This window comes from Sphingobacterium haloxyli (genome assembly GCF_002980525.1).
GTDB classification, from domain to species: Bacteria; Bacteroidota; Bacteroidia; order Sphingobacteriales; family Sphingobacteriaceae; genus Sphingobacterium; species Sphingobacterium haloxyli.
Genome location: NZ_PVBQ01000002.1, coordinates 346,030 through 403,700, shown reverse-complemented (window position 1 = coordinate 403,700; position 57,671 = coordinate 346,030). Strand labels below are relative to the sequence as shown.

38 protein-coding genes (2 of these 38 only partly in view) are annotated in these 57,671 nt (G+C 44.1%); 11 read left to right on the top strand and 27 right to left on the bottom strand.

From position 1 onward, the window contains the following. The 12 genes from C5745_RS03535 to C5745_RS03480 form a co-directional block, all read right to left on the bottom strand. On the bottom strand, positions 1-107 hold the start of the coding sequence (locus C5745_RS03535) for an RNA polymerase sigma factor (protein ID WP_105715582.1). The gene continues 496 nt to the left of window position 1, outside the view; the window shows 107 of its 603 coding nt (coding positions 1-107); the start codon lies at positions 105-107; its stop codon lies beyond the left edge, outside the window. Positions 108-194: 87 nt separating this feature from the next. Then, positions 195-1,646: a sulfatase family protein gene (locus tag C5745_RS03530; protein WP_105715581.1), complete on the bottom strand. Its 1,452-nt coding sequence runs from the start codon at positions 1,644-1,646 to the stop codon at positions 195-197. A gap of 154 nt (positions 1,647-1,800) precedes the next feature. Next, complete coding sequence (locus C5745_RS03525; protein ID WP_105715580.1) at positions 1,801-3,216, bottom strand: Gfo/Idh/MocA family oxidoreductase; 1,416 nt, start codon at positions 3,214-3,216, stop codon at positions 1,801-1,803. 20 nt (positions 3,217-3,236) lie between these two features. Next, entirely contained in the window at positions 3,237-4,616 is a 1,380-nt protein-coding gene (locus tag C5745_RS03520; RefSeq protein WP_105715579.1) for a 3-keto-disaccharide hydrolase, read from the bottom strand. Between the two features lie 57 nt (positions 4,617-4,673). Further along, on the bottom strand, positions 4,674-5,954 hold the full coding sequence (locus C5745_RS03515; RefSeq protein WP_105715578.1) for a Gfo/Idh/MocA family protein: 1,281 nt from the start codon (positions 5,952-5,954) through the stop codon (positions 4,674-4,676). A 145-nt stretch (positions 5,955-6,099) separates the two neighbouring features. Then, positions 6,100-7,212 (bottom strand): glycoside hydrolase family 43 protein, encoded by a 1,113-nt coding sequence (locus C5745_RS03510; protein WP_105715577.1) that lies wholly within the window; start codon positions 7,210-7,212, stop codon positions 6,100-6,102. After that, a complete protein-coding gene (locus C5745_RS03505; RefSeq protein WP_105715576.1) occupies positions 7,202-8,305 on the bottom strand; it encodes a family 43 glycosylhydrolase in 1,104 nt (367 codons plus the stop codon). The genes C5745_RS03510 and C5745_RS03505 overlap by 11 nt, the downstream gene beginning before the upstream one ends. A gap of 240 nt (positions 8,306-8,545) precedes the next feature. Beyond that, complete coding sequence (locus C5745_RS03500; protein ID WP_165793007.1) at positions 8,546-9,586, bottom strand: TlpA family protein disulfide reductase; 1,041 nt, start codon at positions 9,584-9,586, stop codon at positions 8,546-8,548. Between the two features lie 60 nt (positions 9,587-9,646). Then, a complete protein-coding gene (locus C5745_RS03495) occupies positions 9,647-10,687 on the bottom strand; it encodes a TlpA disulfide reductase family protein (RefSeq protein WP_165793006.1) in 1,041 nt (346 codons plus the stop codon). 60 nt (positions 10,688-10,747) lie between these two features. Beyond that, the gene (locus C5745_RS03490) at positions 10,748-11,755 is read right to left on the bottom strand and encodes a TlpA disulfide reductase family protein (protein ID WP_262508114.1); all 1,008 of its coding nucleotides are present in this window, start codon (positions 11,753-11,755) and stop codon (positions 10,748-10,750) included. A 92-nt stretch (positions 11,756-11,847) separates the two neighbouring features. Further along, positions 11,848-12,888, bottom strand: a complete 1,041-nt coding sequence (locus tag C5745_RS03485; RefSeq protein ID WP_105715572.1) for a TlpA disulfide reductase family protein — start codon at positions 12,886-12,888, stop codon at positions 11,848-11,850. 29 nt (positions 12,889-12,917) lie between these two features. Then, positions 12,918-14,405, bottom strand: a complete 1,488-nt coding sequence (locus tag C5745_RS03480) for a TlpA family protein disulfide reductase (RefSeq protein ID WP_105715571.1) — start codon at positions 14,403-14,405, stop codon at positions 12,918-12,920. Positions 14,406-14,811: 406 nt separating this feature from the next. Here C5745_RS03480 and C5745_RS03475 point away from each other — a divergent pair, with 406 nt between their 5' ends. From C5745_RS03475 to C5745_RS03450, 6 genes are read left to right on the top strand one after another with little or no spacing between them, the layout of a single operon-like run. Further along, positions 14,812-18,090 carry a SusC/RagA family TonB-linked outer membrane protein gene (locus tag C5745_RS03475; RefSeq protein ID WP_207795704.1) on the top strand — a complete coding sequence of 1,093 codons (3,279 nt, stop codon included), beginning with the start codon at positions 14,812-14,814 and terminating at the stop codon, positions 18,088-18,090. A gap of 21 nt (positions 18,091-18,111) precedes the next feature. Continuing rightward, a complete protein-coding gene (locus C5745_RS03470) occupies positions 18,112-20,124 on the top strand; it encodes a RagB/SusD family nutrient uptake outer membrane protein (RefSeq protein ID WP_105715569.1) in 2,013 nt (670 codons plus the stop codon). An 11-nt stretch (positions 20,125-20,135) separates the two neighbouring features. Then, positions 20,136-21,539, top strand: a complete 1,404-nt coding sequence (locus C5745_RS03465; protein WP_207795703.1) for a sulfatase family protein — start codon at positions 20,136-20,138, stop codon at positions 21,537-21,539. A 20-nt stretch (positions 21,540-21,559) separates the two neighbouring features. Next, on the top strand, positions 21,560-22,666 hold the full coding sequence (locus tag C5745_RS03460) for a glycoside hydrolase family 88/105 protein (protein ID WP_105715568.1): 1,107 nt from the start codon (positions 21,560-21,562) through the stop codon (positions 22,664-22,666). Between the two features lie 4 nt (positions 22,667-22,670). Further along, positions 22,671-23,834: a glycoside hydrolase family 130 protein gene (locus C5745_RS03455; RefSeq protein WP_243403238.1), complete on the top strand. Its 1,164-nt coding sequence runs from the start codon at positions 22,671-22,673 to the stop codon at positions 23,832-23,834. A 34-nt stretch (positions 23,835-23,868) separates the two neighbouring features. Continuing rightward, entirely contained in the window at positions 23,869-24,225 is a 357-nt protein-coding gene (locus C5745_RS03450; RefSeq protein WP_105715566.1) for a hypothetical protein, read from the top strand. 130 nt (positions 24,226-24,355) lie between these two features. On the opposite strand, the gene C5745_RS03445 is transcribed toward C5745_RS03450, so the two are convergent. Then, complete coding sequence (locus tag C5745_RS03445) at positions 24,356-24,592, bottom strand: hypothetical protein (RefSeq protein ID WP_105715565.1); 237 nt, start codon at positions 24,590-24,592, stop codon at positions 24,356-24,358. A 216-nt stretch (positions 24,593-24,808) separates the two neighbouring features. Here C5745_RS03445 and C5745_RS03440 point away from each other — a divergent pair, with 216 nt between their 5' ends. Together C5745_RS03440 and C5745_RS03435 are read left to right on the top strand one after the other, a co-directional pair. Next, a complete protein-coding gene (locus C5745_RS03440) occupies positions 24,809-25,222 on the top strand; it encodes a hypothetical protein (RefSeq protein WP_133166282.1) in 414 nt (137 codons plus the stop codon). Positions 25,223-25,267: 45 nt separating this feature from the next. Beyond that, a complete protein-coding gene (locus C5745_RS03435; RefSeq protein WP_105715563.1) occupies positions 25,268-25,678 on the top strand; it encodes a hypothetical protein in 411 nt (136 codons plus the stop codon). A gap of 290 nt (positions 25,679-25,968) precedes the next feature. Here C5745_RS03435 and C5745_RS03430 read toward each other — a convergent pair whose 3' ends face one another. Together C5745_RS03430 and C5745_RS03425 are read right to left on the bottom strand one after the other, a co-directional pair. Next, positions 25,969-26,946, bottom strand: coding sequence for a glycoside hydrolase family 43 protein (locus C5745_RS03430; protein WP_105715562.1), 978 nt, complete (start codon positions 26,944-26,946; stop codon positions 25,969-25,971). A 4-nt stretch (positions 26,947-26,950) separates the two neighbouring features. Further along, on the bottom strand, positions 26,951-28,090 hold the full coding sequence (locus tag C5745_RS03425; RefSeq protein ID WP_105715561.1) for an aldose epimerase family protein: 1,140 nt from the start codon (positions 28,088-28,090) through the stop codon (positions 26,951-26,953). Positions 28,091-28,249: 159 nt separating this feature from the next. Here C5745_RS03425 and C5745_RS03420 point away from each other — a divergent pair, with 159 nt between their 5' ends. Next, positions 28,250-31,357: a ligand-binding sensor domain-containing protein gene (locus C5745_RS03420; protein ID WP_105715560.1), complete on the top strand. Its 3,108-nt coding sequence runs from the start codon at positions 28,250-28,252 to the stop codon at positions 31,355-31,357. Between the two features lie 5 nt (positions 31,358-31,362). After that, positions 31,363-32,142 (top strand): response regulator transcription factor, encoded by a 780-nt coding sequence (locus C5745_RS03415; RefSeq protein WP_105715559.1) that lies wholly within the window; start codon positions 31,363-31,365, stop codon positions 32,140-32,142. Positions 32,143-32,159: 17 nt separating this feature from the next. Here the strand turns inward: C5745_RS03415 and C5745_RS03410 are convergent, their stop codons facing one another. From C5745_RS03410 to C5745_RS03360, 11 genes are all read right to left on the bottom strand, one after another. Then, the gene (locus tag C5745_RS03410; protein WP_243403237.1) at positions 32,160-33,644 is read right to left on the bottom strand and encodes a sulfatase; all 1,485 of its coding nucleotides are present in this window, start codon (positions 33,642-33,644) and stop codon (positions 32,160-32,162) included. Positions 33,645-33,805: 161 nt separating this feature from the next. Further along, positions 33,806-35,650 (bottom strand): glycoside hydrolase family 2 protein, encoded by a 1,845-nt coding sequence (locus C5745_RS03405; RefSeq protein ID WP_105715557.1) that lies wholly within the window; start codon positions 35,648-35,650, stop codon positions 33,806-33,808. A gap of 107 nt (positions 35,651-35,757) precedes the next feature. Then, complete coding sequence (locus C5745_RS03400; RefSeq protein ID WP_243403236.1) at positions 35,758-38,235, bottom strand: glutaminase family protein; 2,478 nt, start codon at positions 38,233-38,235, stop codon at positions 35,758-35,760. A 24-nt stretch (positions 38,236-38,259) separates the two neighbouring features. Next, positions 38,260-40,557 (bottom strand): GH92 family glycosyl hydrolase, encoded by a 2,298-nt coding sequence (locus C5745_RS03395; RefSeq protein WP_105715556.1) that lies wholly within the window; start codon positions 40,555-40,557, stop codon positions 38,260-38,262. 59 nt (positions 40,558-40,616) lie between these two features. Continuing rightward, positions 40,617-42,797 (bottom strand): hypothetical protein, encoded by a 2,181-nt coding sequence (locus C5745_RS03390; protein WP_207795702.1) that lies wholly within the window; start codon positions 42,795-42,797, stop codon positions 40,617-40,619. Positions 42,798-42,831: 34 nt separating this feature from the next. Further along, the gene (locus tag C5745_RS03385; protein ID WP_105715555.1) at positions 42,832-43,647 is read right to left on the bottom strand and encodes a DUF3823 domain-containing protein; all 816 of its coding nucleotides are present in this window, start codon (positions 43,645-43,647) and stop codon (positions 42,832-42,834) included. A 61-nt stretch (positions 43,648-43,708) separates the two neighbouring features. After that, positions 43,709-45,769: a RagB/SusD family nutrient uptake outer membrane protein gene (locus C5745_RS03380; protein WP_105715631.1), complete on the bottom strand. Its 2,061-nt coding sequence runs from the start codon at positions 45,767-45,769 to the stop codon at positions 43,709-43,711. A 42-nt stretch (positions 45,770-45,811) separates the two neighbouring features. Then, a complete protein-coding gene (locus C5745_RS03375; protein ID WP_105715554.1) occupies positions 45,812-48,991 on the bottom strand; it encodes a SusC/RagA family TonB-linked outer membrane protein in 3,180 nt (1,059 codons plus the stop codon). 28 nt (positions 48,992-49,019) lie between these two features. Next, the gene (locus tag C5745_RS03370) at positions 49,020-50,465 is read right to left on the bottom strand and encodes a glycoside hydrolase family 76 protein (RefSeq protein ID WP_105715553.1); all 1,446 of its coding nucleotides are present in this window, start codon (positions 50,463-50,465) and stop codon (positions 49,020-49,022) included. An 18-nt stretch (positions 50,466-50,483) separates the two neighbouring features. After that, positions 50,484-52,313: a carboxypeptidase-like regulatory domain-containing protein gene (locus C5745_RS03365; RefSeq protein WP_207795701.1), complete on the bottom strand. Its 1,830-nt coding sequence runs from the start codon at positions 52,311-52,313 to the stop codon at positions 50,484-50,486. Positions 52,314-52,353: 40 nt separating this feature from the next. Further along, positions 52,354-53,838 carry a glycoside hydrolase family 76 protein gene (locus C5745_RS03360; RefSeq protein ID WP_105715552.1) on the bottom strand — a complete coding sequence of 495 codons (1,485 nt, stop codon included), beginning with the start codon at positions 53,836-53,838 and terminating at the stop codon, positions 52,354-52,356. Between the two features lie 269 nt (positions 53,839-54,107). Between C5745_RS03360 and C5745_RS03355 the strand changes: the two genes are divergently transcribed. Continuing rightward, on the top strand, positions 54,108-56,645 hold the full coding sequence (locus tag C5745_RS03355; RefSeq protein ID WP_105715551.1) for a Kelch repeat-containing protein: 2,538 nt from the start codon (positions 54,108-54,110) through the stop codon (positions 56,643-56,645). Positions 56,646-56,720: 75 nt separating this feature from the next. Here the strand turns inward: C5745_RS03355 and galK are convergent, their stop codons facing one another. Further along, positions 56,721-57,671, bottom strand: partial view of a galactokinase gene (gene galK, locus C5745_RS03350; RefSeq protein ID WP_105715550.1) — the 3' portion only. 204 nt of this gene lie beyond the right edge of the window; only the last 951 of its 1,155 coding nucleotides appear in the window; the start codon falls outside the window, past its right edge; it ends in the stop codon at positions 56,721-56,723.

The window sequence follows — 57,671 nt, the reverse complement described above, 5'->3', positions numbered from 1 at the left end:
GCAAGTTGATTTTTATACCTGTCATAGATCTCCATGAAAGCGGCTTCGTTATCATTATTCAATAAGATAACCAATGCTTCATCGGTATGATTTTTTAAATTCGTCATATCTCCCCGTCAATATAACAGTATGTGATTATGCCTGTTGATTTATAATATTACCATCTTCTTTTGTATGTATGAAGGTACGAAAATTTACCGTACGTCGTTTACGCTCGTTGGCCCCTTTGCATTAATACGTTCAGCTTGCTTACTTGCCCCTGCCCTTTCCCCTTTTTTCCATTTTCCCGGCAAACGTTTTCCATACACGTCATCTCGGTCAGGGGTTGGACTTTTCGGAACAGAATCACCTGTTTCTTCGACCCATTGGTCTAGGACCCTACCTAAATAATGGAGGGCCTCCTCGTATTTTCTATCGGCGGCTAGATTTTTAAATTGATGTGGATCAGCGCTTAGATCGTATAATTCTTCCCCCTCCCGAGGTACGAGAAAGACATCTTCCTGTTCACGTGCGGTTAACCCCTTGTCATGGGCCTCCCACAACTCTTTCCCCGCCGGAAATTGACGCGTGGATTCTCCAAGCAGATTTTGACGCTCAGGAAAAGCGTTTCTGATGTACACCCAATCTTTGTAACGGACCATTCGTTCATGTGCTTGAAAAACATGCCAGTTATGTTCGGCAAAAGCAAAATCACGATGGTCAAATTTTTCGCGATTCTCCAGAATAGGGCGAAAACTTAGGCCTTGCATGCTATCGCTTATTTCGGCGCCTGCCAGATGTAGTATTGTCGGCGCAATGTCCACTGCGCTTATTAAAGCTTGTGTTGTACCTCGGTCTACGCTCGGACCAAAGACGATAAACGGTGTCTTGATTCCACTGTCGTATAACCGTCCCTTACTTCTAGGAAAAGGACGGCCATTGTCACTCATAAAGATGATATAGGTGTTCTCCAAGATATTCTGCTTCTTCAGCTCCCTGATTAGTTCGCCCAAATAATAGTCTGCTCGGGACACTTCATGATAATATGCCGCCAAATCTTCACGTGTCTTTGGACCATTATATAGCATCGGTGGCATGATGATATCATCAGGGTTGTATAGGGCGCCCTTATCGTTAATTTGCCAATCTCGATGCGCATCATTCGAAGCAAACCAAAAAAAGAAAGGCTTGTCTTTCGGTCTGCTTTGTATAATCTCATTCCAATCCTCTTCTCCCCCTGGTCCCTTGCCTGGTGAAATTGTATCGAACGCATGTTTTGTTTGCGGTCCCATATGGTTCTTGCCAGATAACACGGTATAGTAACCCGCCTTTTTCAATAACTGGGGGAACATCAACTGCCCTTTCGGAAGTGGGTCATGTAGTTCCGGCGCTCCCGTATTGTGAGGATAACGCCCAGTAATAATACTAGCACGACTTGGGCTACAGCTACTGGTCGTCAGATATGCATTTTCAAACTTCACCCCAATGCTGGCTAGGCTGTCGATATTTGGCGTGTTAACATTCGGATCCCCGTAACAACCTACGTCGTTCCATCCGATATCGTCCGTAATAAAAAAGATAAAATTAGGCTTCGCTGTTTGCGCATGCGACTTGTTGCTATAACATAATAACCCGATTGCAATTATGTACAATATTATATTTTTCATCTTTTATATAATTATCGGAAACGTGAAATTCATTTGAAAAAGGAACTTGTTACACAAGGTTTGTGCGCTAAGAACGATGAAATTGGTCAATCGAAGATAAAGAAATTAGCGTACAAAGAGTCGGAATTCGAGGTTTCTTTGTACGCCATATTTACTAGACTTTGTAGTATTGCTCCCAGCCTTTTGCCGGTGGAGGCCCGACTAACAAGGCATTCGCAAATTTATCGTTGGTAATTTCTTTTTTAACAGGGTCAAAATCTATCTTGCTGTTCAGTCGTTGGGTAATGACGCCTAAACAAAACACCTGACTTAATGGTCCTGCTATTTCAAAAGGAGATCTGGTCTTCTCTTCGCCTTTACACGCCTTCAGGAAGTTCGCGAAATGGTTTGAAGGAGATTCGGGGACTTCAGGAAGCTTATTCGCTAAGTCCTTTGCCTTTGATTCCGGAATAATTTGCAGAGTACTTCCATGAGAAGCCCCCTTAAACGTTAAGTCTTTCCCGTAGATAATCTTTCCGGGATTAAGCTTGGCCGGTTCGATTTCACCGGTACTCGGTGGCGGAATGTTAGGATCTAGGCCCGAAACACCATAACCTTCTGGAATTTCAGGTAGGTTATCCAGTCCATCGTACCAAGTAATATCGACAGCAGGCATCCTTTTCCGTTTCGGAAAATGGAATTTAATCGTAGAGGACATCGGGAAAAAGAACGCGTTATGTCCTTCCAAGTAGGTAGCCTCCACTTGTGTTGGCAGACCCAGTTCTAGGAATTCGTGTGCTGTATCTAAGATATGCGCGCCCCAGTCGCCCAATGCGCCCATACCAAAATCATACCAGCAGCGCCATTGACCGTTGATAAAATCCTTGTTATAATCATGCCCCAACGTTTGCATTTGCCATAATTCCCAGTCTAATGTAGTCGGGATCTTTTCCGCCGGCGGAAAGTTTTTCATGTTCGGATCCCAAGTATGCCAGCGGCGTGCGTTATTCATATGTGCATCGATACGCGTTACATCCTTGATGATTCCTGCGTCTTTCCATGCTTTAAATTGGAAATAATTCGCTTCGGAATGACCTTGGTTCCCCATCTGCGTGACGACGTTACTATGTTTTTTCGCTTTTTGCATCATCAGCTCGACTTCCCAGAAGGTCTGTGCCATCGGTTTCTCCACATATACATGTTTCCCTAATTCCAAGGCAGTCATGGTTATTGCAAAATGGGCGAAATCCGGCGTACCGATCGATACCGCGTCGATCTGGTTCCCCATCTTATCGAACATCTCCCTAAAATCTTGAAAGCGGGGAACATCCGGAAACATCTTAATTAATTGCTGTGTCTGTTTAGCCCCCATGTCTACATCACATAGCGCCACAATATTACAAAGCCCCGTTTTGTATAAATCCTTAATAATCTCCCCAGCTCGGTTTCCTACACCTACACAAGCCAGGTTCACACGTTCGTTGGCAGAGGCAAAAGGAATTTTTCCTAAGACGCTGTTCGCCAACAATACACCGCCGCCTGCCATGGCAGCACGACTGATAAAGCTACGGCGCGAAAGGTAATGGTTCATATTTTTCTGTTTAGTTCCAATTATTTAATTTTCTTAATCTTGATATTTCTAAAAGAAACATTATCTCCATGATCCTGTAAGAGAATATGTCCTTGTGCAGCTCCACCGAAATTATCCCAATCCTTGTACTTACTTCTTGCCACCAAATCAAGATATTCTTTTGATCCGCGTTTATACTCTACCATTTTAACCCCGTTTAAATAGTGGGTTACTGTACTATCTTCTGATACTACTACACGTCCACGGTTCCATTCGCCAATCGGTCTACGGGCACGTTTTTCTTTGTTGGAAGTAATTAAATCATACAAAGAAGCTAATGTACGGTTTCCGTCGCGGCCCATCTTCGCGTCAGGATGCTTTTCATCGTCCAAAATCTGATATTCCAATCCGATGGCAGAGCCTTTCGTTTTTTCCTTGAGGGTTACAAAATACTTTACACCGCTATTTGCCCCCGGAGTCATCTTGAATTCAAAAGAAAGGTCAAAAACAGCAAATTGATCGCGTGTGATGATGTCTCCCCCATTAGTGGATTCGCCACCATCCGATTTCAATACAGTGATCTCTCCATTCCCGACTTTCCATCCCTTTTCTGGAAAAGAATCGCCGCGTACGCTTCTCCATTGATCAGCTGTATTGCCGTCGAAAAGCAATTCCACACCGGATTTTTTCTCGGCATCGCTCAAATCATTAGGTTTAAGATTCACGACAAATACATCATCTGGAAAATCCGTAGGTTTTAAGTTTTCTGTTTGTATTCGGATATTTTTAAAATGTACTTTTTTACCGTGTAAGTCATCTGAAATACTATGTACCTGTAAACCAATAAAACCTTTCCTGTCGATGGTGTCGATTACATACGAGACTGGAACACCATTTACCCATGTACGTAGTTCATCGCCGATAGCTTCAATACGATAATGATTGAATTCATCCTGTTTATAGGCAGATCTAGCGGCTTCGTTAAGGTCTAGCGGATAAAGCCATCCGCGACGCGCTTCGTCGTAGATCCCTCCAGACCACGCGCGCGGGGTAGGATCGATTTCTACTTGCCGGCCATATACGCGTCCCTTGCCCTTATTGGCATCGGGGTCATAATGACTGCGGGTTTGGATGCCGGAATTCGTCCGGTCTCCTTCTAGTTTAACATCAACTTCTAAAATAAAGTCGCCGTATTCTTCTTCTGTCACTAAGAACGAATTTGGTGTTCCCTTCGTCATGGTTCCGACGATCGCTCCATCTTCTACCGTATAAGGCGCTTCCCCCCCGAGGGGTTTCCAACCTTTCAGTGTCTTGCCGTCAAAGAGATCTGTCCATTTACCGTCGCTTTGCGCTCCGGTCGGAGACTGACATGCAATAAACCCGATAGCCGCAGCGACTAAAAACTTAGATATTGTATTCATTTTTTAATATTTATTTAAATATGGAAATTCATAACCTATCATTCAATATGCATTATCTTATACCTTCGGGATTTTATAGCCGTTATGGTATTTTGCCAATAGATAGTTATTGGCTTTTCTATCCGTAAATTTACGTTTCGCACGATCCCAATATAGTTTTTCACCTGCCCGGTAAGCTATATTTCCCATCTGGCAAAACACCGCTATATGTGCGCCTACCTGAATAGGTGCATTGACCATGCCGCGGTCTTTCTTTGTTATCGCCTGAACAAAATTTTGCATGTGTACATCCAGACCGTTGTCTTTTGGCTTCTGCAGTGCAACGGCTTCCATCTTTCCTTTCTCAGGGATGACTTCCCACCCGTTTCTATTCAGTATCAGGGTACCATTATTCCCAATGAATGCGACGCCATGATTTCTATCGTATGGGCCTAGGCCGATGCCTATGGCGTGTTCCCACTGTATACTGAAGTCCTTAAATTCATAAACGACATTCATCGTGTCCGGTGTTTCCGAAGCGCCATCCGGATCAGCATATTTGCCGCCCGACGCCATCACAGACACCGGATCTGACACCTTCATACCCAGCAACGCATAATCCAACATATGTACGCCCCAATCGGTCATAAGTCCTCCGGCATAATCCCAGAACCAGCGGAATTCAAAGTGAAACCTGTTGGGGTTAAAAGGACGTGTTTGTGCTGGCCCCAACCAGAGATCATAATGCACGCCTGCCGGAATAGGCGCATCTGGTTTTTTCTCGATAGTCTTTTTCCAATCGACATAAGACCATGCTTTCACCGTCCTGATTTTCCCTAATTTCCCTGAATGCACAAAATCGATGGCATCGCGAAAATGTTGTTGACTACGCTGCCACTGGCCTACCTGTACAATACTAGCGCTATCGCCAACGGCTTTTACCATCACGTCGCATTCTTGTACGGAATTACCAATCGGCTTTTCAAGATATACGTGCTTTCCTGCTTTCACGGCGTCTACAAGCTGCAGACAGTGCCAATGGTCGGGTGTAGCAACGATGACGACATCCACTACATCTTCCGCTAGCATATCTTTATGGGAAACAAATTTCTTGACCTTGATCCCACGTTCAGATAATTCTGCTGCACGTCTCTCTAAAACATTTTCATCCACATCACATAGTGCGGTACACCGTACGTTCGTATTCTTTAATATGGCGTTCAAATTTGCCCACCCCATTCCGTGCGCGCCGATCAATCCTACTCTAATCGTGCTATCGTTGGCGAATGCTGAAGGAAATGGTACCAAGGCAGATGCTGCGAAAACGGATGAAATCTTTATGAAGTCTTTTCTATTCATGTAGTGGTTTATTTTTTCGGATCAAACAAACTCAATATGTTTGTTTCAAGCTTACAACTAACCCAAATGTAAAGAATATCAAACGTACTTCCATTACCCGTAATAATTAATTTACGAAAACGTTGTAAAACAGGAACGACATCATTTATTCTTTAATCGTTGGCCCGTTTACCTTGAGTTCTCCGTTTTCCGCTAACTCCAACTCATCCAAAAACACGACACGATCATCGCCCGTTTTGCTTGTCCTGCCGTGATATACGCACCATAGTTTTCCCTCTCGGTCTTTCAATAGACTATTGTGTCCGGTGCCTGACACGATCCCTCCAGTCTCCGTATTTTTTTGTAGGATGGGGTTGGCAGCAGACTTCTCAAATGGACCTAACGGGCTAGTTGCCGTCGCATAGCCAACCGCGTAATGCTGACCCCCAAAGAAATTAGCCGAGTACATCATATAATACGTATCGTTATGTTTGAACAGGTAAGAACCTTCGGTCCATCTACGGTTTACCTCACCAGAAGTTACAGAACGGCTTTCCCATTCCGCTTGCTGATCATCCATACAGATCGGCGGCCGCAGCAACAATGTTGGTTCACCTATTACAGACGAGAAATCAGCAGCCAACTCTACGCCGTATATCCAGCTTTCTTCTATTTCATCAAACATCTTTTTCTCACGGGCCCAATCAGCAATTTCGGATTCTACGGCATGTTTATAGCAACATCTAGAATAGTACAGATATAGCTTACCATCCTCAGCGAAGTAAACATTGGCATCGATAATTGGGTAACCGGGGTCAAAAAGAGGCTCCCCGGTCATGTCTTCAAAAGGTCCTAGCGGACTTTCCGAAACGGCGACGCCTATTTTATAATTTTCCAATTCATTATTTGGATTGTTCTTCCAGTGCGCACTATAAAACATATAATACTTGCCATTTCGCTTGTACACCTCAGGCGCCCAAAAATCCTTTGTTCCCCAGGCTTTCGCTTGATCTGCCGAATATACTTGTCCGCGTTTCTCCCAGGTCTTCAGATCTTTCGACGAATACGCCATAAAACCGTTGGCCACGCCTCCGGTTCCATACATGTAATACAAATCTGATTCGTCGTCGTACACGATAAATGGGTCGCCAAAGGCCACATCCAGCGGGTTATTTGATTCATAATCCTTCGCTTCTTTTTCCTGATTTTCCGTCCGGTTATTACACGATGTCATCGTCAATGTCAATCCGATAACGGCAATGAGTATTTTATTCATCATTTCCTTGTTTAAAATATGGTTTATTTTGCGCTTCGGTACTGGGTATGTTCCCCTTTATGACAGGCCAATCATTTACCCACTCCACTTTGTCGAGAAATAACATCCTTCGGCTAGCTCCGCTAGAAACCTTTCCTTGTGCTACGTCAATTCCATGATATAAAATCCAGTCATCATCGGCATCATCCGTCATGATCCGAGAACCATGTCCGACACCGACAAATCGTTCGTTTGCTTGAAGCAAGAGCGTTCCATTTCCTCGCTCCTTTAAATCACGCCCCTCTTTGTCCAAATAAGGTCCCTGTAGGTTTTCTGACCTACCGACCACCATGTGGTAAGTGCTGTTGACACCAGCACAACAGGAACCACGAGAGCCAATAAAATAGTAGTAATTGTTACGTTTATGTATAATAACGGCTTCTAAATCACCCGCCGCAATTTTAAATTTTTCGTTTTTATCGGTAATCTGGAGACCGTCATCCCGCAACGGAACACCGTATGTACCTTGTTTGGGACCATCGTTAAAACTTCCCCAAAACAAATACTTTTGTCCATTCTCTGCCCACATGAACGGGTCGATTGAATTGGGCACACCGATCGACTTACTATCAAAAATTTTCCCGTGGTCTCGAAATGGTCCCTCTGGTTTGTCCGAAGTTGCCACCCCTATCCCAGGATTGGGATCGTCCCACACAGAAAAAGCATAATATAAATAATATTTTTCATTGTCATATACGGCTTCCGGCGCCCATATCCCACCGCTCCTTTTCCAATTAGGCCTAGTCTCGAAAGCCGACCCGATCAACTTCCATTCAGCCAAATCGCTAGATTTCAGGACAGGTACCAGCCTACTCCCTGCACCGTCGCCCCAGTCGTCTTGGGTGCCATAAGCGTAGAACGCTCCTGACACAGGATCTCGCATAACAGTAGGATCGGCGAGAATCGGCTCAAATACCGGATTAACGAACTCTTTGTCTGGACTGCTTTCTTTAGAAACGTAACGCTGCCCTCCCGTACTGCTCGCACACGAAAGAAACAAACAAGACGAGATTAACTGAAAAATAGGAAAAACAAACGTGCTATTTTTTCTTTTCATTCTTTTATAAATACGACTATTTAAAATAAACAACTTGTTTATAATGGTCCCTTTAAAAGGAACACCGCTTAAAAAGCGATAGAAACAAAATTGGTAATTGCCGCTTATAAAAAGTATTCATTTTAACTCAAAAAAGCGTCGTTTTGTATCATGACAATACGTGGGAAGCGCATCTGTTTCAGCAGAGTTTATCCTAAAACAACCGCGATCGGCCATGCTCCGTCAAAAACGGTAATAGCGTTAATTTAAAATCTCTCCCAGTAATCGCGTCAGCTCTTCCCCCCTAATGTCCCTAGCAATAATTTTTCCGGTGGGGTCAAGCAAAAAATTACTAGGTATCGACCGAATATATAAGGATTTTGCCACTGCGTTATCGAAACCTTTAAGATCCGACACATGGTGCCAGGTCTGCTTATCCTCGTGAATCGCCTCTATCCATCTTTCTCTATCCTCATCCAACGATACACCGATAATATCAAACCCTTTTTTATGGTATCGGTTATAGGCTTCTATTAAATACGGACTTTCCGCACGACAGGGACCGCACCAACTCGCCCAAAAATCAACCAAGATGAATTTATTTTTCCTAATATCCGATAGCCGGTGCATGTTGGAAGAAGTATCAGCTTGCTCAAAGTCTGGAAAAATCGAACCGATCGATAGATTATCTTTTACAGCAAGCATGTCCTGACATTGGTTGTACCTAAAAGTATTCTGTAAATGAGCAGGCATACGCGAGAGCAGGTCGCGGACAAGCGATAAGTCTTCGTTACGTCTAAGTTTGTCGTAAAGAACCTGTAGTACAAAATAGGAATCCAGATGCTCTTCGAGAAAACAGGATTGATCACTAGCCTTCTTTTCTGTATCCTCCAAATCACGTAATTTTAACCACTTTCTTGCCAACACCTCGGTTTGCGAATCAGTAATCTCAAAATTTCTCTTTCCCTTTTTCCAATCTCGAAATCCGTTAAAAATGTGCTCCCTTCCGGGTTCGACCCATGTTTCATATACAATAAAATCTCCGACTACGCGCGGGTTATATTTGTCTTCAATCGAAATGTAAACAAACGTAGGTTCTTTGATATATCCTGATATTTCAAATGCTCCATATTGTTTAAGTTGTATTGTATCTCTTACACCCACACCGCCAACTTCGTAGTAAAAATGATAAACCGCATTCTCCGTCGTGTCGATTGTGCCTTTTAATGTAAAAGGCTCTTGTGCTTTTGTTAAGGCATGTGTTAACAGAGAAACTAAAATAATTAAAGAAAAACGTGTCATATTCTTTACTTTTCTAAAACAACCGCGATCGGCCATGCTCCGTCAAAAACGGTAATAGCGTTAATTTAAAATCTCTCCCAGTAATCGCATCAGCTCTTCCCCTCTGATGTCTCTAGCAATAATTTTTCCGGTGGGGTCAAGCAAAAAATTACTAGGTATCGACCGAATATATAAGGATTTTGCCACCTCATTATCGAATCCTTTAAGATCGGATACATGGTGCCAGACTTGTTTATCATCATGGATCGCCTGTATCCATTCATCTCTGTCCTTATCCAGCGATACACCAATTATATCGAACCCTTTTTCATGATATTGACTATACGCTTTTACTAAATACGGACTTTCCGCACGACAGGGACCGCACCAACTCGCCCAGAAATCAACCAAGATGAATTTATTTTTCCTAATATCCGATAGCCGCTGCATGTTGGAAGAAGTATCAGCTTGCTCAAAGTTTGGAAAAGTCGAACCGATCGATAGATTTTCTTTTACGACAAGCATGTCCTGACATTGTTTGTATCTAAAAGTACTCTGTAAATGAGCAGGCATACGCGACAGCAAATCACGGACAAGCGATAAGTCCTCGTTACGTCTAAGTTTGCCGTAAAGTACTGTTAAAACGAAATAGGAATCTAGATGATCACTGATAAAACGCAATTGGTCGTGATTCTCCTTGTCTTCATTTGCCTTGTTATATAATGCTAGCCATTCCCTAGCCAATACGTCGTTCTTTGAATTGCTTATTTCACAATTATGCACGCCCTTCTGCCACTTTCTAAATCCCCTAAAAACATGCTCTTCCCCAGGTTCTATCCATGCTTGATAGATCACAAAATCCCCGACTACACGCGGGTTATATTTGTCTTCAATGGAAACGTAAACGAGTGTCGGTTCCTCAATGGAGCCTGATATTTCGAACGCACCACCCTTTTTTAGTCGCACTGTATCTGTTACGGCGGAATCCCCAACTTTGTAATAAAAATAGTAAATGGAATTCTCCGTCGTGTCGATTGTGCCTTTTAATGTAAAAGGCTCTTGTGCTTTTGTTAAGGCATGTGTTAACAGAGAAACTAAAATAATTAAAGAAAAACGTGTCATATTCTTTACTTTTCTAAAACAACCGCGATCGGCCATGCGCCGTCAAAAACGGTAATAGCGTTAATTTAAAATCTCTCCCAGTAGTCGCGTCAGCTCTTCCCCCCTAATATCTATAGCAATAATTTTTCCGGCGGGGTCAAGCAAAAAATTACGAGGTATCGACCGAATATATAAGGATTTTGCCACTGCGTTATCGAAACCTTTAAGATCCGACACATGGTGCCAGGTCTGCTTATCCTCGTGAATCGCCTCTATCCATCTTTCTCTATCCTCATCCAACGATACACCGATAATATCAAACCCTTTTTTATGGTATCGGTTATAGGCTTCTATTAAATACGGACTTTCCGCACGACAAGGACCACACCAACTCGCCCAAAAATCAACCAAGATGAACTTATCCGTGCGAATGTTTGAGAGTCTTAGCATCGCGGACATGGTATCGGTTTGTTCGAAATCCGGAAAGAACGAACCGATTGATAGATTCTCTTTCACCGCAAGCATATCTAGAGATCTTTCGTACTTAAATGTCTTTTGTAAATGGGCAGGCATACGCAGTAGCAGCTCACGGACGAGCGATAAGTCTTCGTCATTTCTAAGCTTCGCATAAAGAACCTGTAGTACAAAATAGGAATCCAGATGCTCATCGATAAAACGGGATTGAGCGAGAATTCTTTTCTCTTTGTTGTCTATACGAAGTAGTTGCAACCATTTTCTATATAGCGAATCTGTTTCAGAATCACTTATCTCAAAATTTTCCTTTCCTTTTTGCCACCCCTTAAAGCCCTTAAAAATGTGTTCTTTTCCGGGTTCTATCCAACCGCGATACACGGTAAAATAACCAACAACGCGTGGATCATACTTATCCTCAATCGATATAAAAAGCCGAGACGGTTCTTTGATATGTCCTGATATTTCGAACGCACCACCTTTTTTTAGTCGCACCGTGTCGGTGATCCTTGAATCGTCAACTTCGTAGTGAAAATAATACACGGCATTCTCCGTCGTATCGATTGTACCTTTTAACGTAAACGGTTCTTGTGCTTTTGTTAAGGCATGTGTTAACAGAGAAACTAAAATAATTAAAAAAAACGTGTCATATTCTTTACTTTTCTAAAACAACCGCGATCGGCCATGCTTCGTCAAAAACGGTAATAGCGTTAATTTAAAATCTCTCCCAGTAATCGCGTCAGCTCTTCCCCCCTAATGTCTCTAGCAATAATTTTTCCGGTAGGGTCAAGCAAAAAATTACTAGGTATCGACCGAATATATAAGGATTTTGCCACCTCATTATCGAATCCTTTAAGATCCGAGACATGATGCCAGACTTGTTTATCGTCATGGATCGCCTGTATCCATTCATCTCTGTCCTTATCCAGCGATACACCAATTATATCGAACCCTTTTTCATGATATTGATTATACGCTTTTACCAAATGTGGATTCTCTGCGCGACAGGGACCGCACCAACTCGCCCAGAAATCAACCAAGATGAATTTATTTTTCCTAATATCCGATAGCCGCTGCATATTGGAAGAAGTATCAGCTTGTTCAAAGTCTGGAAATACCGAACCGATCGATATATTATCTTTTACAGCAAGCATATCTAGGCTTTTTTTGTACTTAAATGTGCTTTGTAGATGAGCGGGAATACGCGAAAGCAAATCACGGACACGCGTTAAGTCTTCGTCATTTCTAAGCTTCCCATAAAGAACCTGCAAGACATAATAGGAACCTAAGTGCTCTTCAATAAAACGGGATTGCGCACGGGTAATTTCTTCTTTATCCTCTAAAACACTTAATTTTGACCACTCTCTGGATAAGGAGTCTGTTTTTGAATCACTGATCTCAAAGTTATCCCATCCTTTCTGCCAATCTCGAAATCCTTTAAAGATATGCTCTTTCCCAGGCTCTAGCCAACCTTGATATACGATAAAATCACCTACTACGCGTGGATTGTATTTATCCTCAATCGATACGAAAAGCCGAGATGGTTCTTCTATATATCCTGATATTTCGAAAGCCCCACCTTTTTTTAGTCGCACGGTATCTGTTATGCCTGAGTCTCCAACCTCATAGTAAAAATAGTAAATGGCATTCTCCGTCGTGTCGATTGTGCCTTTTAATGTAAAAGGCTCTTGTGCTTTTGTTAAGGCATGTGCTAACAGAGAAACTAAAATAATCAAAGGAAAACGTATCATATGTATAGAATTTTAAAAGTGGCTTCAGTTTAATTGGTCAGGTCTTCTAACGTTTCAGAAAATTTAGTATTTCCTACATAACCATCGAGATGACTGTACTTTAACATCCCTTCCTTGGTAAAAAACAAGTAACTGGGTAAAAATTGAATGCCCAACGGCTCCATAAGCTTTTCACTTTGCTCAGAATATAAAAAATAATGTTCTCCGCCTATCGTTTTTATGAGGTCATTCCATTTTGCTTTCTCAGACGATTCATTGGTAATATAAATAAAAACAAAATCATTTCTATTTGCATACTGCTCTTTGATAGGCTTCATGCGCGCCAACGCATCCAAACAAGGACCGCACCATGTTGCCCAAAAGTCTACTACAATATACTTGCCGTGATAACGGGTGAGAATTTTTTTCAAAATTTCTTCTTCATTCTCTTCAAAAGGTAGAAAATACTTTCTATTATTGAAACTGGAATCAAGTTTACTATTCAGCTCATTTACATGGAACAAGTAATTGACAATAGCTTTGTTTTGATAATACCTAGTTATTTCCACACGCTCATGCTCGGTTAACGGGCTTCCATTTGATATCTTTTCCAGATAAGCTATGGCTAAAGCCATATCATAAAAGATACTGTTTTCATTTTCAATAATGGTGTTAAACCGCTTGACCAAGTTCTGTTTGTACTTTGATAGTCCGACTTCTTCAATTGGTCGAGCTTTTGCATGAGGATCAGTAAGAATGGTCTCCACCAGTTCTCGATAACCTAGAGGCCAAACAATGTCTACATTGGTGTTTAGTGTATTTACGATACCTTGATAAAAAGAATCTTCTTTATGCGGAATCGAGTTAAGTGCTTGCAATGAGTCGAATCCCAGGTTTTTGTTATGCGCAAGTACCCTTTGGTCGTATCTCTTCAATAACTCAATAGTCTTCACTAAAAATGGCATTTTCTTCACATACGTCATAACGGAGCGGGTGGCAGACGATCCATCCATGCCTCTTTGAATCTCTTGGATTTGCCGGAGATAGCTGTCTTTTACTACTTCCGCGGATTCTATACGCTTGTCTTCTGGGAATCGAGGTTGTTCGTAAGAAAACAGCATGTCTCCAATCTTTTCAGCAATCAATTTAGATTGATCAAAAATTTCCTTGTACTGCCCTGTATAGCGAAGTTCAAAGTTGACCGTATCCTGGTGATATATTTCTAGTATGTCTGTTTCGTCTGGCAACAGTACTGTGGTAAAATACGTATTGCGGTAAGTAAAATAAACAGGCGAAGGCCCGAACGTGTAAAAGGATATATGATACGTTGAGTCGTTTATCCGCGCTACGTTGAGAGGCCTATCATAAGACAGCATATTGCCGCCCTGTATATTCGACATGTCCTTACTCACCGGCACCTCTCCTTTGAACTTTATTTCAAGAGAAGTATATCCATCTGTATATAAAGCCGAATCTTGTGCATAGCACGTCAGATATGGGTGAAAAAGTATTATTGTAAAAATTAAGATTATTTTCATAGCAGCGAAGACAAAATGAAACTAGAACGTTGTTATGTAATAGAAACTTCGAATAGACAGTTGTATTCTTCGTTTATTAAGTTTATAAATGTAAAGTGCACAAAAGACATACTTATGACGACCTGTCAAACAAATAAACGTATTATTTTACAAAAAAAGTATCCAGTTTGACTCAAAAAAACGTCGTTTTGTATCACTACGCTGACCATGAACCACGGACGCTATTCTAAAACAGATTGAGACAAAACAGCAATTTATTGATACGATTACGCAATTTCTACAAACGGATATTCACAAACTTTGTGTGTTAAGTTTCCATTAAGGAACCATTATAAACAGTTTGACTACGTAACTAAATTAAGTTTTTATGCTAATTCTTTATAAAACCAATCGTCATTTAATCTTCATGAAACCGAAGTGGATATCGGCTAGTTGCCTATTTTGTTTGATAGCTGTAGGCAATCCGAATCCTGTCATGGCAGCTAATCCAACCATAAAAATGGAAGCGCTGCACGTGCAAACTAAAGAACTGCGAGGAAAAATAACCGACGCAGATGGTACTCCTTTGGTTGGTGCCACCATCATGGTTAAAGGAACATCCATCAGTACGGCTTCTGATGAACAAGGAGAGTACACCTTATCTGTTCCTAACACCGCCCAGACCTTAGTCGTGACGCTCATTGGGTATGAAACAAAGGAGTTGCAAATTGGTACCCGAAACGTTATCAATGTTTCATTGTCCAGTGGTACTGATGCACTAGAAGAAGTCGTTGTTGTCGGCTATGGTACCATGCAGAAAAAGGATTTGACGGGTTCTGTCATTTCCGTCAATCCCGATCGGATTGCCAACGAAAATCCGAGAACCGTGCAAGATATCTTACGAGGTACCCCAGGTTTAAATGTCGGATTTAGTCCGTCTGCGAAAGGAGGCGGTTCCTTGCAAATACGCGGTCAGCGTTCCGTGTATACGGATGGCAACCACAACAGCCCGCTGATTGTCCTAGACGGCATGTTCTTTTATGGAGAACTATCCGAAATCAATCCCGACGACATTGAGCAAATTGATGTTTTGAAAGATGCGTCTGCTGCTGCTGTATATGGATCAAAGGCGGCTAACGGCGTGATTATTATTTCGACAAAAACCGGTAAAATCGGAAAGCCCGTTGTCAATTTTACCGCTAATTTCGGTGCCACAGGACCTGCCAATTATCGTAAAAGGTGGGACACTGATGCTTATCTCCAGCATCGGCAAGATTGGCTCACAAAGAACACATATGGTGTCAATCCAGAAACCGGAGAATACGAAGCCTACCAAACGGGGGGATTTGCCGATCAACCAGGCTTTTTTATGCGTCCCGACCAATTGCCATCCGCTATATCGCTGGATAGCTGGCGGACATACAGCACCAATGATGAGGGAGAATCCGATTTAAGCATCTGGGCCCGTAGATTGGGCTTAACAGGCAATGCGCTACAAAACTTTATCAACGGCAAGGTGGTCGATTGGACCGACAAGACATTCCGAACAGGATTTGATCAGGATTATAATGCAAGTGTCAGTGGAGCCAGCGACCGCGCCAACTATTATTTCTCCATGGGCTATCTAAAAAATCAAGGGGCTGTAGTCAGTGACAACTACCGAGCAATACGCTCCAACATGAAGGTCAACTTTAATGTGACGGACTGGTTCGAACTTGGTGCCAATGTAAACTTTCAAGATCGATCTGATGGGAATGTCGACATTGACATGGACCAGATGATGCGCAATAGTCCATTTGCCGACTATGCCGACGAAATGGGCAATCCGGTACAATTTCCTTTAAGTTCTGAATTCAGTCAACGGGGTTATAATTACGATTTTCAACGGCAGTTTTTGGAACTAGACAAAGGATTTACGGTCTTCAATACGATATTGCAGGCAAGAATCAAATTACCATTTAACATTACTTATGCTTTCAATGCCGCGCCGCGCTATCAGTTTTTTTATGATCGCTACTTTATGTCGGCGGACCTACCTGGGTCGGACCCTAAAACACGTGGCGCGAATCGCGAACAAGCTAAACGCTTTGACTGGTCGTTGAATAACACAATCACTTGGGAACAAACCTTTGCAGAGAAGCACCGTTTTAATGTAACACTTGTTCAAGAAGCGGAACAGCTTCGTTATTGGTCAGAACGTATTGAAGCAAGAAATATCCTGCCTTCCGACGCTTTGGGTTTTCATGGTGTGGGTTTTGGGAATAAAGAAGACAGTAACTATTTTAGCAACGATACCCACGAAACTGCCGATGCGCTTATGGCTCGTTTATTCTATAATTATGACGAGCGGTACATGCTGACAGCGACAATCCGACGAGATGGCTACTCTGCATTCGGGTCTTCCGAACCCTACGGTATATTCCCTTCCTTAGCAGGTGCCTGGACTTTTTCTAATGAAACTTTTTTCCAAAAATGGAAACATATCATGAACTCAGGTAAACTGCGCGTTTCGTACGGTAAGAACGGTAACCGATCGTTGGGTTCACCGTATCTTGCCTTAGCAAATCTTTCCCGAGGGGGGGGCAAAATGCAAGGCTATCTAAACGCCTCAGGACAACTGGAATTATACCGCTATTTGATGATGGACAGACTGGCTAACCCGAACCTAGAATGGGAGAAAACGTCCGCATGGAATATCGGCTTAGATTTTGGTTTTCTTAACGACCGTATATCGGGTACGCTCGAATATTATACTATGCAAACACACGACATGATTATGGGACAGCGTCTTCCAGGCTTCTCTGGTTTCGGCTCGATCACCACGAATCTCGGACAGGTGAACAACAGTGGGGTAGAATTAGCCCTAAATACTGTCAATATCGATCGGGAAAATTTCAGATGGGCTACCACCGTTGGGTTTTCTTACAATAAGAACAGAATCAAACATCTGTATTACGACTATGTGGATGTACTCGACGCAGATGGCAATGTGATAGGTCGTGAAGAACAGGATGATATTACAAATGGTTGGTTTATTGGACAACCAATCAGCACTATTTGGAACTATCGGGTCACCGGCATCTGGCAGGCACATGAAATAGAGGAGGCAGCACGTTATGGCCAAAAACCAGGTGACCCAAAGGTGTCTAATAGCTATACAGACGACGATGTTATTGGTGAAGACGGTTCCGTAACCCACGTTTATAACGACAGAGATAAAGAATTCCTTGGAGAAGCCACACCACCATATCATTGGTCTTTGCGAAACGAATTCACGCTATGGAAAGATCTCTCCTTTTCGTTTCAATTATATTCGTATATGGGACATAAAAGTCTGTCTGGAAATTACTTAAACAATGACGATGACGGTGGCCATATGCAATACGCGCTAGCCAATCGGCCTGCCAAAGAGTATTGGACACCCGATAATCCTACAAATGAGTTTGGACGGATCGAAGCCTCGGGGCCGGTTGGCGCAGCGGGCGCACAAAAATTGTACAATCGCTCATTTATCCGGCTAGACAATATTTCTGTAGGTTACACACTACCTCAACGCTGGACATCTATGTATAATCTAAACCGTGTTAGGGCGTTCGGCGCGGTACGGAACACAGCTACTTGGGCACAGCAATGGATTTATGGTGATCCCGAAACCGGAGGTTGGGCATCCCGCACATTTACTCTAGGATTGAACTTAACTTTTTAGGTGATTTAGAAACTAAAAGATATGAAGAAGATAATACCACATTTAAATCGTGGAAAACTGGTACTGATGATCGTCGGTGTATTATTGAGTAGTGGCTGTTCACGGGATTTTTTAAATCCAGACCCACTATCTTTTTACGAACCGAATACCACCTTTCGTACAAGGTCGGGCATAGAGGCAACACTCGCTATCTGCGACCGTCACCTCAAACTGTACTGGACAACCGACCACAATGAAATGCTCTCCCTCGGAACAGAATATATCTTTTCTGAGCTGATGGTCGCCGGAGCTACCGACAAGCGTAATATGTTCGCCGATATAGCGAATATGCTTACACCGACCAGCGACGATGGAACGCATCAAGATCTTAACAGAACCAATAGCCTGTGGTACTTTTGGGATGAAACCTACAAAGGAATTAGAAATGCAAACACTATACTTCATTACGTGGACGACGTGCAGGAGTTGGATGAAACCACCAAAAATAGGTTTAAAGGACAGGCATACTTCCATCGCGCCTTTCGCTATATGGCGTTGGTATTCCAGTACGGTGATGTACCACTTGTGACAAAGCTATTAGAGGTGCCCAAACAAAACTACCGGAGTACTAAACGTGAAGCCATATTGGAAATGATTACGCGTGAAATGGAATTTGCCGTAGAATGGGTTCCTGAGCAAAGCGAGATAGGCCTGATTGGCATGGTTAATAAGGGAGCATGCCGAATGCTTCTAGCAAAGTGTTATTTGGCCATCGGCGAATATGAAAAAGCAAAGGAACAAACTGACATCTTGATCGATCAATCCGGGTATAGTCTCATGACTAACACTTTTGGCAGCTTTAATGAAGGTGGCGAACCAGATACCTGGTCGATTACGCGAAACGTCATCTGGGATTTACACCGATCCGAAAATAAGCTAATCTCGTCTAACCAAGAGCTTATTATGGGTATGCCCAATCGCGGAGCCGAGGCAGAATCTTTTGTCAAATTACTGACTATGCGCATCCTATACCCTTTCGTTTTCGACAACAGAGTGCAGGCCAAAGACGGTCGACAGGCGCTGATGAATATCCGTCGTAACACGGCCAACTATAACCCTCAATACGATTATATGCGCGCGTTCGGACGCGGTATCGCAACATTTCGTCCGACACGCTTTCATATGACCAACTTATGGCAGGTAAATGGCACGATGGACGAGACGGATTTACGGCACAGCTCAGAAGTAGGCAATTGGATTCGGATGGAAGATTACCGAGTGAACAACAAGGAATCGTCAGAATTTGGTAATCCACTCACCCTCTTTGATGACAATGGGAGGCTATTATGTAGCGACACAATCCGTCGCTGGTTCGATGTACCACATTATAAGCTATATTTGGATGATCCTGTTGCTGAAGCGAATATCGTGGGGTCAGATGGACATCGTGGTGCTACCAACGGCGGTCATGCGGATTGGTATCTTTATCGTTTGGCAGAAGCCTATCTCCTACGAGCAGAAGCTAAATTCTACATCAACCCGAGTGATCCAACCATTAAGGATGATTTGAATGTGATAAGAGAACGAGCACAGTGTAGCGAACTGTACACGAGCACTGTCACGATAGGTGACATCCTGGATGAACGCGCGCGCGAGTTGTATTGGGAAGAATGGCGTAATGTAGAATTAAAGCGCGTATCTATGTGTTTAGCACGTAGTGGTAGACCTGACGAGTGGGGGAATACATATAGTTTAGATACTTATGACAAGCAGCAAGGGACCGACGCTAGCGGAGGCAGCTATTGGTACCAGCGCATTGTGCATTATAGCATGTACAACAAAGGCCCAATAGAGATCAATGCTCCAGGAAATAGTAACCCGCACTATCGGATGGACAAGAAAAACATGCACTGGCCAATACCTAATTCGGCTATTACCGCCAATAACAGGGGACGTTTAGCACAAAATTATGGTTACGATGGTTACGATCCAGCAACACCAAAGTGGGAAACGTGGCAAGAAGCTGTTGCCGATGAAGATAGCGCAGGAGAATAGTGTATTATGATATGAATATTTCTAACAGAACGAATAATGGGCTTCAAAGCCTATTATTCGTCTTCATGTATTTATTGCATCTACAAGCAACATTCGCACAAGACTACTATAACGAATCCCGGCAAAACCCCAAACCTAACTTCCTCATCATCATGGCGGACGACCTGGATGTGCAACAGCTCAGTTGTTATGGTGGTAAAAATTTGGATACGAAGCATATCGACCGGCTGGCATCAGAAGGGCTGAAGTTTAATTCGATGATTGCCTCCGAGGCGATGTGCATCCCTACGCGTGCATCCTTATTAACGGGTTTATATCCTGCTCGGCACGGTGCTTATCAGAACCACAAGCCCGTAAACAAAGGATTAAAAAGCATCGTGCACTATCTTGGCGGTCTGGGATATCGTGTAGGTCTCACAGGAAAAGACCATATGACCAAGCCGAAGACCATCTTTCCCTTCGATATCATCGACGGTTTTGAAACAAACTGCGTATCCCCAACGGATGTCTATTTTCTAGATAGTGTTCGACATTATATCACACAGGGTTCGCCCTACTGTCTGTTTATCATGAGTAACAATCCGCACACACCGTGGACCGTAGGAGATCCAAATGAATTTAATCCTTCGAAATTGACACTACCCGCACACTGGGTCGATACAGAACAAAGCCGTACCGAATTTTGTAAGTACTTAGCGGAAGTCAGGCGTTTGGATAATCAGGTGGGCGATGTCTTAGCGATGTTGGAGAAGACGGGACAAGACAAAAACACGATTGTTGTTTTCCTAGGCGAACAAGGACCACAATTCCCCGGTGGAAAATGGAGCCTGTATGATTATGGGCAGAAAAGCGGTATGATTGTTCGATGGCCAGAAAGAGTAAACGCCAAGACAGAAACAGATGCGATCGTACAATACGAGGATATCACCCCTACCCTTGTCGATATTGCTGGAGGCAAAGCAATTGGCGGTCTTGATGGGAGGAGCTTCAAACAGGTGCTGACGGATCCCGAAAAACCGCATCGGGAAGTTGCTTTCGGTATTCACAACAATATTCCAGAAGGTCCGGCATATCCTATACGGAGCGTACGAGACAACAAATATAAATTAATTCTAAACCTCCTACCAGAAGCCACTTATTCCATAAAATGGATGATGAACGATAAAAATCCGACACTGGTATGGCCTACCTGGATAGCGGAAGCGCAACACGATGAAGCAGCAGCAAAGTTAACAAACCGTATAGCGCACAAACCTGCGGTTGAATTCTACGATTTACAAAACGACCCTAACGAATTACGTAACCTGGCAGAAGATCCTGCGTATAAAAAATTAGTTACAAAATATACAAATCGCCTGCAAAACTGGATGAAAGAACAAGGCGATTCCGGAATAGATATGGACACAAAATTTTAACTCTGACTAACGTACATCTTATGTTTAGAAAATCACTATTATTGTTCTTGACAGTTTGTTCCCTGCAACTGTCATCGGCTCAAGATAATCCCTTGAAAAGTTTTCCAACGGGATCCACTCCAAAAGAAGTCGGAAAACGATTGGCCAATCATTTTGTGGGCAGCCGACATGATCTTTACGCCGGAAAATGGATGCATTATGCAAGCGTATGTTCGTGGAATGGTGCCATAGACTACGCTTTGAAAGTTAACGACAAGAAGCTTATAAAACAGCTAGAAGACAAATTTGAGCCTTTCTTCACATATGAAAAGGCGCTCTTGCCGCCGATGAACCATGTGGACTACAATATGTTCGGAAGTCTTGCTCTGAAACTATTTCAAATCAATAAGGATCAGCGCTACAAAGAACTAGGCTTAAAATATGCCGATACACAATGGGAAGTTCCCGCAAATGTTAAAGCAGAAGAAAAGGCCTGGGCAGACAAAGGGTATTCCTGGCAGACCCGCCTTTGGATAGACGATATGTACATGATTACAGTAGTTCAGGGCGAGGCCTATAAAGTAACCGGCGACAAGAAGTACCTTGACCGTGCTGCCAAAGAAATGGTTATGTACCTGGATGAACTACAACGCCCGAACGGATTATTCTATCATGCACCTGATGTACCGTATTATTGGGCGCGTGGCGATGGCTGGATGGCTGTAGGCATGCCCGATCTTTTACGCATAATGCCCGAAGACCATCCAGATCGTCCTCGCATCATGGAAGGCTATCTGAAGATGATGAAAAGCCTGAAAGAGCACCAACAACCGAGCGGCATGTGGAACCAATTGATCGATGAACCTACATTTTGGGCAGAAACTTCTGGAACAGCCATGTTCACCTATGCGTTTATCATTGGTGTCCAGAAAGGCTGGTTGGATGCTGCGGAATATGCGCCGGCTGCGCGAAAGGCTTGGCTAGCTATGATCCCCTATATCGATGAGCGTAATAATGTGACCGAAGTTTGCATCGGCACGGGCAAAAAGAACGATAAACAGTACTATTACGACCGACCGCGTAATCCTGGAGATCTGCATGGGCAAGCACCTTATCTTTGGTGCGCGGCCGCTCTCCTAGGAAAATAGGGTTATGAGCATATGTTTTGTAACGGTTAAAATGAACAGTATGCATTTCGGTATTTTAAGATTACTGGCTATTTCTTGCTTACTTTTAATTACAACATTTGCAGAGGCACAACAAGGCTTACCCGATTGGGCTTTAGGTCCCTTCGTGCGGCCGGAAGGCGCTAACCCCGTCATCTCTCCCGATCCGACAAGCACCTTTTTCGATCCGATGAGTAAACAAGAAGTAGCTTGGGAGGCGAGTGACGTTTTCAATCCGGGAGCCGTCGTTAAAGACAACCGAATCTATGTGTTGTATCGGGGTGAAGATAAGTCCGGCACCGGGATCGGCAAGCGCACTTCGCGTTTAGGCATCGCCGAAAGCAAAGATGGTATACGCATGAAGCGGGAAAAGAAACCTGTCTTTTATCCAGATGAAGACGATCAGAAAGAAAATGAATGGCCAGGCGGATGTGAAGATCCACGTATCGCTGTTACGCGGGAAGGTCTGTATGTTATGCTCTATACCCAATGGAACCGGAAGGTTGCCCGCTTGGCAGTCGCTACCTCCCGGGACTTAAAGAACTGGACCAAGCATGGTCCTGCTTTCCAGACTGCACATAACGGTAAATTTAAAGATCTATTCTGCAAATCGGGATCTGTCGTAACGAAATTAGAAGATGGCAAGCAGGTCATCACTAAAGTCAATGGCAAGTATATGATGTATTGGGGCGAGCGTTATATGAATATTGCCACGTCGGACGATCTGATCAATTGGATCCCTACCTTAAATGAAAAAGGTGATCTGGATCTCGTTGTCACACCACGAAGAGGTTATTTCGATAGCGACATGACGGAATGCGGACCTCCGGCCCTCTTAACTGAAAAAGGCATCTTGGTGCTGTATAACGGCAAAAACAAAGGTGGCGAAGGCAGAGACACCAACTATACAGCCAATACCTATGCGGCAGGGCAAGTTTTGTTTGACCTCAACAACCCTTCTAAAGTTATAGCACGTTTGGACAAACCATTCTTTGTACCGACAGAATCTTTTGAAAAAAGTGGCCAATATCCCGACGGCACGGTATTTATCCAAGGACTTGTCTATTTCAAAGACAAATGGCTCCTATATTACGGCTGTGCAGATAGTCAAGTGGGCGTTGCCATTTATAATCCCAAAATCAGCAATTAAAAATACTACAGTACACATTATAAAAAACAGTATTATGCTTAAAAAAACATTACTTTTATGTTTAACGACTTTCTCCGTTCTGTTCTCCTTTGCCCAGCAAAAAGAACTGACGGACTTTCCAAAAGGCTATGCACCAAAGGAAGTGGGCAGACTCATCGCCTATCGTTTTGTGTATATGGGCAATGCTTTGCACGCCGGAAAATGGATCGGCTACCCACAGACGTTCTACTGGAAAAGTGGTCTCAACTTTGCCGAATTGACGCAGGACAAATATCTTACTAAATATTTACAAAACCGCTTTGAACTCCTTTTCGACATCCAAAGGACGATATCCCCAGTCCAGCAATCCGTTTTCCACTGCCTGCTCAATGAAATAAGGCCTCAAGCCTAATCGCGGAACAGCACTATTTATATTGTCTCTCACAAAACCCTGAATACTATCAGTTACCTGACTATATGCCTTGCCATAGCATAGACATATGCATGCAATTATTCTAATTATCTTCATTATCCCTCCTACATTAATCATACATAAATGTGTTATCGGATTTAATGTAGGGATCCGCACCTTCAATTATGGATTGGATCAATGCTGTATCCATACCTTTGTTCTTCGGAACAGCATAAAAACGTCCGTTTTTGATAAACACCACATTACCAACTTGGTCTACTCTAAAAAAATAGGCATTTATCAATGGAGGATTTTCTCCAACGACTACCGGAAACTTCCGTCCCTTAGCATTTACAAAATCTGGCACACGCGTGTGCCAAATTGGAATCGTTTCATATTAGGGTAGTTACAAGAGTGTAAACCAAAAAAAGTGCTTCCTTCATCAGAAAACACCTTTCAAAACTTATAGAATGTTAAAACTATTTCAGCCTTTCTATTTCCTCTATAGGATTGTCTTTTAGGGAAATAAGACATCAGCAACCCGGACGGAAGTATCGCTTCGGCGGACGGAAGTGTTAGGTCGTTGGGCAGGAGAATCACTTCGTCGTCCGTCAAAATCGTTTCGTTGTCCTACCTGATGAAACTTCCGGCCATCTTTTTCGCCTCGGCATATGGGGTGACTATTCCGTTGCCCAAAACAAACGTATTGTCGTATGCCGAGAACATTTTCGTGCACAGAAGTTTGCTGACCATGCACAGGGATATGCGCAAGAAGGACAACAGTCTCGTCTCGCGAGAGGGAAAAACGAATATCCAGGACAGGGAGATAAACAAGAAGGCCGACTTCATGGTCTCGGTGGGCAAATGCATTGCAATCCCATACGAAAGAACGACATCCTTGCCCCGCGTACTGTTCAAGTCGTACGACGACAGCACACCGGTGCGCGGGAAAACAGCAAAGAGATATTTCACCGTGTCTTTGTGCATATACATGTGAATACCTGCACGTAACATATTGACATTGTTCCCTGACATAGTTAATATGTCAAGTGAGCTATTGCTTATGTTACGTGACTTTGCCATCCGCTACAAGGATGCAGTCATTCATGCACGGAACATCTCTGAACAGTGCCGTGCAGTCATTGACCATTCAAAGGACATTGTCGCCGTGTCAGGCAACAAGTGTATTTTGACACTGTTCAAAACTAACAACTACAGTAACTTGTTGATTATGTCACTGTACATAGTCGTTAAGTACATGGTGGGCGGGGCTATGTACATGTACAAAATGGGAGGATTTGACATTTACGATAAGCTTTTCTTCTTCACATTTGAGACGCTCTTGTTTTTCAGATTCTTGACCTGTGCACGCATGACTTCTAACGAAATTTTGGATTTTTCGGAGTTGGCTTTGATCGCCAACCTGTCCATTTCCACAAATGATATTTTGTAATTCTGATTTAACATCTTTCATCAATATTATTTGTACAAAGACAAGTATACAAATTATAAATCAAACGCATCTAAAATATCTGCACACTCGCACGGGACACGGCCTTACGGCTGGTGTTCTTACTGTAACGTGCAGTAATCTGGTCTTCAGGAAATCGAATCTGAGTTGAAGATGATGAGATATCAAGTGGTAGCGGTGAGCACCGACAGATGCAGATCTAACTTTCGCAAAAGCTATGGACATTGCCTAAATTCCGATGGACTATGAACAAGCAGCATTTTAACAAAAGATCACTTCACCACCACCGGATGGATGGCATCGCCGAAAATACGAATAACACCATCTGCTGAAAACTCCATGTCGTTTATATAAGACGTGCGCGGCCCTACACTATTTTCGCTAGCATGCGCATGATAAATATATTTAAATCCACCATTGGGGGTAACGAAAGGCGCACCATGCCCTGTCCCAACCAGCCCAGAGGCTGCTGGCATATCCCGGCGTAAAATAGGATTTCCTTCGTACTTCTTCCAAGGTCCTTTTGGCGATGTAGCTGTGGCATACCCGACAGCGTAATCTTTACTCTCGAAATGGTTAGCCGAATACATCAAATAGAAAGTATCACCGCGCTTAAGCACTGATGGTCCCTCCGCAATCGTCCCTTGTTTTCTCTCCCATGGCTCTTGCGCACGGATACATTCGGTCAGGGTCTCTGGTTTGATACTTCTTAAGTCGTCGTCCATTTCGGCTACCCATATCACATTGCCTCCCGTAAAGCGTACAAAGTAAAGATAAGGTGTACCATCCTCATTAATATAAAAGTGCGTATCGATCGCTTTTTCACTTACAATAGGCTTTTGTTCCTGTTGTATAAATGGTCCCTCAGGCTTACTAGATGTTGCTACGCAGATATGCTCATCGACCGAATAGAACATATAAAACTTATTTTTCGATTCCACGTAATAAACTTCCGGCGCCCAAAACCACCTGTCGCCCCAAGAATTCTCTGGAGATAACGCCAAATGCTCGCTACGTTTCCAATGTTTTAAATCTTCGGAGATATAAACTTCAAAACCGTTGACCCGCGTTCCGTAGGCGTAATATGTACCGTTGTGATACAATACGTAGGGATCTGCAATGGGTAATTTATTTTCGATTATTTCGACCTCCGTCGACGTCTTGTTTTGTTCGGGAGGTACTGTAGAATTGCTACTGCTTTTGCAAGACCAAAACAGTAGAATCGCCAACATGAAGTATTTGCTTGTCATGCCCCTACTTCTTAATGCTAAAACGATAAATACTAGAACTTACAAACTTCTCTCCCGGCTCCAACACCGTCGAAGGCCAAGCTGGTTTATTAGGGGAATCCGGATAATGTTGAGGCTCCAGACAGAGGCCGGTTTGTTTATGGTAATCTATTCCCTTCTTCCCTCTTCGCGAGCCGTCTAACATATTGCCACTATATACTTGTATACCTGGTTCTGTCGTGTATATATTGAGCAATATGCCTGTAGTCGGCGCATATACCCGAGCTGCGGGGATTTCCAGTTTACCTTTCGTCTGTAGAACGTAATTATGGTCAAAACCTTGTGCGAGTTGCAACTGTTCATGTGAACGATCACGTGCCAAGGCGGCCCCGATCGAAACAGCATTCGTAAAATCAAATGGGGTGTTAGCCACTTTTTCTAATACTCCCGTTGTGATAAGTTGGCTATCCAATGGTGTATAAGCATCCGCATGGACTAAAAGAACATGGTCTAATACGGTGTTCTCTGGGGTACCCGACAAGTTAAAGAAACTATGGTTTGTCATGTTGATAACCGTTTTCTTATCGGTCTCTGCGAAATAATCTATTTTTAATGCATGCGGTTCGCTTAAAGTAAAGGTTACCTTAACATTTACCTCGCCCGGGAAACCTGATTCCCCATCTCTCGACACATAACGCAACACGAGTAAACTATCCGATGGCTGTTCCGCGTCAAACACCTGATTTTGCCAGCCCGCCGCTCCGCCATGAATCGTATGTGCACCATTATTTAAATCAAGCGAAATGGTATCGCCGTCCAGCACAAATTCCCCATAGGCAATTCTGTTGGCAAACCGACCTACGGTAGCACCAAATGAAGACGGTTTATCAACGTATTCCTGTATATTATCAAAACCTAAAACGACGTCGTGCAGCGCTTCATCGCGACCAGGAACCATTAAAGAGACGACCCGGCCACCGTAATTTGTGATACACACCTCTGCGCCCGAGTTATTTTTCAAGACGAATAAATCTGTTTTTTTACCGTTTATATGGCTCTGAAAGTTCTTTCGTTCAAGACCGGAAGCGGTTTTCTCCTCGTACGTACCTTCGCAAGAACCTAATAAGGCTGATAAGAGTACGATAAGTAACGATGTATTTTTCATGGCTGTGTTGTGACAAGGTTTATAAAAGCTCAAATATGTCAAAAAATATAGGCTATTACAATCAAAATCGTCTCATTATAGCAGGAATTTGTCTCAAAAGCTTTTTTCCATTGCCCATTATAAAAACTTCTCCTATTTTTATAAGATAAACCTGTTTACATGTCCGCAAAATGTTGGTTGTTTCTACTGCTGTGTTTTTCCTATACGTTCCTTAATGGAGCTCCCCCCTATTATTTCAATCATTTTCAGGTCAACAGGGGGCTCTCGAATAACGCTATATTGTGCAGCGTACAAGATAAGGACGGCTTTATTTGGTTTGGCACCAGGGATGGTTTGAACAGGTTTGATGGCTATCGCTTCAAGAATTATTTCCATGAATCAGAAAACGAAAAAAGTTTAGGGAGCAACCTGATCCACAGCCTCATGGTTCGCGAAACAAACGAAATATGGGTGGGAACGGATCAGGGCATTTATATATACGATCCCCAGCAGGAGGAATTTTCGCTTTTTGATAAAGTTTATAAAAGTGAAAGCTTACAGATTTCGGAAGACCGTCAGGGAAATATCTGGTTTATTTCCAATAGTAGTCTGCATAAATATGATCCCAAAACTCAAAAAGTGGATAAAACATACGCAGAGCGGTGGAAGGAAAAAACGCACGCCTTCTGTATCGATCAGAATGACGAAGTCTGGGTAGGATTGAAGGAAAGTATCTGCCATGTGAGCAGCGGGAAGGAGTACACTTTTTCTAGTGATAAGCAATTTAAAGGCGGTGTGGAAGAGCTGTTTGTAGACCACAACAACGATATTTGGATCGGGACGTCCCACCATGGCGTTTATAAGTGGAACAGAGACACAGAAACTAGCCAGCATATCGTCAAGGAGTTCGGCAATAAACCGCTCTATGTTCGAGCAATAACGCAAATAAACGACAATCAGCTCTGGATAGGAACTGAAAGTGGCCTCATCGTCCATGAAATGGATACAGATAAAAGTACACATATCACACATGAAAAAGATAACCCGTGGAGTCTTTCGGATAACGCCATTTATGCTGTTATGAAGGATAACCAAGACGGGATATGGATAGGTACTTTTTTCGGAGGAATAAATTATTATCATCCTCAGCATAACCTCTTCGAAAAGATATTTCCCCGCAACTCGCCCAACGCTATAGGGGGGCATGCTGTCAGGGAGATTGTAGAAGACAAGCAAAAAAATCTTTGGATAGGAACCGAGGATCAAGGGCTAACTTATTGGAATCAACAAACCAATAGTTTCGTCAATTTCGGACCAGCAGATGGCTTAGCGCACTCCAATATACATGGGCTACTAATTTCTGGGGACAGCCTGCTTATCGGCACGTTCTTTCAAGGTCTCGACGTCATTGACGTAAGAAGCAAAAAGGTAATTGGCCATTTCGACTCCAATAATACCAACCAAGCGTTAAAAAGCAATTTTATTTATCATATCTACAAAACCGCTAAAGGTGAAATTCTGTTAGCCACTGCCCCTGGGATTTTTCAGTTTATTCCCGGAGAAAATCGCTTTGTGCGTTTTACAGCGGCTCCAGGACATATTTTTTTCACGTCTATCTTCGAGGACAAGGAGCATACATTATGGTTCACCACGTGGCGCGACGGGCTGTATATGCTCCGTTCTGGAGAAGAAAAACCGATACGATTTATACATGACCCCAAAAATCCGTCTTCGATTAGCAGTAACCGCGTGAATCGCGTGTTTCAAGATTCAAAGGGCCAAATTTGGGTGGCGACAGAGAGCGGATTATGCCTTTACGACAAAAAAAAGCAGTCTTTTAAACGTTTCACGTCAAAAGACGGTTTGCCGAGCAACCTTATTTTAGCTATGCAGGAGGATGATTCTGGGAACCTTTGGATATCGACAACAAGGGGATTGGTCAGAATGGATATCCGTTCATACAGCATCGATACTTATAAGCTGGAACACGGCCTGCTAGACCTCCAATTTAATTATAACTCTGCCTTCAAGGATTCTAAAGGGTTACTTTATTTTGGCGCATCCAAAGGGCTGATCAGGTTCAATCCGTCATCCGTCACCGATCTTTACAAAACAGATTTCGAGACTCCCATCTACATTACCGGCATCCAGACAAACCAGCATGAGCTGACGATAGAAGACAAAACCAGCGCACTTTCCAAATCGATCCTTTATACGGAAAAAATAAAACTAAAATACGATGAGTCCACCGTTAGTCTCGATTTTGTTGCGTTAAATTTTGCATCGGCAAATTCGACATCCTATTTATATAGATTGGTCGGGCTAGATACTACCTGGACCTTTTTGCGGAACAATACCAAAGCAAATTTCACAAAAATTCCCCCAGGGAAATATATGTTCGAGGTTATGGCTGCTGACGCCAACAAGACGCCTATTTCAAATATCAAGTCGTTAGAAATCGTCATACTTCCTCCTTTTTGGGCTAGCGTCCCCGCTTACATTATTTATGCGTTGTTCTCTCTGGGGTTAATTGGTATGGTGCTCTATTGGTATGATCAGAAAATGAAAGAAAAGAATAGACAACGACTAGAGAAAATCAAAGCACATAAGGAAAAAGAACTTTACAAGGCTAAGATGGACTTCTTCATGCAGATAACCCACGATATTAAAACACCCTTGACGTTGATCAAAGCACCACTTGAAAAAATAATGTTGGGCACGGAACCTAAAAAGTCAGAAAAGTGGTTAAAAACGATTCATCAAAATACAGAGAAACTGCTCTCCATGACCGATAATCTACTGGATTTTAGAAAAGTAGAGAGTAACGAATTTTCGCTAAAGCTAAAAAAACAATCGATCAGTTCACTTATTCTAATATGTTTACAAGATTTCACCCCCTTCATAGAGAGTAAAAAAATTAAGGTATCCAAATCATTAGATCGAAAGCTGGAAGCGAATATAGATATTGAAGCTATGTATAAGATTATCTCTAACCTCTTGTCTAATGCATTTAAATATGCCGAAAAAGAAGTTCACGTCAACCTCTACAAAAAAATAGACAACACCCATTTCTGTCTGGAAGTCAAAAACGATGGTATGCTATTGTCCGACGAGGAGATGACACAGATTTTCGAACCATTTCAACGCGCCAGCACACATTACCGCGTTAAAGGGTCGGGACTCGGGCTCGCACTAGCTTATTCATTTACTTCTTTGCATGGTGGCACATTGGTTTATAAAAAGAATTCAGAAAATTTGAATATATTTGTTTTAGAGATACCATTATAAATGCTATGCATATCGATTTGGGAATAGAAAAGTCCGTTATTTTGTTAGCTGATGACCACGTGGACATCTTGGATTTTATAGCGGATGACTTAGAGGAGAAGTATGAGGTCGTCAAAGCGCTTAATGGACAAGAGGCTTTGGAATACGTGTATGCACATGACGTGGACCTGATCGTCAGCGACATTATGATGCCGCAGTTAAACGGCTATGAATTCTGTACTAAACTGAAAGACGATGAGAAGTACAGCCATATACCTTTTATTATGTTGACGGCGAAGAATAGTCTGCAATCAAAAATAGAAGGGTTGGAATATGGAGCGGATGCCTATATTGAGAAACCCTTTTCGCCCAACTTTCTAGAGGCCCAAATAGCAAGTCTACTACGTAATAGAAAGCATGTAAAAGATCATTTCCAACGAACCCCTAGTAGCCCCTTGGATATCAGCGGACACAACAAATCCGACCAAGTCTTCTTAAAAAAACTCAATAAACTGATTTTAGAAAACATGGCCGATCCTGCGCTCTGTGTAGATATGCTGGCTGATCGATTGCATATGAGCAGACCGACGCTCTATCGGAAAATAAAGGTATTATCCGATTTATCTCCGAATGAGCTTATAAACCTAACGCGATTAAATAAAGCCACTCAATTACTAATAGACGGCGAACATAAGGTTTATGAGATTGCTAACCTACTTGGTTTCAGCACCGCCTCGCATTTTTCCCGAAATTTCCAAAAACAATTCGGGATAAGCCCAAAAGACTACGCGGCAAAGCATAAATAACGGGAGGGGCAAAAGGGCTATGGGGCACCACGCTCTCGCATCGGTGCCGGGTGTCGCGCCAGAATGGCCTGAAGCGCCTTAAGCACATCCTGCCTTTCTTTAGCGATATTTTCGACTTCGCGCAGTCCATGCTGATAATCGTATAACTCATATTCCACCGTTCCGGTGGTTTGCCCGATTTTCTTCCATTCCACCATCCGATAGCGGTCGGTACGGATAGCCCGTCCCAATCGTCCTCCTCTGGGAAAACTATGATAGGCATGATCCCGGACACGAGCTTCGGGATCCTTGAGTACGGGTACCATGCTCAAACCGTCCAACGGCTGCGGCACCTTCGGAGCCGGCAATCCAGCAAGTTCCACCAACGTGGGGTAGATATCGACCGTCTCGGTCAGCTGCGCGGTATGCGTACCGGGCTGTACCATGCTCGGTGCAGCGATAATCAATGGTATATGGTTCGCCAACTCGTAATTGACGTGCTTCGTCCACATGCCCATATCACCGAGCATATAGCCATGATCGCCCCAGAGTACGACGATCGTATTTTCATCGAGGCCAAGCGCACTAAGCTCATCCAGCACCTTGCCTACCTGAGTGTCTACATAACTGACGCCGGCGTAATAGCCGTGTATCAACTTACGGGTAAGGCTGTCCGGGAAGGCTGCTTCCGTAACTCTTTCCGGAATGGGGACATACTGATCGATCTCTACGCCGTATTTCACTGCATATGAGGGCGTTCCTTCCGGTCGGACGCTATGCCTAGGTAATGGTAATTTCGATTCTTCATACAGCGCCCAGTATTTCTCAGGCACAGAAAACGGTAGGTGCGGCCGGGCGAAACCTACGGCCAAGAAAAACGGCTGGTTTGGTTGAGATTTCAATTCCCGGAGGCGATCAACCGCCCGCTGCGCGACACGACCATCTGCATAGGCGTCGTCGGCAACGTCAGGTGACTCCCAAGCGAACCCACGGGGCAATCCTCGCGCTTCCTGATTCGAAAAGAGTGCTTCTTCGCGTGTGAACCCCAACGCTTTGCTAGCTGAATCAACGTACTCGATGACCAGCTCCTTGTGGTGTGGTACACTCCAAGACTGTTCATCTGCGTATGTACCATGACCAATATGAAACACCTTACCCATGGATTCGGTGTGGTAGCCGTGCTGCTTGAAATATTGCGGCAATGTCACGGCATCTGGATAATAGTCTCGGAAATTTTGTCCGAAACCGTAAATCCCAGACGAGGTAGACCTGCTACCCAATAAGAGGTTAAACCGTGATGGCGCACAAACCGCTTGGTTGGAATACGCTTGCTCAAACCGGAAGCCTTGTGCTGCCAGTTTGTCCATGTTCGGAGTAATTGCTACAGAATCTCCGTACGCCCCTATAGCCGGGCGCAAGTCATCGACAAGAATGAACAGGATATTAGGCTTCTTCTCTTGTGCCCCGAGAAGAAGTGACAACACCATCGATGCCGCTATTAAAAAATAAACTTTCCTGTTCACCCCGCTTTAATTACCTTTTCCTGTTCTTTCCTATTTTTTTCAATCGTACCGGATACCTCGGCCAACCGGCGGATTACTTACGGCCCTCAATTGTGGCTGCCAAAATAATATGGAGCTGTTCCTGACTCGCTAGGATATAGAAAGTCAGGAAAATACCCTACCTACCGAACAACATGCTGGTATAGCACTTCATGCATCTTTTTAAGCTCCGCTTCCGGAATTTTAATCACTTTCCGATCATAGGTCATCAAGCCATTAGTTTCCACCTCAACGTCCGTTGTCTGCGTGTAAACACCTGCTGATAAACCTCGCTTGATCAGGGCATCTAAATCGTTTACCAGTTCTTGATAACGTTCCTTAAGTTCTTCTTTACTCTTGAAAGATTGGTAACCCCAATTATCTTTCTCTTGCCATGTATGACCTTCCACCGGTAACCCTAAGCCCCCAAATTCGCCCAAAGCCAATACAAATTTGTCACCAAAAAGATTCGGATCAGGCATAGCCGCACCGGGGTAGTTATGGATATCCAATATATGTCCGATAAAGGCGAAATTACCTCCACTGGCACTGTTCACTAACCGCGATGGGTCATAGTCCATTGTCCATTCCGTAATTTCTTTTGTTTTAAACTGGCCCCATGCTTCATTGAAAGGAACCCACACGACAATACTCGGAAAATTGTGCAGTGCGTCCATAATTTCTTTCCACTCCTTTCTATAGATTGCCTCAGATTCAGGAGTACGATCCTTATCATGAACACCATTGGAGATTTTACCGGGCTGCATGTCCCAGATATTTCCGCCAAGATCACCACTCGGCATATCTTGCCAGACCAAAATGCCAACGCTGTCACAGTGACGATACCAACGCGCAGGCTCTACTTTGATGTGCTTACGGATCATGTTAAAACCCATTTCCTTCGTTTTGATTACATCAAATTTCAATGCCTCATCACTAGGCGCTGTGTGTAGACCGTCTGGCCACCAGCCCTGGTCCAGTGGACCATAATGGAATACAAATTCGTCATTCAAATACATGCGCTGAATACCATCGCTGCCTTTTTCCATGCTTATTTTGCGCATCGCAAAATAACTCTTGGCTTCATCGACCACTTTTCCTTTGCGCACAATTTTGACAACTAGGTCGTATAATTTTGGATTATCTGGACTCCACAGTGTGGGATTCGACACCTTCAATTTAGCTTCCGAACCTATAGCAACAGAAGCATCTGCAATCTTTTGTGTGCCATCGTAAGCTTCTAAAACTAATTGGTCGCCTGCTTGTGCTCCGTCAACGTTTGCAGACACAGTCAGGGTAGACGCATCTACATCAGGGGTTTGCCTTGTTGCAAGAATATAAGTTTCCGGCACAGATTCCAACCAAACCGTCTGCCATATCCCTGTTACTGGCGTATACCAGATTCCATGGGGATTATTAATCTGCTTGCCACGCGGTTGGGGTCCATCACTTGTCGGATCCCAAACGCGTACGACAATTTCTTGATCTGCACCTTTTTTCAACACCGCTGTAATATCAAAAGAGAATGGATCGAAACCACCCTCGTGTTGGCCGATATGTTGCCCGTTCACATAGACGTCGCATTGCCAGTCTACCGCGCCAAAATGCAGTAGGGTGCGTCCTTTACGAAGTGTTTTAGGTACCGATATCGTCCTGCTATACCACAAGGCGTTCTCTTTCCCAACTTCTTTCCCCACACCGGATAAGGCGGATTCGATTGCAAAAGGGACTAATATATCGCCTTCCCAGGATGTCGGCTTTTCGGAAACGGATTTATCTACAACGGTATACTTCCATAACCCATTTAAACTTTTCCAATTGTCCTTTCGTTCCAATTGCGGTCTTGGGTATTCGGGGTGTGGATTCTTTGGATCCAGCTGTTCCCCCCAAGTGGTTAAAATTTTGTCTCCTGCTGGTTTCCAATCTTGCGCTTGTACAGCGAACCAACTGGTTGTAACTAAGCATGCAAATGCAAAAAGTCTCTTCATTATTGTTTCTATTTTGATTTCCCGGTCTATATTCCAAAAATGCAATATAAAGCAAACAAAACCTTGACCTTTCTGTTCAAAAGAGCGTCAAATCGTCTCAATGTCCATTATCTGCCCCATTTTTCAGCCAGCAACTTGATATAAAAACCTCCTACGACACTTCGCGCCTTGAAATTCTCCCGAATACCATTGGTCGTGTCATAAAAATCGTTCAACGGCACACGTGATGGTGTTTCTAAAGCATGCCGAAACACGGGTTCTATGAATTTCTCAAAGGTCGGCTGGTCGTCTGCCAAGGTCGCCGTCCACAATATCCAATCATTTTTGGTATAATTTTTCCGGCTATCCAATGGCAAGCCATAACGATTCATGCGTGGAATATAATAAGTAAGCTCTTTTTCTATCACCTCTTTCGGGAATAAGCCAAAATCCAAAACCTTGTCCCAAATTAGGTTGTATTTTTGACTCCAAGTGTTCGGGTCATCAAATGTTAACGCGTAGTGATCTCCCGCATCCGCCAACGCCATCCATTTGGGTACCATCTCTTCTGCAATTCTTTGATATTTTAAGGCGACATCCTTCAAGTCCAACATATCAGCTAGCCTCGCATAACTGGCTATGCCCATGATGGCTTTGATAGAAAGGTTAGCGTTACGTGCAAGATGACCCGCAAAATCGTCGGTACAGAGCTGCGTCTTCGGATCTAATCCCTCTTTTACCAAATAATCTACCCATTTTGTCAAAACCGTCCAATGTTCTTCTGCATACGCTGCATTCCCCTGGGCGTGGACTATAGCAGCCGTCATAATCAGCATATTTCCCGACTCTTCCACTGGCATTGGCTCTCCATAACGCTGCCCGTTAGCTAAAGGATAAGTCCCCAAATCATGCGCTGCCCAAGGATGTGGGTACTTTCCACTTTCACTGAAATAGAAAATACCATTTAGCATCCCCTGTAACAAGACGGGGTTATATATTAAGTATAATGGCGACGACGGATAGGTGACATCCACCGTATTAATAAACCCACCACTGTTATTCTCTTTGGAAAGCCACAAGACTTCCTTTTTCGGACTCTCGACCAAGGTATGCGCGGCGATACTCTGTCGGTAGGCCAGAACGCAAAGATGTGCATATTTTTCTCCGCCTGCCTGTTCTGCCTGACGCCGCAATGTTTTATCAAAATCCGTACACTCTTGCATTAATCTTCCATAGTCTCTCACTGCAGCGTGTAACTCCGTCTCGAAAGAGCGGTCAGCATTTCTGTTCCACCAAGGGCGTAAATCTTCGTTAAAATACTGAATAGCATATACTTCATCGTACCCGATGGTTAGAAAACGCTGCACCGGAGCACCTCCTACAGAACCTAAGGAAATTTCGGTATGCAGAGACAGCGATTTGCCCCGATAGGAACGCTCTTTCTTGTCGTCGGCGGCCCCTGATATATATTGTCTGACACCGTTACCCGAGGGTGCGACGACATACAAATATCCCCAATCGATGCGCATATCATCGGCAGCCTTTTGCAATATCGGTTGCTCCACCGTACCTGTTTTTAGAACAGATAATTCTCCGTCTTGATAGGCCGATGCTTCCACCTCTTGTTGGTCTGGCATATACACCGCTATATCGGAAGAAACTTCCTGATGTATGGTAACGTCGTGCTGCTTCCCATCGGTAGCCACCACCTCATAGGAGATATAGGAAACAGGCCGTGCAAGGAGATCAAGATTATCCATTAAAAGGGGCGAAGTGAAGATAACCTTCAATCCCACCGTACCGGTAGCAAACGTATAAGTCGTTTGGGTAGGATCGATTTCTATCGATGTTTGCTTCGCAACAGCTATGTCGCTCTTATCGGATGCTATACTATTTACCAGATCAAAATCTAAAAAACGGCCACCTGCCGTATTTTTCAGCTGGATCGCGAGCACATTTTTTCCTTTTCGTAGAATCCCTTTCGCTTTAGACGATATATCAAAGTATTCGAAACCATGGTTCCAACCTTCTCGTTTGAATACAAGGGTTCCATTTAGATACACTTCCACGTTATCATCATGATGTAATTTCAGGAAGAGCGGTTCGTTTTCATCGATCTTATCCAGAGAGAACTCCCGTCTTACCCAGATAGCATCTGATTCCCAAAAAGTACCTGATATGGCTTTATTATCCGATATGGGCAACACGCCTTCTCGCCAATCCGTATCATTAAAGTCCGAAACATTCCACCCTTCCGCTTGTGTCTCCATATACTTCACGAGAGGCTTCCGATTCTCGATGGTTTCAGGGATAATGGTTTTGTAACGTGGCGCCTCCTTACCCATAAAGCGATATAGCGTACCATCCACCTCCAAATACCCGGTCAAACCATGTGTAGCGCCAGTCCAATGTTCTGTCGCCTTATCCGTCAACACATCACTTGTAGACCAAATACTGAAATTTGGATTATGTGTTATCAACGGATAAGCAGGAGCCTTCCGAGCATGGTTAACCTGTCCATGGGTTGTTAATAAGGACAAAACAAAGATAACTAACCCCATGCCAACGTGTTTCCCATTATTTATAAAATTTTGAACGTTCAACATATTGTTCTCTTATAGTTTACAATTTTACTTTTTGTCCCTTAATTCGTCCGTAAAAGAATACGGTTTATCTTCTGTTGCTATACCCCGGGATAGATTGGGTTGCGCAGACATGCTGAACTTCAACTTAGCCCCTTTATACAAATCTGCTATGCGCAAAAAATTAGCTGTATATTTTTTTCCATTTACACGCAATTGATCGACGTATACGTTTTCTTTTGACTGGTTTTCCGCTGAGATAACGACCGTTTTTCCATTTTCCAATTGCAGCCTCATTTCCTCAAATTGAGGCGATCCCAACACATATTCTCCCGATCCCGGCGCGACGGGATAAAAACCCATTGATGAAAATACATACCAGGCAGACGTCTGCCCGTTGTCCTCGTCTCCACAGTAGCCATCGGGAGCTGCGGAGTAGAGTTTATCCATAATCTCCCGTACCCAATACTGTGCTTTCCACGGAGAGGCTGAATAATTATAAAGATAGGGCATATGTTGTATAGGTTGGTTACCATGTGCATATTGCCCCATATTCATGATCTGCATCTCCCGCATTTCGTGAATCATGCCTCGGCTTGTCATCCCTTCCAGACTAGGTACCAAAAAGACAGTATCTAACATGCCGGTAAATGCTTCATTACCTCCCATTAAGTCAATCAACCCTTGTGGATCATGAAATACACAGAAGCTCCAGTGCCATGAATTACCTTCAGTAAACTCCTCGGACCACGCGCTTGGATCGAATTTCGCGATAAATGACCCATTTTTATTCTTTCCGCGCATAAGCTTTGTTGAAGGATCATAGAGGTTCTTATAGTTCAGGGCTCTTTTGGCGTATATATCTATCTCCTCAGCCGGCCGCCCCAAAGCCTTGCCAAACTGATAGATGCACCAATCGTTGTATGCATATTCTAATGTCCGGGCCGCATTCTGTGAAATACCTGCATCTGCCGGTATGTATCCCAGTGTATTATAAAGTTCATGTCCGTATCTTCCCGTAGAGGTATTCTTCGGATGTACATTATTCGCGCCCCATTGTACAGCCTCCCATAACACCATCGGATCGTACCCTGTCCTGCCAGTAAGAAAAGCATCTGCCACAACAGAAGCCGAATTGTTTCCAATCATAGAAGCACGGTGTCCTGGCGATGCCCATTCCGGCAGAAAGCCACTTTCTTTATAAGCGTTAACCAGCCCTTCCTGCATACGGTCGTTCATGGATGGATAAAGCAAATTCAATAACGGGAAAAGACTGCGGAACGTATCCCAAAACCCGGTGTCGGTAAACATCTCGCCAGGCAACACTTGTCCGTTATAGGGACTATAGTGCACCCGGTTTCCTGCGGCGTCTATTTCCGAAAGATCCCGCGGAAAAAGTGTGGAACGGTACAAACATGAGTAAAAGGTGCGGAGGCGATCGATATCCTGATCTTTAATACGCACACGTCCCAACACCTCGTTCCACTGGTTGCGTCCTTCATCAGCAACTGCTTCCAACGACTTGCCACGCACCTCGTTCAAATTCAGTGACGCCTGCTCAAAACTGATAAACGACGATGCCACGCGGGCTGTTATCTGTTGTCCTTTTTTCAATCCTTTGAACCCGACAATTGCTCCAGCATGATCCGTCGTGACATCCAAGCCTTCGGCCTTGATGCTTCCGTTGTTCACCACAAAATGGCTGTCCATCGGCTGATCAAACTCAATAATAAAGTAATTCTTAAAGTTTTCCGGCGTTCCACCGCTATTGCGGGTATTATATCCGATAATCTTATTTTCTTCTGGTATAAGTTTGATAAAAGAACCTTTGTCAAAAGCGTCGATTACAACATACGCACTATCGGTCTTCGGAAACGTAAACTTGAAGACGACGGCCCGTTGTGACGGGCTGAATTCTGTCGTAACATCGTGATCCGCAAGGAATACGCTATAATAGTATGGCTTTGCAATCTCCGCTTTATGTGAGAACCAACTGGCTCGCTCATCTTGGTCAAATACCGGTTTCCCCGTTATAGGCATCAACGAAAACTGTCCATAATCGTTATTCCAAGGGCTGGGCTGGTGTGTTTGTTTAAAACCTTTAATCTTGTCTGCGGTATACGTGTAAATCCATCCATCTCCCATATTACCGGTCTGCGGAGTCCAAAAGTTCATACCCCAGGGACGGGCGATAGCGGGATAAGTATTTCCTGTTGAAAGCTCAAATTTGGATAGGGTTCCTACTAGGGGGCTTACGTAGTCTACTGGTTCGGCTGACTGCGCGGCAACTTTTTGCATGCTCGCCATGCACAATAGGGTTAACAGGGAAAAAAAAGTTTGTTTCATATGTATATAACTATTCGTCTATTATTAATATTATTTAATACGCATAAATGCCTTGCATCTTACCATCCAAACACGACTTTTACACCATCGGGATCATTTTCAAACCCTAAAAGGTAGGTTCCCGATTTATTATCCCAGTCTTGTAGATTAAAGACCTCCTGTCCGTTGACTTTTACGCTCTGCGGTTGCCGCGGAAGAAGCACTCTTGAAATGCCCGTTGTTTCTATCGGGCTTTTCGCTACATAGGAATAACTGTTTTTGGTGGTCGCCTCCTCGTAGGTACGATAGGCGGCGGCCAATACCTGCGGCTGCTGTTTGTTCTTAACGAGATCGACGTTCATAAAATATCCCTGCTCACCGGGAGCAATCGTCCGTGCCGGATATACCGGAAGTTTGGGATCGAACAAGTCGATTAGCGTGCCGCTGATGGTGAAATGCTCGTCACTGACACTTTCATCCATTACGGCAACCAGTTCGAATGGCCCCCGCTGCAGGTAGAAATTATTTTTAAAAGCCAACGTTCCTCCCGCAGCTCGGTAGCGCTCCTGCACAACGCTGACCAGGTCTTCGCTGGCATTGGCTCGCATAGCATACTCTTTCGGATCCGTACGGATAATCTGTACCGAACCCGTACCATAGGCATAAAGACCTTCCCGAGCTCCCGGGTCAATGCCCATTTTTTCAAATAGATGATCCGCGGGCGCCCTGTAGCGGTTTCCCGCCGTATTCCACCATTCCTGAACGCTTTGGAATGGGTCGCGGTCCGTACCACTGTAAACTAGTTGCCCTCCAGCTTTTACCCAAGCTGCCAACTGGTCATGGGCTATCTGGTCAAGCGGCTTCATATTCGCATAAGTCATCAGCAAGACCTTTGTATCCGCCAACGCCTCCGCGTAACCTAAATTCTCGATGTGTACCGTCTTTACCGGCACACCACGTTTGAGGAAAGGAAGAGCAAGCCCGTAAAAGTTTGCCAATTGCGGATCGTCATACCCTTCGTGCGTAGGAAAACGCTGAAACATCAGGGAATTCGCCATCAGTACCGAGACACCTTCGCTACCAGAAAGTTTATGCTCGCTCAACGGCATCTGGTTCAATGAATTAATCATCACCTGCATTTGTGTAGAATAGTGTCGTGGGATACGTTCTTTCCGGTCGCTGTTCGGATCAGTACGATAGAATCCCTCGTAAATCCGTTCCGGCCAAGGCATAACCTCGTAATCAGCAATATTGGGATACAACAACTGGGCAACAAACGTAGCCTGGTAGTTGGTCTTATAGTCCACCCAATCCTTGGCACGATCCTCAATCGGGTCTGTCAGAAAGAACATCTTCCTGCCTGTTGGCGCCGTCATCGATTCCATCGACCCATACTCGAGGTATGCCGTCTCGAAAACACGTTCTTTTTCCTTTCCGTTGAAATAGTTCGGCTCACGCGACGTGCCTGTCCAAACCTGAGCGATATAACCGTCCACAACAGGCAGAGAAGCCAAACTAGCCTCCGGCGAGACGATCATCCATTGCGCATAGTTAACAAGTGAATGGGTAGGCACGTAACATTTCACGTCCATACCTTTGGATTTCCCGTATTCTTTGGCAAAGGTAAACACGTCATTCAGCGCCTTGTAGTAGAGTTGATACTTTAGCTTGTTAGAAAGGTAGGTATTCTCCGGCGACTCATGCTGGGGTCGCCAGTCAAAACCGTAATATTTTTTCCATTCCCGCTTAAACGCCTCACTATATCCCCCTCGTGCCCAGAATTCCGGCTCTTCCATAAATATGGCATCGATTCCGGCGTCGATGACCGGTTTCACATGTTTCTCCTTTAGGTATTTTAGAAAGTTGTCTGTGGGCACAATATAGGGGACCATATGTCCGTGCCAAATCGTGTCTTGATCCTGGGTTACCTGTCCTTCGTCTAGGTGCCACTTACCATCCCATTGTCCCGTAAAGTAATCCTGATACTCCCCCCAGGCAATGCCTGTCATGAAATGGATGGTATATCCTCTATCTTTCCAGGATTTCACCCGTTCAGGGAACGGCACCCGCTTGTGTTTATCCGATGGATTCCCACCTACACCGTAGATCATGACCGCATCCGCCCGATTATCGATGGTAGGACGCCACTCTCGAGAAGTCTGAAAGGTCGTTTTGGTCTGTTCTGCTGTATTTTGGGCAAGGACTGGCGTGCTGAATGCAAGCAAACAACACGCGCCTATGCGTACTTTCCAATCTGTCATTTATAATATAAATTGTTTAACTAATCATTCGTTGCTAGTTGACGAATACCTCTTTTGCATCTGTATAATTCCAGCGTCTTGTCCCACTCCCAGCCGGTGTATCGTAATTAATCCGGGCTGCTGCACGAATAAAAACGATACGCCCAGAAGGGATCGTGCCGTTTGACTCAATCGTAATAGTCTCGCCGAACAGGCTGTTAAACGATGATCCTGTGTATAAAATCTCATTCGACCACCGTTCATCCCGGGCACGGTAGCCTACCGTAGAAGAATAGCTTACAAACAATTGAATGTCCGTTACGTTTTGAAAGCTATTGCTATACCCGCCCATGGGCTCTATCTTTGCGCGAAATTCTTCTTCCGAAACCGCTCTAGTGACTCGCACTTTTGCTTGAACCTTGCCGTTGATTACCCGAGGTTCATCCACCCATTCTACTTTAAGGAATGGTTGCACTTCGAACCGAACCTGTGTCACATCCTCTATATCGATGTCTTTTGTTTCATCAGCGATTGGGACACCACGCTCATCCTCTCGCAATAAAGGAATGAACGGGCCGTCGACCTGGACGTTATACCTTCCTTTAAAAACTTTTGTATTTTGGAACGTCCCATCGGGTTTACAGAAAAAATCTGGATTAGGCGTAACATTATCGCCCCAACTGGTCTCTATGAGACGCACCCGGATCCCTTCACTTCCCTGATCTGTCAGCACCGGATCCCCAGTAGCCACATCAACCACTTCGCCTTGCAGTGTTTCGGCTGGAGCTGGATAATTATCTAGCTCAAACATACTGCAAGATGCCAAAAAGAAAAGAGACGCCAACGATATAAAAATGCTTGTCTTTTTCATCTGTTTATTTTTATATTTTCCTTACTCAATTAATTTACTTCTACCTACTGTTCCCTAATCATTACCTATTCGGTTGCTGGTCTATCACGGCGCTCTTTGCGACTTCTCCTCCAGGAATAGCAAAATAGTAGTCGATGATATTGTATTCAAATGTTTTTAAACTAACCCATTGGAATCGTGCATCGAAAAAATACTTTCCACTACTGGTAGAAAAGAAAGGGTAAAGCCCGCGGAAACGATAACGTGTATTGTTACTGAAGGCATCTCTATTCCGGTTTTCACCCCAGAAGCCATTCCTTCCTTCGTAATGCTGCACTCTCCATCTCCGAATATCCCATTTGGATTTGTGCTCTAAAGCAAGTTCTTTACGCCGTTCTTTTCGTACGATATTACGGCCATTTTCCGTCGCTGTAATTGTACTGGCAAGCAGTGACGCCCCGGCTCTCTCCCTGATCTCATTAACCGCTTGCGTGGCCACCTGCATCAAGTCCGAACCGTCAGGAGATCCCTCCCCTGCGAGTGATAGCTCAACGGCAGCTTCCGCCGCATTCAAAAGTACTTCGGCGTAACGCATTAACACAAAGTGCTGATCAGATCTACCTTCTGCTGCTACGAAAGATGGATCGGGGTTTAACCATTTTCTTCCATAAAGACCGGTCAGGTTCCCTTCGCCGTTGTCGTAGAATGGACCGTTCGCACCCGCAGCCGTTATTTGTGTCCCGTTGTAATCAACCAATTCTTGCGCGTTTCCTTCCCGAGGGCTCAGGTACAGCATTTTAGGGTTAGCTCGATAAGCATTCAGGTTCTGATACCGGGTTTCAGCCGCTTGATAGGAATAATCATTAAAAAACGGCTGTATAGGATTGGAACCGGTATAAACACCTGCCCGAATTTCAATGTCTGTACCTTTGAATCGGTCTCCCGGGAAAATGACATATGCACGCAGTCGTGGTTCAGCATTTTCAAAAAATTCCATAGGAGAGTCATACATTAGATACTCTCCCTGTGTGTTGGAATTACCAGTCGTCACCTTGATTGTACCATCCGGGTAGCGGTCGAAGCCTTCGAAAAGTTCCATAAAGTCGAGTGTAGGACAGGTTCCTGACGCTAACGGTGCTTTAAAAATAAAAGGTGCACTGTATGCATCATATCCATGTGTGGCGATAGGAAAAGTGTATTCCTTTACATAGATGTTTTCCGGACTTTCCGAATCACTGAACATGTCGACCATATTCTGATATTGGGCTTCCCGATCATTTGCTGCCCATTTCTTCTTATAAAGCGCATACTTTCCATCGTTCATAATCTCCCTGGCTGCAAGATAGGCCTCCTTGAAATATTTCTTCGATGCGGATTGCCACGCATTCTCTGCAAAACCAATAACCCGGACGCCGGTTTTCTCCCCCAACCCCGTGAGACGACCGGGTACCGTTTCATTATACTTGGCTACACTTCCTGCGTAAAGCATCGCTTCTGATTTAAATGCCAAAGCAACATACTTGTTGGCATAGCCGCGCTTTGGACTTTCAGGAGATAGTAATTCAGCAGCCTGATTAAAATCGGCAAGCACCTGATTCCAGGTCTCTTCCTCGCTGGCGCGTGGTACTTCTAGTGCTGCAATCTCTGCTGGATACTGCATTACTTTGGTCACCAAAGGAACCCCACCAAACCTTCTAGCCATCGCATTGAATACGAATGCCCGTACGAAATAGGCTTCGCCTAAATAGTGATTATAGGTAATCTCGGGAAATGCATCTTTATGAAGCGGAAGATTTTCGATTAGATAGTTAGCATCCCGTAAAAGCGTCATAGCCCTACCCCAATACGGCGTTCGCTCACTGGTAAAGGCCGAACTGATTCCATCACGGTTCAGTGCCTCTCCGGTTCCCTCAATACCCATAGCTGCTAACCATCCATTAAATTCAACTCCCCATTGCGCCATGTATTTGAAATCTTCGAAGGGCATATTACTGTACATTCTTGCCAGGTAAACATCCATCCCCGATTCACTGGTAAACAAGTCTTCATCACCGACTATACTTTTGGGCGGGATATCTAAAAATTTCGAACACGAGGTAAATAAAACACAAATGGCCAGCGTGAACTGATATATTTTTTTCATGCGATTGTTTTTTATCTTAATATGGTCCATAACACAAAAGGATTAAAAGGCGAGGGAAAGACCCGCGGTAATTGTTTTGTTCAACGGATAGAGCCGTCCCAATTCGTCCTCCGGATGCTCCGGATCTACAAATTTTACACCTGTTATTGTAAACAAGTTATAAGCATTAGCAAACACCCGCAGGTTCATCGTTGAGGAAGGCCGGAATTTCGGCAACGTATATCCCAGCTCTATACTTTTCAGTCGCAGATACGCCGTGCTCACACGATTAAATGTCGATGTTTCCAACGGATAGTTACCCGTGAAACCGTAATAACCACTAATCCATTCTTGGGAAGGATCCCAAGGATCGGCCTGGGGATCAACCGTATGCCATCTGTCTAAATACTGTTCAAGTACCCCTCCACCATTGGTTCCCCAAATTGCGCGAAGTGGTTCCAGATACTGCATGGAGCCAAGGGCCGTTCCTTGGAATAGGAAACTCAAATCAAAGCTCTTGTAACTGGCGTCAAAATTAAAACTGAAGTTCAACCATGGCGTGTTGTCAAAAAAGAGTGGACGCATGTCTAATCCATTGATCTCGCCATCACCATTCCAATCCTCGTATTTATAATCACCCGGCAGGGTCTGATTACCTTTATATATCGGAAAGTTCCGGATATCATCCCAGTCTGAATAACGTCCTATTCCCTGATACCCAAACTGCATTCCTTGAAAACGGTTATTGAGATTGTCGTTACGCCATCTATCGTATGAATTTCCCCAAGGCCCTTTCTCGGAGCCTACCAGATGTTTCTGACGGGTAATTGTTCCGATTGCCTTTATCCGGTAGGATAGATCACCGATTTTATTTCTGTGCGAAATTTCAACATCCATCCCAAAATGCTTATCACTATCGAGATTCTCCCGAGGAGCAGTCGCTCCTACAACGGTTGGAAGATCCCCTGTCCGACGTGCAAAAAGCCCTTTTCGCTCCCTTTCAAAATAATCCACCGCAAAGCCAAAAAGACCGTTCCATCCTTCAAAATCGACACCAAGATTTAAGGTATTGGCCGTGTACCATGTAATCAATTGGTTAGGAAGCGCAAGCGTCGAAACGCCATAGATAAACTGGTTTCCAAACATATATCCGGGAGCGTACTGTGCATAATATCCTTTTTCTGCATTATCAGATGTTGCAGGATAATTATATCCGGTAGCCCAGTCATATTGAAGGGCACCATCGTCTCCCAATACACCGTAACTTGCACGCAACTTTAACTGGTTTACGAACTGTAACTTATCCCAATTCTTGAAAAATGGTTCCTCGGATATACGCCAGGCGACTGAGGCGGACGGAAAAAATCCCCATTGACGGCCTGGGAGAAATTTCGAAGAACCGTCATAGCGGAATTGTGCCTCCGCTATATACCGATTGGCAAAGGTATAGTTCGCCCTCCCGAAAACTGCGGCATTGGCTGTTTCATAAATATCGTTCAAGGAGTTGTTCATTCCACCTACCTGATCCTGCGCAACACCACCAAAAAGATAATCCATAGCGAAAGCGAGATTACGTTGAGCAAAGAAATTATCGCCAGTTTGCTTTTGCACTTCCCCTCCCAACATACCAGTTACTTGATGTAGGCTGTTAAATTCCCTGTTATAATTTGCAATGAACTGCCCTAGCACTTGTTGTTTATCAAACATTTCCCGACGTATTTGGTTAGGCGTACTGAGATTATACAATTTAGGCACATACGTTTCGGTTATCTGGTCGAAAGCATATTGATAATACTCTCTCCGATTTATATCGTTATTATCCATACGGTAATCGTAACTTACCAATGCCTTTGCCGAAAGGCCATTCAGCACATCACTGACCGCACCGAAATCGTAATTCAGGCTCGCAGACGATTGAATCTGTTTCTGACCAGTCTTACGATAACCCGAGATATCGGAGGTCATCTTCGCCACAGTATTTTCTTCAAGATCCAATCCTTCATAGTTGAGCATGGTATTCTCCGGATCTGCATACGCCGGAACGAGTACGCCCTGCCGCCAGTAGTTTCTGATTATATCTGCCGAGCTCGAATAAGGACTATTACGTTGATCCACGATTCCACTCAAATTCAGGTCGAAGGTCAACCCCTTCGTCACTTCAGCGCTGATATTCGAACGGAGATTCACTTTGCGGTAGTTCAGATCGCCCGATTTGAAGAAGCCTTCTTGATAAAGGTGTCCTACTCCGACATAATATTGCGATTTATCTCCTCCGCCGGTGATGCTCAAGTCCTGCTGAGTTTGAGGTGCGTAGTCAGAAAAGATTAGGGACGTCCAGTCTGTTGTACGTCTCTTCCCTGTCCTAAAATCTTCAAACCAGCTTTCTGGGTAAATAAGCTCAAAAGGCGATCCAATATTATTCCGAGCTCTTTCATTTTCAATCGTCATCGTTTGGAAGGGATCGGCAAGCACAGGCAATCCCGAGGGCCGCTGAAAGGTATAGGTGCTATTCAACGAGACGCTTGTACGTCCTGTTTTTGTTCCTTTTTTGGTCGTCACAAGGACCACGCCATTAGCAGCTCGTACTCCGTAGATTGCAGCAGAGGCATCTTTCAATACGGATATATCATCAATATCATTCGGATTAAGCCGTTGAAAATCTGCTGTAGTCCGCGGTACCCCATCAATAACAATTAACGGGCTGCCTAAACCTCTAATATCAAAGTTAGCAGCGAAATTTCCTGGCTCGGCACTGCGTTGCCAAACCCTTACTCCGGGAACACGGCCAGTGAGCATATTCTGCGGATTCTCGTTTTTAGTTTTCGTCATTTCGGAACCCTTTATTCCCGATACCGCACCGGTCAGTGTTACTTTTCGCTGCGTACCGTATCCTACGACGACGACCTCTTCCAACGCTGCCTCATCTGTTTGTAAGACGACGTCTATGCGGCTTCGCGTACCGACGGTTTCTTCTGCACTTAAGAAGCCCACAAAGGAATAGTGTAATACAGCCCCTTGCGGTGCTTGAATGGTATATTGCCCTTTGGCATCGGTACTGGTTGCAATTTGTGGTGAGGAGCTTTTTACGAGTATGGATACGCCAGTGATCGGTTGACCCTCCGCGTTGGTTACGCTCCCCGACACATCGACATTTTGTGCCGCCGACACTGCAGGAATCAGGAGAAATGCAATCCATATCGTCTGCATAAATATTCTCATTTCCATAATTAAATTCTTGATCATACAGGTTCTTTTTAACACTATTGATTAGCTATTTTGTTTGTTCATATCTTGACAAAACCGCGTATTCGGCTGCAAAAGCGAAAGTGAACATCCCCTCCGTATTATTTTTACCACGATCACGGTTCCATCCCACCAACAAGTTTGTAGGCAAAAAGCCATTGTAGAAAAAATGTTCATACGCGTAATCCAGATTTTTCTGAAATACATCAATGTAACTGTCTGTCTCATTATGCAACGGGTAAAAGTCGACGTACCCTCTCATTAACACGCCATTGAACCAGTTCCTAAATCCGCTGATGTCGAATGTATAATGATCCGGCACGTCGACACCTTTTTTTGCGAAGTATGAGAAGGTCGCGTTTGCTAAGGCTGTACCGTCTACGCGGTATTTATCATCCGCTGTAACGCGATACAGATCAGCCGCTCCAGACAACATGGTACCGCTGTTATAGGTGATGGCCGGTCCCACCCTATCTCGGCATGTAATTCCTCTACGATAGTCGACTCCTCCGATTTGCTCCAACTGTGGAGATCCTGGCGTGCAGCCTCCCATCATATCATCATATACACCGTCGTTCCGAAGAAGGTAGCTTTTTTGCCATTCATAAATCTTCTTGGCGAATAGCAGATAATAATCACTCTTCTTCATCTGTACCACTTTTCTCGTTCTTCGGTCAGTCTCGTCGATATAACGATGACTGATCTCATCGTTTTTCTCCTTGTAGAGTTCGTGCAGCCAAACTAAAGGGCTTATCATTGGACCATTGCTACACGCATGTTTGGTAACATATCCAGGCCCCCACGAAATGCCACCTACCTCTTTTCCGTTCTCATCGATGGTACAATCCCAACCGTCGAGAACATATTCCGTGAGGTATTCCGCTTTTTCCAGAAACAGCGCGTTGTTGGTAACTTTATAAGCTTCAAGGAATTCCCGAATCAGCCACATTTGGTCATCGTAAACGTTCTCAATCCCCTCTACCCGAGCACCACCTTTGGAATTGCCACGGTTTACACCGTACACCGTCCATTCATTAGTACCAGTATAAGAGGTAAGCGTAAATGTTCCCAAGTAATAATCGACCCCATCGTACAGCTTCATAAGCGCTTGTTCGTACTTATTAAAGTGAGCATCATAGCGTGAAGCATCCCCCTGTTCCTTTTCAGCTTCGAGAGCGTGAAGAATTGCCGTAACGGCCTCGATAGCACTTGTATACATCCATACACTTCCTACCTCATTCGATCGCTGATCGGTATAGGGATTGTAATATCGTGCCATCGTCATTCCGCTTCCCGTAAAATAGGCTTCAAGCGCATTATCTGTAATCTCCATAGCGCGAGTGAGCGATCTCGTGGCGAGATTCGTCTCCTCTGGCGGTGTTGTCCCATCATCGCTATTGGCCTTATCACAGGCATAAATGAAGAAGCATAGCAGGCTCCCCATCGCGATAATTTTACTTTTTTTCCCTTTCATCTTATTAAACTTATTTGGTTAATCCATTCTAATATTGTGCAATACCAATTTATTCTCTCCGGTATTTGCCTCACCATTATATACACCGAGCACTAAAGTGACATCGGAGCCATTGAATGCGGATAGATCATACGTAAATAAAGCGTATCCTTCCGGGTTACTGGCTCCCCCGTCACCGTGCTTGAACCTCCAACAGCCATCGCTCGCGGACGATGCTTCCTGCGCCGTATTTGATATCGGCGAAAGATGCGTTACCGTGCCGTCGTTCTTAATCGCCGTCAATTTAAAATAGGTGAAGTTGCTTCCGAAATTGCGGGTACTAAAAGTCAGCCGGTTGCTTCCCGACGCGACAGAGAATTTAGCATAAAGATATGCTTCGGGTACCTTGGTGTCTACCTCCGGCGTATTCCGTGTTTTAATGATATACCCTTCCGAAGGAAATACTTCTGGGTCTTTTTTCAACGGCATGAACATCCATCGCGCGGCAATATGATCCACTGTCCTCCATGAGCGATATGCATCAACATAATTATCCCGGTTACCACTTGTAGGGCTGATGCCGGTAAACGACTTTTTGGTGTGCGGCATGGTGGAACTAACGGTTTGCTGGGAAAGCTTCCATCCTTCAACAACTTCGGTTCCAGGAAGCCAGTCCCAATTCTCCACTTTTCTGTCTGCAAACCGGATTGCTCGCAAAACCAATTGCTTCCAGTAATCCCCAGTCGATTGCCTATATATGCCAATGGCGATGATAACTTCCTTATCTACATAAGCACTCAGGTCAAAATCAAAATCTGCGTAACTTCCAGAGCCGTATGTCCGGGTTTCGCCGACTTTCTCCGCTTTCGGCTGTTGAGCATTAAGATCAATGACCTGTATGCCAAAATAGGTCGGTGCAGAGGCGTCTGCATTGTGGGTTTGAAGCCTCAGCGACAGGATCTTGTTGTCTTCCGTAATCAATTTACTGCCGTAGACGAACGAATCAAACATATCCATATCAGCGGGGTTATTTCGGTCATCCCCGTTGTTTCGGATCTGCAACGTTGTTCCTTCATTCTGCTCCTGCCATGCACCTCTGAAGTCCAACGTGCTCATATAGTTACATGCCCAGTCCCAATGCGGATATGCATCCGCATTACGCCCGCCGCGGTACTCGTTATAATACCACTTCTCGGCGCTTTGCAGATCAACAGCAGTTAGTCCGGGCAGAAGTTCTTCACTTCCCATTCGAATATTTAGGGTAGCAACGCCATCTACAAAATCAACTGGTGCTACCGTTCTTACGATGGAAACGTATCCGCTTTTAGTAAACGTAACGGTATAATTATTTTCGATCAGATTAGGGATGACAAAGGCTCCGTCCGCATCGGTCGTAACCGTTCCGCCGACCATACCGATGGACACAGCAACGCCTGAAAGTGGTTCGCCGGCCTGAAGTGCATCCGTTACGCTTCCTATGATCCTCGCAGAAGCACTTATCATATCCACATTGACGGTAGCTGCCCCACTAGCTTCAAAATCTGCTGCGGTTACTGTTAACCCCACGGCCATCCAGCCATCTTTCTCAAAGGTCACCGCATGTGTCTTATAAGTCACGTTATCAAAAGAATACGTCCCGTCGTTCCCGCTGGTCGTCATCTGATCTTCTTCATTGATGCCAGAAAGGGTAACTTTCACGCCTGAAATGGGCTGACCATCGACATCCGTCACCTTACCCATAACCTGCCCACGACGGTTGTCCGTTGAATCATGGTCTTTCTCACAGCCGAAATGTAGCATGACCGTCAACGTGATCAGCGTCACGTGGAATACTTTTTTTAGGTTTTTCATTTGGATTTTAAATTTCATACTTCATTCATTTTAAATAGGTTTATTGCTTGATTAATTTCTAGATCTCCTTTAGTTGATGCTTCGCTAAAATGGCATATTGCGCTGCATAAGCAAACATAAACATGCCTTCTACCCCGTGCCCTGCTTTTTCTTCACCCCAGCCTTTCAACAAATTTGTAGGAAGAAAACCATTATGATTAAAGTGCTCAAAACCATAATCTAGATTCTGTTGGAAGGCCGTTAAATAATCGCCAATATCGGAATTCAGCACTGCCGCCTCGTGATAACTACGTAGCAGAATACCATTGAACCAGTTTCGAAATCCTTCCGTTTCAAAACTGTAGTATTCTGGAATGTCTTTTCCTAGGGATGCGAAATGCGTGAAACTATTCTTCGCCAGCTCCTGGCCATCCCTTGCATACCTATCTTCTCTTGTGACCCGGTATAGATCCACTGCGCCGGACAACATTGTTCCGCTGTTATAGGTATAAGCCTCTCCTACGGCCTCAGTTAAGGGTGTATTTGCGCGGTACCGTACGTCGTCCACCTCTTCGTAGCGTATATCGCAGTTTGGGACACAACCGCCCATCATATCGGTATACACACCATCTTTATTAAGCAAGTTCTTCTTTTGCCAATCATAAATAGACCGTGCATATTCCAGATAGTATTGTTGTTTTTCCAATTGCTCGGTACGACGAGTTTTAAGGTCATGTTCATCGATATAGCTATGTTCGGTTTTATCAGACTTATCTTTATAGATTTCGTGTAGCCAAACCAGTGGGCTGATCAATGGCCCGTTACTACAAGCATGCTTCGTTGTATAACCCGGCCCCCAGGGGATGCCGCCGTTTTCTTTCCCATTTTCATCACGGGTCACATCCCATCCGTCGAGTACATAGGCTGTCAGGTATTCGGCTTTTTCTAAGTACCCGTCGTTGCCGGTCAGCCTATAGGAATCTAGCAATTCCCGGATCAGCCACATTTGATCGTCATAAACATTCAGTATCCCCGCCACATTTGCTCGACCTTTTCGGTTGGCTCGATTTACGGCATACACCGACCATTCTTTTGTCTGGGTATAGGAAACGAGTTCAAAAGTACCCAAATAATAATCTGCATTTGCGTAAAGCTTGTCAAGTAGCTGGACGTAACGTTTGTGATGGTTATTGTACAGGCTGTTTTCTCCCGCTTCCCTCGCTTTTTCCAAGGCGAAGAGAACGGCATTGACGGCTTCTATGCCTGCAGTATACATCCAAACAGAAGCTCTTTCGTCAGATTTAGCCTTGGTGAAAGGATTATAAAAACGTCGCATCTCGAAAGTTTCCGGCTCGAAATAATGCGCTATCGTTATATCGATCAAACGCATAGCATGCTCCACGTTCTGGACCGCTAAGAGCTTAGGATCGTCTACCTTCAGGTCCCGGTCCCCCTCGACAGGAGAAGAGGAAGACGGACCGCTAGCACATCCAGATAGAACGACAGTTGTCGAGGCTAAGCTTAACAGTATCGTACAATAAACAGCGAAAATAAAACTCTTCATTTCGGAATTGATTAAGTTTATAACAATAATTTAAAATTGGTGAAACGGTCTTTCGACGTTTTTCATACACAAAATAGGATTATACGGATTAAAACTAGGGTTAAAAACGAGATTTAACCGTCAACAAAAACATTAACCCGCTTTTATTTTTTGCATATTTTAATGTCCCAAGGTTTTTTTTGACCCTTCTTTTCTTCTGTTCTTCGCTAATTATTTCGTATTATATTAGCTACCTTTGTATCAAAAGTTATAAATTGTACATCACATTTATGACAGCGATAAACCAAAACATGTGCATTTACCGAGTACGATTTTTTTCTCTTTGTCTATTTATTTTAACGATTTCATTCGCTTTTCCAAGCAGTGGCTTTGGACAGGGCATTAAGTTTACCGGAAGCAATCAACCGATTGAAAAACGCACTTCTGCAGCTTTTTTTGCTGACGTGAAACCTACATTTCATCATTGGTTTACCATCGATTTCGATCTTCAGCTACCCAGTGATGGTACTATGGGTTACATCGTCCGGATTAAAGAAAAAAATCAGGGAGCAATTTTCAATTTACACTATGATGAAGAAGAGGGACAGGGGGTATTTCGTCTGAACGAAGAAGGGAAAACCAGTTTGATCACCATTCGGATTGCGCTTGGGTATCTTGTTGAACGACATTGGTTTCCTGTGCGGATGGATTATGACCTACAGAAGGGAGAAATCAAGCTTCAGATCGCTGATGAAGCACCACAGGTTGCAACGGTGCCCATCAAGTCACCTTATTCCCCCAACGTAACATTTGGGCGTAGCGATTACATGATTGATGTCCCTTCGTTCTCCCTTCGAAATTTTCGTATCGGGAACAAAGAAAAAGAGATTGTCTTCCCACTGCTTGAAAGCTCTGGAAATAAACTGCACAACGCTTCAGGTGAAGTTATGGGAAAGGTCACAAATGGCACCTGGTTGTTGAATGATGCTTTTCATTGGTATAACCACACCGCAATGCACTCATCGAGCCCATCGGGGTCAGCCTATGATCCAAAAAGAAAATCAATCTATTATTTCAATAGCGATTCATTACAGATTTACGAAATACAGACAGGAGTTAAAAGAAATCTCCTTTTTAGCTCTCCCTGTCCCATGCGACTTAAACTTGGAAACAGCTTTATAAATCATGAAGAAAACAGGCTGTACGTGTATGAAACCTATTATGAAGAAGCCTATGTGGGTCCCACGGTCGTCAGTTTGGATTTAACCGATTTTAGCTGGAGAATAGAAAGTAGCGACTACTTACAGCGCGAGCTAAATCACCATGCTTCATACTTTCTACCCGATAGCCGAAAACTACTGTTATTTGGTGGATATGGGAAAATGGTTTATAGTAATGATTTGTTATTTTATGATTTAACCAAGAAAAGGTGGTCTGCACCAGAACGCATGCGCGGGGACTCTATTTTACCTCGATACTTCACCTCTACAGGTATATCGGAGGCGGACCAAAAAATCTATATTTTTGGAGGTATGGGTAACGAGTCTGGACAGCACATCGTCGGACGGAGATACTTCTACGACCTCTATACATTGGATCCTACAACCCAAAAAACAACGAAAATATGGGATGTGGACCGGAAAGAAAACCTATTCGTACCGGCCCGTGGGTTGGTCATCCCCGACTCGAATTGGATTTATATGCTCGGATATCCCGAGCATTTAACACACTCATTTATTAAACTCCGTCGGTTTGCCATTCGTGACGGCGAATATGAAGAATTAGGAGACTCCATTCCAATTTATTCCGATAAAATCAGCACCCATGCGAATTTGTATTTTGACCGTCACCTGAATAAGTTGATCGCTCTTGTGCAGGAATCGGACGATGATATCCGATCCTCGCTTACCGTATATAGCTTGGACTTCCCGGCTATCAGCGAATCCCAACTACATGCTTTCCCTAGTTCTAAAAAACAGAAAAATATAGGGTTCTATGTTTTGGCTCTTGGTATAATTTGCATAGGTATCTTCGTATACAGAATTTATCGTCGTCCCAAGCACACTGAACCTGTTGTCCCACTGCCCGACGTGCCGAAGTCGCCCGAAGAACCACAGATAAATCGTATTTATCTTTTTGGTGATTTCACAGTCGTCGACAAACGAGGGATGGATGTCTCCCATTTGTTCAGCGCACGCTTACAACAGGTTTTCTGCTTGATTTTGTTCCATAGCCATAGTACGGGCATCAGCTCCAATCTGCTTACGCACTTACTGTGGCCGGACAAACCGAAAGATAAGGCAAAGACGTCTAGAGGTGTAGCGATAAACAATCTTCGGAAGGTGTTGAGCGAGTTAGATGGTATAGAGATCGTCTATGAGGAGGGACATTACCGCGTGGTATTCGAATCTTGTTATTGTGACTATTGGGATCTGAAGGAACTTCTTACGGAAGACACCGATGTTCTTTCACCAAAGGTTTTAAGTATTCTAGAGCGCGGCGAGTTCCTTTTGGGGATGGATGACCCTATTTTTGATAAGTCCAAGTATGCTATCGAAAGTATGTTGATCGACAAATTTCAAAAAAGTATGGCCAAAAGTCGGGAGGATAAAGACTGGTCTACGTTATTTCGCGCAGCAGACGCCTTACTCACGATCGACACAATCAATGAACTAGCCTTGGAACAAGGTCTTTACGCATTGTATAAAAGAAAACTTGAGCCCCGTGCAGCGCTTTTCTATAAGCGTTTTACAGAGAACTATCGGCGCTTGATGGGTGAAGATTATGGTTATACGTTTGATGATATATGGCGGCGAACAATGCAATGAAAAGGATCATCTTTCTTTTACGTAATCGTTCACGATGAATAAAGATGATCCGTGGACTGCCTTTTGTTCTCGTATCTACAGCAATTCCGTCCCGTTAGAAGGAATAACCTTTATAGCGGTTAGTTCCAAGTCAAATCGATCTTTGTAGACCGGCGACAATCGTTCAACAAGTAAATCTTGGAAAGACTTCTTTACTAAATTGATAGTACATCCGCCAAAACCACCCCCCATCATGCGAGCACCTAACACTTCGGGAAAAGGTTTCACATATTCGACCAAGAAATCCAATTCGGGACAGCTTACTTCATATTCGCCACTCAATCCCTCGTGCGCACGGAACATCTGCTGACCTACCGTTTCCAAATCGCCTTGTTCCAATGCTTCACACGCACTGTTCAATCGTTCGTTTTCTTCTACGACAAACCGACACTTTCTATACACATCCATATCCACTGGTCTTACATGGGTATCCAACATACTCAGGGTCACATCACGTAGGCTTTTTACCTCCCCAAACTGTTGCTGTATTAAACGGACACCTTCTTCGCAGGCAGCTCGGCGCTCGTTATAAGCTGACGATGCCAAGGAATGTTTTACATTGGTATTCAGCAATAAGATTGCATAATCACCTAGTTCTAATGGCTTATAAGAAAACGAAAGATCCCGGCAGTCCAACTTTACTACGTGATCGGCTTTGCTCATCACAGAAGCAAATTGATCCATAATGCCACATTTTACGCCAGCATACGCGTGCTCTGCAAGCTGCCCGATTTTCGCAATATCTACACGTTCTATTTCCAAATCAAAGAGTACGTTTAGCGCAAATCCTACCGCACATTCCAGTGCAGCAGAAGATGACAATCCCGCACCTAAGGGCACATCGCCATCAATGTACATGTCGAAACCTCCCAGACTTGCTCCTCTCAATTGAAGCTGATCCACTACGCCAAGTACGTAGTTTGGCCAGCCTTGTTCTACGGGCTGTATTTCGGTTAACGGAATTTCAAAATATGCGGCAAAATCCTC

Coding starts and splice junctions, on each gene's coding strand:
- C5745_RS03530 (WP_105715581.1), bottom strand. CDS start 1,646: ATGAAAAATATAATATTGTACATAATTGCAATCGGGTTATTATGTTAT.
- C5745_RS03525 (WP_105715580.1), bottom strand. CDS start 3,216: ATGAACCATTACCTTTCGCGCCGTAGCTTTATCAGTCGTGCTGCCATG.
- C5745_RS03520 (WP_105715579.1), bottom strand. CDS start 4,616: ATGAATACAATATCTAAGTTTTTAGTCGCTGCGGCTATCGGGTTTATT.
- C5745_RS03515 (WP_105715578.1), bottom strand. CDS start 5,954: ATGAATAGAAAAGACTTCATAAAGATTTCATCCGTTTTCGCAGCATCT.
- C5745_RS03510 (WP_105715577.1), bottom strand. CDS start 7,212: ATGATGAATAAAATACTCATTGCCGTTATCGGATTGACATTGACGATG.
- C5745_RS03505 (WP_105715576.1), bottom strand. CDS start 8,305: ATGAAAAGAAAAAATAGCACGTTTGTTTTTCCTATTTTTCAGTTAATC.
- C5745_RS03500 (WP_165793007.1), bottom strand. CDS start 9,586: ATGACACGTTTTTCTTTAATTATTTTAGTTTCTCTGTTAACACATGCC.
- C5745_RS03495 (WP_165793006.1), bottom strand. CDS start 10,687: ATGACACGTTTTTCTTTAATTATTTTAGTTTCTCTGTTAACACATGCC.
- C5745_RS03485 (WP_105715572.1), bottom strand. CDS start 12,888: ATGATACGTTTTCCTTTGATTATTTTAGTTTCTCTGTTAGCACATGCC.
- C5745_RS03480 (WP_105715571.1), bottom strand. CDS start 14,405: ATGAAAATAATCTTAATTTTTACAATAATACTTTTTCACCCATATCTG.
- C5745_RS03475 (WP_207795704.1), top strand. CDS start 14,812: ATGAAACCGAAGTGGATATCGGCTAGTTGCCTATTTTGTTTGATAGCT.
- C5745_RS03470 (WP_105715569.1), top strand. CDS start 18,112: ATGAAGAAGATAATACCACATTTAAATCGTGGAAAACTGGTACTGATG.
- C5745_RS03465 (WP_207795703.1), top strand. CDS start 20,136: ATGAATATTTCTAACAGAACGAATAATGGGCTTCAAAGCCTATTATTC.
- C5745_RS03460 (WP_105715568.1), top strand. CDS start 21,560: ATGTTTAGAAAATCACTATTATTGTTCTTGACAGTTTGTTCCCTGCAA.
- C5745_RS03455 (WP_243403238.1), top strand. CDS start 22,671: ATGAGCATATGTTTTGTAACGGTTAAAATGAACAGTATGCATTTCGGT.
- C5745_RS03450 (WP_105715566.1), top strand. CDS start 23,869: ATGCTTAAAAAAACATTACTTTTATGTTTAACGACTTTCTCCGTTCTG.
- C5745_RS03435 (WP_105715563.1), top strand. CDS start 25,268: ATGTCAAGTGAGCTATTGCTTATGTTACGTGACTTTGCCATCCGCTAC.
- C5745_RS03430 (WP_105715562.1), bottom strand. CDS start 26,946: ATGACAAGCAAATACTTCATGTTGGCGATTCTACTGTTTTGGTCTTGC.
- C5745_RS03425 (WP_105715561.1), bottom strand. CDS start 28,090: ATGAAAAATACATCGTTACTTATCGTACTCTTATCAGCCTTATTAGGT.
- C5745_RS03420 (WP_105715560.1), top strand. CDS start 28,250: ATGTCCGCAAAATGTTGGTTGTTTCTACTGCTGTGTTTTTCCTATACG.
- C5745_RS03415 (WP_105715559.1), top strand. CDS start 31,363: ATGCATATCGATTTGGGAATAGAAAAGTCCGTTATTTTGTTAGCTGAT.
- C5745_RS03405 (WP_105715557.1), bottom strand. CDS start 35,650: ATGAAGAGACTTTTTGCATTTGCATGCTTAGTTACAACCAGTTGGTTC.
- C5745_RS03400 (WP_243403236.1), bottom strand. CDS start 38,235: ATGTTGAACGTTCAAAATTTTATAAATAATGGGAAACACGTTGGCATG.
- C5745_RS03395 (WP_105715556.1), bottom strand. CDS start 40,557: ATGAAACAAACTTTTTTTTCCCTGTTAACCCTATTGTGCATGGCGAGC.
- C5745_RS03390 (WP_207795702.1), bottom strand. CDS start 42,797: ATGACAGATTGGAAAGTACGCATAGGCGCGTGTTGTTTGCTTGCATTC.
- C5745_RS03385 (WP_105715555.1), bottom strand. CDS start 43,647: ATGAAAAAGACAAGCATTTTTATATCGTTGGCGTCTCTTTTCTTTTTG.
- C5745_RS03380 (WP_105715631.1), bottom strand. CDS start 45,769: ATGAAAAAAATATATCAGTTCACGCTGGCCATTTGTGTTTTATTTACC.
- C5745_RS03375 (WP_105715554.1), bottom strand. CDS start 48,991: ATGATCAAGAATTTAATTATGGAAATGAGAATATTTATGCAGACGATA.
- C5745_RS03370 (WP_105715553.1), bottom strand. CDS start 50,465: ATGAAAGGGAAAAAAAGTAAAATTATCGCGATGGGGAGCCTGCTATGC.
- C5745_RS03365 (WP_207795701.1), bottom strand. CDS start 52,313: ATGAAATTTAAAATCCAAATGAAAAACCTAAAAAAAGTATTCCACGTG.
- C5745_RS03360 (WP_105715552.1), bottom strand. CDS start 53,838: ATGAAGAGTTTTATTTTCGCTGTTTATTGTACGATACTGTTAAGCTTA.
- C5745_RS03355 (WP_105715551.1), top strand. CDS start 54,108: ATGACAGCGATAAACCAAAACATGTGCATTTACCGAGTACGATTTTTT.